The following is a 53,086-nucleotide window of genomic DNA, read 5'->3' as shown; positions in this document are numbered from 1 at the left end:
TTAAGCACGCCGCCAGCGTTCGTCCTGAGCCAGGATCAAACTCTCCGTGAATGTTTACCGGATATCCGGTGCGACACTCGCGTTGAGCGGGACGGTCATGCCGGAATGTGGCCGACCGTCCACAGCGTCCTCGCTGTGTGTGCCACCCCGAGGGGTGGACTTTTTCAAAGGAACCTCGACCATCCGAAGATGGACGGGGTATCAACTAATCTGGCGTTGATTTTTGGCACGCTGTTGAGTTCTCAAGGAACGGACGCTTCCTTTGTACTCACCCTCTCGGGCTTTCCTCCGGGCTTTTCCCTTCGGTCTTGCGTTTCCGACTCTATCAGATCTTTCCGATCCGATTTCCTCGGTGCTTTCCGGTCCCTTTCGCTTTCGCTCCGGGGGCCTTTCGGCGTTTCCGACTTTATCAGAAGTTCTGAGTCGGATTTCCCGCCTCCCGTTCGGCCTTCCGGGCGCACGTCGGCGCCGGGGCTTCCCGTTCTGGCGGAGCCGTAAACGTACTGGAGCGGGGCGCCCCGATGCAAATCGAGGTGCCCCGCTCCACTGCCGTGCTGGTCAGGCTGTCCTGCCGGTCAGACCTCCACGACGACCGGGAGGATCATCGGGCGCCGGCGGTAGGTGTCGGAGACCCACTTGCCGACGGAACGGCGGATGAGCTGCTGGAGCTGGTGGGGCTCGACGACGCCGTCCTGGAACGACTTGTTCAGGGCCTGGTCGATCTTCGGGAGCACCGCGTCGAAGGCGGAGTCTTCGATGCCGGAGCCGCGGGCGTGGACGTGCGGTCCGCCGACGATCTTGCCGGTGGAGGAGTCGACCACCACGAAGACCGAGATGATGCCCTCCTCGCCGAGGATCCGGCGGTCCTTGAGGGAGGTCTCGGTGACGTCGCCGACCGAGAGGCCGTCGACGTACACGTAACCCGCCTGGACCTTGCCGGTGATCCGGGCGCGGCCGTCGACCAGGTCGACGACGACGCCGTCCTCGGCGATGACGATGTGGTCCTTGGGGATGCCCGTCATCGCGCCGAGTTCGGCGTTGGCGCGCAGGTGGCGCCATTCGCCGTGGACCGGCATGAGGTTCTTCGGACGGCAGATGTTGTAGAAGTACAGCAGCTCGCCGGCCGAGGCGTGGCCCGAGACGTGGACCTTGGCGTTGCCCTTGTGGACGACGTTCGCGCCCCAGCGGGTCAGGCCGTTGATCACGCGGTAGACCGCGTTCTCATTGCCCGGGATCAGCGAGGACGCCAGGATCACGGTGTCGCCGGGGACGATCCGGATCTGGTGGTCGCGGTTGGCCATGCGGGACAGGGCAGCCATCGGCTCGCCCTGGGAGCCCGTACAGACGAGCACGACCTCGTCGTCCGGCAGGTCGTCGAGGGTCTTCACGTCCACGACGAGACCGGCCGGGACGCGGAGGTAGCCCAGGTCGCGGGCGATGCCCATGTTGCGGACCATCGAGCGGCCGACGAAGGCGACCCGGCGCCCGTACTCGTGGGCGGCGTCGAGGATCTGCTGGATGCGGTGCACGTGGCTGGCGAAGCTGGCCACGATGATGCGCTTCGGGGCGTTCGCGAAGACGTTGCGCAGGACGTTCGAGATGTCCCGCTCCGGCGGGACGAAGCCCGGGACCTCGGCGTTCGTCGAGTCGGAGAGGAGGAGGTCGATGCCCTCCTCGCTGAGCCGGGCGAACGTGTGCAGGTCGGTGAGGCGGCCGTCCAGCGGGAGCTGGTCCATCTTGAAGTCGCCGGTGGCGACGACCATGCCCGCGGGGGTGCGGACCGCGACCGCGAGCGCGTCCGGGATGGAGTGGTTGACCGCGATGAACTCGCAGTCGAACGCGCCCAGGACCTCCCGGTCGCCCTCCTTCACCTCGAGGGTGTAGGGGCGGATGCGGTGCTCCTGGAGCTTGGCCTCGATCAGGGCGAGGGTCAGCTTGGAGCCGATCAGCGGGATGTCCGGCTTGAGCCGGAGCAGGTAGGGGACGGCACCGATGTGGTCCTCGTGGCCGTGCGTGAGCACGATGCCCTCGATGTCGTCGAGGCGGTCCCGGATGATGGTGAAGTCCGGGAGGATCAGGTCGATGCCGGGCTGCTCCTCTTCCGGGAAGAGGACGCCGCAGTCGACGATGAGCAGGCGGCCGTCGAATTCGAAGACCGTCATGTTGCGGCCGATCTCGCCGAGGCCGCCGAGCGGGATGACGCGCAGGGCGCCCTCGGGCAGCTTCGGCGGGGCGCCGAGTTCGGGATGCGGATGACTCAAAAGACTCTCCTCACCACGCGCGCCACGTACCCCCTGGCACGTGGCGCGCATGACAATCGTGCACTTGCTGTTGTGGGTGTTCAGTTATGGAGACCGTGTTCAGTTGTGAAGTCCGTTGTCAGAGTTCTACCCCGCCGGCGGCCAGATCGACCTTGAGCTGCGCCGTCTCCTGCGGGGAGAGTTCCACGAGCGGCAGCCGGAGCGGGCCGGCGGGGAGGCCCTGGAGGGCGAGGGCGGCCTTGGTGGTCATGACGCCCTGGGTGCGGAACATGCCGGTGTAGACCGGGAGCAGCTTCTGGTGGATCTCGGTCGCCTTCTGCACCTCGCCGCCCAGGTGGGCGTCGAGGAGGGCGCGGAGCTCGGGGGTGACGACGTGGCCCACGACGGAGACGAAGCCGCAGGCGCCCACGGAGAGCAGCGGCAGGTTGAGCATGTCGTCGCCGGAGTACCAGGCGAGGCCGGAGCGGGCGATGGCCCAGCTCGCGCGGCCGAGGTCGCCCTTGGCGTCCTTGTTGGCGACGACGCGCGGGTGCTCGGCGAGGCGGACGATCGTCTCGGTGTCGATCGGGACGCCGCTGCGGCCGGGGATGTCGTAGAGCATCACCGGGAGCTCGGTGGCGTCGGCGATGGCCGAGAAGTGCCGGTACAGGCCCTCCTGCGAGGGCTTGTTGTAGTAGGGCGTCACGGCGAGGAGGCCGTGGGCGCCGTCGCGCTCGGCCGTGCGGGCGAGCTCGACCGAGTGGTGGGTGTCGTTGGTGCCGATGCCGGCGACGACGTGGGCGCGGTCGCCGACCGCCTCCAGGACGGCTCGTACCAGCTCCGATTTCTCCGCGTCGCTGGTGGTGGGGGACTCGCCGGTGGTGCCGTTGATGACGAGGCCGTCGTTGCCCGCGTCCACCAGGTGGGTGGCGAGCCGCTGGGCGCCGTCGAGGTCGAGTGCGCCGTCCGCCGTGAAGGGCGTGACCATGGCGGTGAGGACCCGCCCGAAGGGGGTCTGCGGAGTGGAGATCGGAGCCATGGGTAACACGCTACTCGCTGCTCAGCGCCGGGTGTCCCCCTGGGGGACGGGAGAAGGGGAGCCCGGCGCTGCCTGCTCGGGGGTTCAGACAGCGCCGGGTCCGTTTGATCAGCCTAGATGAACTTCGTGAAACGTCGCAATACGGACACTTCGCGTGACGGGGTCGGACATGTGTGCCCTACGGGGCCACGCGCCCGTTCTTGTTGAAGGCGGCATGGGTCAGCGGCATCAGCCGGGCCCAGTGCTCCTCCATCTTCTCGCCGACCATCTCGATCTCCCGCTGCGGGAAGGACGGGACCGCGGCCAGCTCGTGCTGGGTGCGCAGGCCCAGGAAGTGCATGAGCGAGCGCGCGTTGCAGGTGGCGTACATCGAGGAGAAGAGGCCGACAGGGAGGACCGAACGGGCGACCTCGCGGGCGACGCCGGCGGCCAGCATCTCCTGGTACGTCTCGTACGCCTGCCGGTACGAGTCCTCCATCGTGCGGCTCACCAGGTCGTGCTGCTCCCGGGTGCCCTCGACGAAGACGTACTTGCCGGGGCGGCCCTCCTGGACGAGCTTGCGGGAGGCGTCGGGGACGTAGAAGACCGGCTGGAGCTCCCTGTAGCGGCCCGACTCCTCGTTGTACGACCAGCCCACGCGGTGCCGCATGAACTCGCGGAACACGAAGATCGGGGCGCTGATGAAGAAGGTCATCGAGTTGTGCTCGAACGGGCTGCCGTGGCGGTCCCGCATCAAGAAGTTGATGAGGCCCTTCGAGCGCTCCGGGTCCTTCTGGAGCTCTTCGAGGGACTGTTCGCCCGCCGTGGAGACCCGGGCGGCCCACAGGACGTCGGAGTCGGCCGCCGCGCTCTTGACCAGGTCGACGGTGACGTCGCTCCGGAAGTCGATCTTCACGTTCTCGGTGGGGCTGTCGCTCACCAGCGGTCCTTCCAGTCGGGGTGCAGCCGCCTACTTTAACGAGGGGCCGACGAGGGGTCCTCCACAGGTCGGACCCCCTCCTACTCGAGGACTGCATTCGGCCGGTTTGGTGAAATCCTTGGCGGAAAGGGGCACCGAACGACCGGTTTCGCCGTCTGTACCGGTGAAGCACGACGACACCCGAGGAGAGTGGCCCTGATGTTCCGCCGCCGAGAGCCCGTACCGTTCGCGTTCGTGGCGGAGGCCGAAAGTTTTCGCAGTAACGTCACTCCACCGCCCCGGGAGCGCCTCGGCGCCTCGCAGCTCGTGGGTCGCACCCTGCTCGGGCTGACCGTCGTGGCCGGCCTCGTCGGGTCGCTGGTCCTCGGGATGCCCTCGCTCCAGTCGGGTGACTCGGCCACGCGTCAGCAGCAGTCCGAGGCCTCCGACAACCGCTGAGGTAGCCTCACCGGGCATCGCCCCTTCGAGCGTGCTTGTGAGTGAGGATCTGTCGTGCCCCTGCCCTTTCTGACGGCCGACCGTGCTTTTGACGCGAACGACCAGGTCGCCCTGCCGTTCGACGACCACGACCAGTGGCGTCGTCCGTACCGGCCGGGGTCCTGGCGGGTCGGGGCGGCGGCGCTCTCGCTGCTGCTCGCCTCCTTCGTCCTCCTCGCCGCGGTGATCGTCGCCGCGGCGGGCTCCGTCGGCGGCGCGTCCGTCACCTTCGGCATCGCCGGGCTCGTCATCGTGGCCACCCTGCGGATGCTGCGGATGGGCACCTGGGTGAGCCGGGCCGGTGCGCGGCGCGTGGGCTTCCTCTCGACCGTCACCGTGCCGTGGGCCAAGGTGACGTCCGTACGGACCGTTCAGCAGCCGGTGCGCTGGCTGGGGCTCCCCCGTACCGTCCAGGGCCAGGCCCTAGTGCTCGGCCGGCAGGGTGGTGAGCAGCTGGTGCTGCTCACCGACCACAGCGCCGACTTCCTCTCCCGGGTCGAGGCCTTCGACCGGGCGGCCGACACGGTCGAGGCCTGGAACGCCGAGTACGGCCCGGCCCCCGCCCCCGCCGCCGCTACGCGCTGACCGGACGCCCCTCGTGGAGCGCGATGGCCCGCTGCATCGCCCGGCGGGCCCTGGGGGTGTCGCGGGCGTCGTGGTAGGCGACCGCGAGCCGGAACCAGCAGCGCCAGTCCTCGGGTGAGTCCTCCGTCTCGGCCTTGCGCCGGGCGAAGACCTCGTCGGCCGAGTCCCGGTCGATCCGGCCGCCCGCCGTGCGCGTCAGCTCGTCGACGGGCAGGCCGCCCTCCGCCTCCAGCTCGGCGGCGAGGCGGTTCGCCCGCCGCGCGAAACGGGTGTTCTTCCAGAGGAACCAGCCGCCGACCAGCGGCAGCAGGAACGCCACCGCGCCCATGCCCATGGCGGCCGGTTCGCCCGTGAGGAGCAGCAGGACGCCCTCCATCGCCACCACGCCGAAGACGAGCACGAGCACGGTGGAGAGGAAGACGTACGTGATCTTTCCGCCCATGGCCGTCAGCCCAGGTCCAGGAAGTGCTCCAGGCCGAAGGTGAGGCCGGGGGTGCCGGTCACGCGACGGGCGCCGAGCAGGATGCCCGGCATGAAGCTGGAGTGGTGCAGGGAGTCGTGCCGGACGGTGAGGGTCTCGCCCTCGCCGCCGAGCAGCACCTCCTGGTGGGCGAGGAGCCCGCGCAGGCGCACGGCGTGCACCGGGACGCCGTCGACGTCGGCGCCGCGGGCGCCGTCCAGGGCCGTGGTCGTGGCGTCGGGCTGCGGGGCGCAGCCTGCCTTCGACCGGGCCTCGGCGATGAGCTGGGCGGTGCGGGTGGCGGTGCCCGAGGGGGCGTCCACCTTGTTCGGGTGGTGCAGCTCGACGACCTCGACCGACTCGAAGTACGGGGCCGCGATCTGGGCGAACTTCATGGTGAGGACCGCGCCGATGGAGAAGTTCGGCGCGATGAGGACGCCGGTCCCCGGCGAGGCGTCGAGCAGGGTCCGCAGCCGCGCGAGGCGCTCCTCGGTCCAGCCGGTGGTGCCGACGACCGCGTGGATGCCGCGGCTCAGGCAGAACTCGAGGTTCTCCATCACCGAGTCGGGCGTGGTCAGCTCGACCACGACCCGGGCGTCCGCCTCGACGAGCTGCGACAGCTCGTCGCCGCGGCCGAGGGCCGCGACCAGTTCCATGTCCTCGGCGGCCTCGACGGCCCGGACCGCTTCGGAGCCGATGCGGCCCCGGGCTCCGAGGACCGCCACGCGCAGCTTGCTCATTGCTCTTCCTTAGGGGGACTCGTGGGTCAGGAGACCGCTTGCTGGAGGCGGTCGGCCTGCTTGTCCTTCAGCGGGCCGATCACCGCGAGCGAGGGTCGCTGCTCCAGTACATCGCGGGCGACCTCCCGGACCTCGTCCGGGGTGACGGCCGCGATCCGGGTCAGCATGTCGTCGACCGACATCTGGCTGCCCCAGCACAGCTCGCTCTTGCCGATGCGGTTCATCAGCGCGCCGGTGTCCTCCAGGCCGAGGACGGTCGAGCCGGAGAGCTGGCCGACGGCGCGGCGGATCTCCTCGTCCGTGAGGCCGTCGGAGGCGACCTTGGCGAGCTCGTCCCGGCAGATCCTCAGGACGTCGTGGACCTGACCGGGGCGGCAGCCCGCGTACACCCCGAAGAGGCCGCAGTCGGCGAAGCCCGAGGTGTACGAGTACACGCTGTAGGCCAGGCCGCGCTTCTCGCGGACCTCCTGGAAGAGGCGGGAGGACATGCCGCCGCCGAGGGCGGTGTTCAGTACGCCGAGGGCCCAGCGGCGCTCGTCGGTGCGGGCCAGGCCCGGCATGCCGAGGACCACGTGGGCCTGCTCGGTCCTGCGGTTCAGGAGCTCGACGCGGCCCGCCGCGCGCAGGGTGCGGCGGCCGTCGCGGGGGGCGACGGGGACGGCGTCGGCGTGCCCGAGGGCGCCGGCCTTCTCGAAGGCGCGGCGGACCTGGCGCACCACCGTGGCGTGGTCGACGTTGCCGGCGGCGGCGACGACCAGGTGGGTCGGGTCGTAGTGCTTCTTGTAGAAGCGGGCGATCTGGCTCCGGGTGAGCGCGTTGATGGTGTCGACGGTGCCGAGGACCGGACGGCCCAGCGGGGTGTCGCCGAACATCGTCTGCGCGAACAGCTCGTGCACGACGTCACCGGGGTCGTCCTCGGTCATCGCGATCTCCTCGAGGATGACGCCGCGCTCGGCGTCCACGTCCTCGTCGAGGACGAGCGAGCCGGTGAGCATGTCGCAGACGACGTCGATCGCGAGCGGCAGGTCGGTGTCGAGGACCCGGGCGTAGTAGCAGGTGTACTCCTTCGCCGTGAAGGCGTTCATCTCGCCGCCGACCGCGTCGATCGCGGCGGAGATGTCGAGGGCGGACCGCTTGTGGGTGCCCTTGAAGAGGAGGTGCTCCAGGTAGTGGGTCGCGCCGTTGAGCGTGGGCGTCTCGTCGCGGGACCCGACGTGCGCCCAGATGCCGAAGGTGGCGGAGCGCACGGAGGGGAGGGTCTCGGTGACGATGCGGAGGCCGCCGGGGAGGGTCGTGCGGCGGACCGTGCCGACGCCGTCCTTGCCCGGCAGAAGCGTTTGGGTACGGGCGACGGCCCGCCCCTCCGAAGAGGGGCGGGCCGTCGCGCGGGAACTACGGGACGTCACTTGGCGGCGTCGTCCTTCTCGCCCTCGGCGTCCTCGTCCGCGATCACGGGGACCAGGGAGAGCTTGCCGCGCTGGTCGATCTCGGCGATCTCGACCTGGACCTTGGAGCCGATCGCGAGCACGTCCTCGACGTTCTCCACGCGCTTGCCACCGGCGAGCTTGCGGATCTGCGAGATGTGCAGCAGGCCGTCCTTGCCGGGCATGAGGGAGACGAAGGCACCGAAGGTGGTGGTCTTGACGACCGTACCCAGGTAGCGCTCGCCGACCTCCGGCATGGTCGGGTTGGCGATGCCGTTGATCGTGGCGCGGGCGGCCTCGGCCTGCGAGCCCTGCTGGGCACCGATGTAGATGGTGCCGTCGTCCTCGATCGTGATCTCGGCGCCGGTGTCCTCCTGGATCTGGTTGATCATCTTGCCCTTGGGGCCGATGACCTCGCCGATCTTGTCCACGGGGATCTTGACGGTGATGATGCGCGGCGCGTTCGGGGACATCTCGTCCGGAACGTCGATCGCCTCGTTCATCACGTCGAGGATGTGCAGACGTGCGTCGCGGGCCTGCTTCAGCGCGGCGGCCAGGACCGAGGCGGGGATGCCGTCGAGCTTGGTGTCGAGCTGGAGCGCGGTCACGAACTGCTTGGTGCCGGCGACCTTGAAGTCCATGTCGCCGAAGGCGTCCTCCGCACCGAGGATGTCGGTGAGGGCGACGTAGTGCGTCTGGCCGTCGATCTCCTCGGAGATCAGGCCCATGGCGATGCCGGCGACGGCGGCCTTGAGCGGCACACCGGCGTTCAGCAGCGACATGGTGGAGGCGCAGACCGAGCCCATCGACGTCGAACCGTTGGAGCCGAGGGCCTCGGACACCTGACGGATCGCGTAGGGGAACTCCTCGCGGGTCGGGAGGACCGGCACGATGGCGCGCTCGGCGAGGGCGCCGTGGCCGATCTCGCGGCGCTTGGGCGAGCCCACGCGGCCGGTCTCGCCGACGGAGTACGGCGGGAAGTTGTAGTTGTGCATGTAGCGCTTGCGGGTCACCGGGGAGAGGGTGTCCAGCTGCTGCTCCATGCGGAGCATGTTGAGGGTGGTGACGCCCAGGATCTGGGTCTCGCCACGCTCGAACAGCGCCGAGCCGTGCACGCGCGGGATGGCCTCGACCTCGGCCGCGAGCGTACGGATGTCGGTCAGGCCGCGGCCGTCGATGCGGACCTTGTCCTTGATGACGCGCTCGCGGACCAGCTTCTTGGTCAGCGCGCGGTACGCGCCGCCGATCTCCTTCTCGCGGCCCTCGAAGGCCGGGAGGAGCTTCTCGGCGGCGATCTCCTTGATGCGGTCGAGCTCGGCCTCGCGCTCCTGCTTGCCGGCGATGGTGAGCGCCTTGGCGAGCTCGCCCTTGACGGCGGCGGTGAGCGCCTCCAGGACGTCGTCCTGGTAGTCCAGGAAGACCGGGAACTCGCCGGTGGGCTTGGCGGCCTTGGCGGCGAGGTCCGACTGGGCCCGGCAGAGGACCTTGATGAAGGGCTTCGCGGCCTCGAGACCGGCGGCGACGACCTCCTCGGTCGGCGCCTCGGCGCCGCCCTTGACGAGCTCGATCGTCCGCTCGGTGGCCTCGGCCTCGACCATCATGATCGCGACGTCGCCGTCCTCCAGGACGCGACCGGCGACCACCATGTCGAAGACGGCGTCCTCGAGCTCGGTGTGCGTCGGGAAGGCGACCCACTGGCCCTTGATCAGGGCGACGCGGGTGGCGCCGATGGGGCCGGAGAAGGGCAGGCCCGCCAGGATCGTCGACGCGGAGGCGGCGTTGATCGCGACCACGTCGTACAGGTGGTCGGGGTTGAGCGCCATGATCGTCTCGACGATCTGGATCTCGTTGCGCAGGCCCTTCTTGAAGGAGGGGCGCAGCGGGCGGTCGATCAGGCGGCAGGTGAGGATCGCGTCCTCGGAGGGGCGGCCCTCCCGGCGGAAGAAGGAGCCGGGGATCTTGCCGGCCGCGTACTGCCGCTCCTCGACGTCCACCGTGAGGGGGAAGAAGTCGAGCTGGTCCTTGGGGCGCTTCGAGGCGGTGGTCGCCGAGAGGACCATCGTGTCGTCGTCCAGGTAGGCGACGGCGGAGCCGGCGGCCTGCTTGGCGAGACGGCCGGTCTCGAAGCGGATGGTGCGGGTGCCGAAGGTTCCGTTGTCGATGACGGCCTCGGCGTAGTGGGTCTCGTTCTCCACTATGGGGTTCTCCTACGTGTTCGTCTTTGCGTCCGGGGCCCGTGTGGCCGGGGACGGTGTGCGACGGCGGCGGAGAAGCTCGGAGGGCGGGCCGGTCTTCGATCGAAGCACCCGGGGATTCGGTTCCGGGGGCCACTACCGAGGACCGGCGGCTGGCCGGCGGCTTCTCGCTCGTCGTTATGGGGTTGTGGCTACCAGACTAAATGTCCGTACGCACTTCGCGCACGTACGGCAGCGCTCGCGGCAGCACGTACGGCAAAGGGAGCGGCCCCCTGACAGGGGGAACCGCTCCCTTCACGGCGTCTTACTTGGCGCCGCCGGCCGCACCGCGGCGGATGCCGAGGCGGTCGACCAGCGTACGGAAGCGCTGGATGTCCTTCTTGGCCAGGTACTGCAGCAGGCGGCGGCGCTGGCCGACCAGGATCAGCAGACCACGGCGGGAGTGGTGGTCGTGCTTGTGCTGCTTGAGGTGCTCGGTCAGGTCCGAGATGCGACGGGACAGCATCGCGACCTGGACCTCGGGGGAGCCGGTGTCGCCCTCCTTGGTGCCGAACTCGGCCATGATCTGCTTCTTGACGGCGGCGTCGAGAGCCACGCGGATCTCCTCTTGGTTCGTGCGCCCGCGAGTGCCCCTGGTCCATGTCTCAGGGGAAGCTTCCGTGACTCGACGGGCGAAGGTCCGATGGGCGCAGCTTCCAGAGGCTTCGAGGGCTTCCGGGAGCGCGTACACAAACGGCCGTCACACAGCGTACCAGCTCGCCGGAGCGCGCCCGGGGTCCTTTTCCCGCCCCTCCCCGTCGGGGGGCTACTTGCTGGTGAGGGAGCGGACCGTGGTGAAGACGTCGAGGACGGCGAGGCAGAGCGGGACGAGGGAGAGCAGGACGAAGCCCTCGGCCAGGTCGAGGAGGCGGCCCCAGAAGGGCGAGAGGCCCTTCTTCGGGATGATCAGGCCGATCGCGGTGATCAGCGCGGCCCCGCCGGCGACGGCGGCGGTGAGCCAGATCGTGCGGATGTCGAGGCCGCCGCGGTCCCCGTACATCAGGAGGTCCTTGACCAGGTCGGCCGGCGGGTTCAGGGAGAGGCCGAGGACGAGCAGCGCGATGGCGGCGATGCCGGCGACCAGGACGCAGGCGACCTGGGAGGTGTAGCGGAAGAGGCGGGCGCGCAGCAGCATCGCGAGGCCGGAGGCGAGGGCGAGGAGTTGGCCCCAGACGTTTCCGGCGAAGCCGAGGACGGCGGCGGAGCCGACGACGACGGCCGCGCAGCCGCCGACCAGGCCGAGGAGCATCTCGTGGCCGCGGCGGGCCTGGAGCGCGATGCGCTCGCCGTCGACGGGACGGCCCTCCCCGCCGGGCTGCTGCGGGTCGCCGAGGAACTCGTCGTCGGCGGCGCTGCGCGGGGCGGCGTAGCCGATGGGGAGCCGGGCGAAGCGGGCGGAGAGGCCGGGCAGGAAGGCGACGAGGCCGATGGCGACGGGGGCGCAGACGGCGGCGGTCTCGGTGGCGGTCGACTCGGTGAGGATCGCGACGAAGGTGGCGAGGGTGCCGACGGCGGCGAGGAAGGTGGCGGCGACGAAGGGGGCGTCCCCGCTGGGGGTGAGCGCGACGAGGGCGACGGAGGCGACGAGGACGGTGACGCAGCCGAGCAGGAACTGGAGGCGGCCGGGGCCCTGGCCGGCGTCGGGGCCGACGATGCCGGAGCCGGCTATGAGGAGCAGGGGCAGGGCGCCGAGGCCGAGGGCGACGGCGGTCGGCCGGTCCCGGTAGACGCGGGCGCGGACGCCGGCGAAGGCGGTGAGGAGGAGTCCCGCGGCGCCCGCGACGATCCCGGGGAGGCCGTGCATGTCGTGGCGGACCGGGTCGGCGTACCAGAGGACGAAGCCCATGAGGACGAGGAGCAGCACGCCGCCGAGGAGCCCGGCGCCGCGCAGCAGTTCGTCGCTCCACAGGTGGCGGTCGCGGGTGACGGCGGAGGCGACGGCGTCGGAGACGTCGTCGTAGACGGCCGGCGGCAGGGACTGGGCGAAGGGGCGCAGGGAGAGCACCTCGCCGTCGAGGACCTGCTGGGCGGCCAGGGTGCGGGCGCCGTCCAGGACGGATCCGTCGCGGCGGACCAGGTGGTAGCCGGTGGGGGTGCCCGCGGCCTGGGTCTGGCCGGTGAGCCGCAGGATCTCCGGGTGGACGTCGGCGACGGCGATGTCCTCGGGGAGCGCGACGTCGATGCGGCTGTCCGGCGCCACGACGGTGACGCGGCAGAAACCGGTCGCTGCGGTCGTACTCACGTGTGTGGACCCCCTGATTCGCGGTTGCGCACGATGCGCGCGCCACCCTACCGGGGACCGTCGGCGGGGGCTGCAAGTAGGATCGCCGTCCCATGGGGGAAGTCCGCGCGCCCGGCTGCCGACGGGAGTGCCGGCGCGGATGCTCCCGCCACGAGCCCGCCTCCAACGAGGGATTGATGCGCCGGTGAGCCAGATCGTCGTCAAACGCCCGCCGAGGTCCCTTCCTCCGGAAGTGCCCGGTGAGGAACTGGTCCTGGAGTCTCCGCCGGAACTTCCGCGGGGGCAGCAGGAGTCGGCGCTGATGCAGTTGCTCCCGATGCTCGGCATGGGTTCGTCGGTGGTCTTCTTCTTCATGACGCCGTCTCCGATCATGCGGATCATGGGCGTGCTGATGCTGGCGTCGACGGTCGGCATGGCCATCGCCCAGGTCGTCCGGTTCCGTCGCGGTACGCAGGGGCAAATGGCCGATGTCCGCCGCGACTACCTCAAATACCTCGCGCAGACCCGGCGTACGGTCCGTCGCACGGCGCGCGGGCAGCGGGACGCGCAGCTCTATCTGCACCCCGCCCCCGAGCAGTTGTGGTCGGTGGTGGCCGAGGGCTCGCGGGTGTGGGAGCGGCGGGTCGGCGACCACGACTTCGGGCAGGCCCGGATAGGCCTGGGCGCCCAGCAGCTGGCGACGCCGCTGGTGGCGCCGGAGACCGCGCCGGTGGACGAGCTGGAGCCGCTGTGCGCGGGGGCGATGCAGCAGTTCCTCGCGGTGCACGGCACGCTGGACGGGCTGCCGATGGCGGTCTCGATGCGGGCGTTCTACCACGTGACGGTGTCGGGCGAGCCGGAGTCGGTGCAGGCGGCGGCGCGTTCCCTGGTGGCGCAGCTGGTGACGCTGCACTCCCCCGACGACTTGATGCTGGCCGTGGTGGCGGCGCGGTCGGCGCAGGAGCGCTGGGACTGGACGAAGTGGCTGCCGCACGCGCAGGTGCCGGGGCAGGTCGACGGGGCCGGTACGAGGCGGCTGTTCGGCGACGACCTCGGTGAGCTGGAGCAGTTGGTGCGCTCCCGGCTGGACGGCCGGCCGCGGTTCTCCCGCGAGAACCAGCCGGTGCTGGACCAGCCGCACGTGGTCGTGGTCCTGGACGGCGGCATGGTGCCGCCGGACTCGCTGCTCGCGGCGGCCGAGGGCCTCCAGGGCGTGACGATCGTGGAAGTGGTGTCCGGCGAGCTCGACGAGCCGCGCGGCGGGCTGTCGGTGGTGGTGCGGCCGGGGCGGCTGCGTCTGGAGTCGGGCGGCGGCTTCGCGTACGAGGGGCTGCCGGACGGCATGTCCCTGCCGGCGGCCGAGGCGCTGGCCCGGCAGCTGGCGCCGCTGCGGATGGGCGGCGGGGACGACGACGAGCCGCTGCTCGCCAACCTGGACTTCACGGACCTGCTGAACCTGGGGGACGCGGGCGCGGTGGACGTGGCCAGGACCTGGCGGCCGAGGTCGGTGGCCGAGCGGCTGCGGGTGCCGATCGGCGTCGGCGAGGACGGGCAGCCGGTCATGCTGGACCTGAAGGAGGCCGCGCAGGAGGGCATGGGCCCGCACGGCCTGTGCGTGGGCGCGACGGGTTCCGGCAAGTCGGAGCTGCTGCGGACGCTGGTGCTGGGTCTGGCGGTGACGCACTCCTCGGAGACGCTGAACTTCGTCCTCGCGGACTTCAAGGGCGGCGCGACCTTCGCGGGCATGTCGCAGATGCCGCACGTGGCGGCGGTCATCACCAACCTGGCGGACGACCTGACGCTGGTGGACCGCATGGGCGACGCGATCCGCGGCGAGCTCCAGCGGCGCCAGGAGCTGCTGCGCTCGGCGGGCAACTACGCCAACATCCACGACTACGAGAAGGCGCGGGCGGCGGGCGCGCCGCTCGAACCGCTGGCGTCGCTGGTCCTGGTGATCGACGAGTTCTCCGAACTCCTCACCGCCAAGCCGGACTTCATCGACATGTTCATCCAGATCGGCCGGATCGGCCGTTCGCTGGGCGTGCACCTGCTGCTGGCCTCGCAGCGCCTGGAGGAGGGCAAGCTGCGCGGCCTCGACACGTACCTCTCGTACCGGATCGGTCTGCGGACGTTCTCGGCGGCGGAGTCGCGGACGGCGATCGGCGTGCCGGACGCGTACCACCTGCCGTCGGTGCCCGGTTCGGGCTATCTGAAGTTCGGCACGGACGAGATGACCCGTTTCAAGGCGGCGTACGTCTCGGGGACGTACCGGACGGACGGGCCGCGTCTGGAGGTGGGGCAGCTGCCGGTGGAGCGGCGGCCCGCGCTGTTCACGGCGTCGCCGGTGCCGGTGGTGTACGCGGCGCCGGACCCGGCGTACCTGACGGAGCGGCGCGCGGAGGAGGACGACGCCCTGGCGGACACGGTCCTCGACGTGATCGTGCGGCGTCTGGAGGGGCAGGGGGTGCCGGCGCACCAGGTGTGGCTGCCGCCGCTCGACCGGGCGCCCTCGCTCGACCAACTGCTGCCGGGGCTCGCGCGGACGGCGGAGCGGGGCTTCACGGCGACGGAGTACACGCGTCAGGGCGCGCTCACGGTGCCGCTCGGGCTCATCGACAAGCCGTTCGAGCAGCGGCGCGAGGTGCTGTACCGGGACTTCTCGGGCGCGGCCGGTCACATGATGGTGGTCGGCGGCCCGCAGTCCGGGAAGTCGACGATGCTGCGGACGCTGATCTCGTCGTTCGCGCTCACCCACACCCCGGCCGAGGTGCAGTTCTACTGCCTGGACTTCGGCGGCGGCGGCATGGTGTCGCTGGCCGACCTGCCGCACGTCGGCGGGGTCGCGTCCCGGCTCGACCCGGAGCGGGTGCGGCGGACGGTGGCCGAGGTGATGGGGGTGCTGAACCGGCGGGAGGAGTTCTTCCGCGCGCACTCCATCGACTCGATCGCGACCTACCGGCGCAAGCGGGCGGCGGGCGAGCTGCCGGGCGAGGCGTGGGGCGACGTCTTCTTGGTGGTGGACGGCTGGGGCGGCTTCCGGAACGAGTACGAGGGCCTGGAGGGGACCGTGTCCGACCTGGCCGCGCGCGGCCTCGGCTACGGCATCCACGTGGTGATCACGGCCTCCCGGTACATGGAGGTGCGGGCGGCCCTGAAGGACCAGATGCTGGGCCGGCTCGAACTGCGGCTCGGTGACGTCATGGACTCGGAGTTCGACCGGAAGGTCGCGGCGAACGTGCCGACCGGGGTGCCGGGGCGCGGCCAGGTGCCGGAGAAGCTGCACTTCATGGGGGCGCTGCCGCGGATCGACGGGTCGAGCGCGAGCGACGACCTCGCGGTGGGCACGGCGTCCTTCGTCGAGGCCGTGCGGACCGGCTGGCAGGGTCCGCCGGCGCCGCCGGTGCGGCTGCTTCCGCACAAGCTGTCGGCCGACCGGCTGCCGAAGGGCTTCGAGTTCCCGCAGCACGGCGTCGCGATCGGCATCGACGAGACGCGGCTCGAGCCGGTCTTCGTCAACTTCGAGACGGATCCGTTCTTCCTGATCTTCGGCGAGAGCGAGTCCGGCAAGACGAACCTGCTGCGGCTGATCGTCCAGCAGATCGCCCAGCGGTACTCCCCCGACGAGGCGAAGCTCGTCGTGGGCGACTACCGCCGGGCGCTGCTCGGCAGCCTGCCGGAGGAGCACCTGCTCGAGTACGCGCCGATGGCGAGCTCGATGCAGATGCACATGGAGGCGCTCTCGGGCGTGTTCGCCCGCCGGCAGCCGCCGCAGGACGTGACGCCGCAGCAGCTGCGGGACCGCAGCTGGTGGTCGGGTCCGCAGGTCTTCATCGTCGTCGACGACTACGACCTGGTGGCGACGAGCGCGGGGAACCCGCTGGCGCCGCTCGCGGAGTACCTGCCCTTCGCCCGGGACACGGGCGTGCGGTTCATCATCGCGCGCAACAGCGCGGGCGCCTCCCGCTCGATGTACGAGTCCTTCATGCAGCGCATCAAGGAGCTGGGCGCGCAGGGCGTCGTCCTGTCGGGCGACCCGGCGGAGGGCGACCTGCTCGGCGCGGTCCGGCCCCGTCCGATGCCGCCGGGCCGCGGCTACTTCGTGGGGCGCCGGGGCGGCGCGTCGCTGGTGCAGACGGGTCGGCTGCCGGAGCTGTGACCGGGCGCGCGGCCGGGTGCCGGGCCCGGGGCGGGAGCTTCCGCCCCGGGGCCGCCCGGCGGTCTTCACGTCCGCACAGGCGCCGTTGGACGTGCACACCTCACAACTGAAAACATCGCACCAGACCGGCCGAGGCTCGATCAAGGAGGAAACCGTGTCGTTCGACGACGAGTGGGCCCAGCACAAGAACGTCGCCTTGGAACACCAGTCGTCGAGCACGCGGCTGAACCAGGTGCCCTCCGATCCCGGCGGCGGGGGACAGCCGGACCTGGCGACGTCGCCGGCCAGGAAGAAGGCGGCCGCCGGAACCATCGAGAACCACATCCAGCCCGATGTGAAGGCGGCCGCGGACGCCGGGGACGAGGGCACCAACGGGGCCGTCGCCGAGTTCAAGGGCTGGGAGACGGCGGCCGGGCTGAAGAAGGCCCACGACCACTGGGACGGCCAGGTGAAGCGCCTGATGGCGCGGCTGGACTCGGAGAAGACCGCGCTGCGGGGCGCGTCGACGCTGTTCACCAACAACGACATCACGACGGGGTACAGCTTCACCCCGGTGCAGTCCAAGGTCTCGGGTCTTTAGGGGGAATCGCAGTGCCGACGTACCAGGAGATCATGGAGACCGATCTCGGCAAGCTGAGCACCGCCGCCGACGGCTGGAAGAGCATGGCGGAGAAGTTCAAGAAGGTCGAGGACACGTACGAGAAGGAGGTCCAGAGCGTCGCCACGGGCGGGCCGCTGTGGACCGGCCAGGCTCAGCAGGTCAGCGCGACCAACTTCAACATCACCCGCAAGGAGCTCGACTCGGCGCAGAAGGAGGCGCGCGCCATGGAGTCGCTCCTCCGGGACGCGCACAGTACGTTCACCGAGCTCAAGGGCCGGGTGAAGGCGGCGGTCGACGAGGCCGTGACCGCCGGCATGAAGGTCTCCGAGTACGGGAACGCCAGCTACGACTTCAGCAAGGTCAGCGCCCAGGAGGCCAACGCCATCCGCCACGACCCGGGCCTGCGGGACGTGGAGATGTCGTACACGAGCAAGATCAACGACGCGGTCAAGGCGGTCACGGAGTTCGACGCGGACGTCAAGACCGCCCTGCTCAACGCCTCGGGGGCGGACGGCACCGCCCCCCTGGGCTTCAACGCGAAGCCGGTCGGCGACGTCGAGGCCGTCGAGGCGCTGGCGCTGTCGGAGAAGGTCCGCGAGGGCAAGGCGTCGAAGGAGGAGCTGGAGCACTACCGGGACCTGCTCCAGCAGAATTCCAAGGACACGCACTTCAGCGAGGCCTATCTGGACGGCCTCGGCGCGAAGGACGCCCTGAAGATCGCGGACCGGATGAACCTGGCGTCGAACGAGCGGGGCATCTCGGACGCCGAGAAGAAGCTCTACAACTCGATCAACGCCGGGCTCGCGGACACGATCGCCTCCGGCACGAAGGACCCGAACGGCTATGCGTACCGGCCGTTCGTGGACGGGCTCAAGAAGCTCGGCACGGAGAACCTCGCGAGCAACGTCAGCCCGACCAACGGCTACCAGATGCTCGTCACGCTGATGAAGCAGGGGGACCCCAAGGCGTACGGCAAGGAGTTCCTGAACGAGATCGGCGACGACATGATCCGGGCCGAGAAGGAGAAGCCCAACATCTGGCTGCACTTCTTCGACGGCGAGCGGCCGAACATCGCCCACGACCCGCTGGACGGCCTGCTCGACATCATGAGCAAGGACCCCGGGGACGCGGAGTACTTCCTCGACCCCAAGGCCCCCGGGAACGCGAACGAGCACCTGAAGTTCCTCCTCACGGACCGGAAGTGGCCGGACCCGGTGATGAACACCCTGTACTCGGCGCCCATGGAGATGGACGACCCCTTCAAGGCGACGGGCCTCGGCAACGCGATCCAGGCGGCGGCGACGGGGCACGAGCCGGGTGAGAAGCCGGGGCCGATCGGCGCGCACACCGAGGGCCAGTCCAGGGTCATGCACCACGCGATCCGGTACCTCGACTCCGAGATGAACGGCGACGAGCTCCCCGACGAGCTCAAGAACATCCAGAAGCCCATGGCACACGCCCTCGCCGACTACGTGGCCGACACCCATGTGATCCTGGGCGGCGAGGACGCGAACTACGGCGGCAGCGCCGGCAAGGATGCGATCCACGGCTCCGGGAACGACTCCCACATCGCGGTCGGCCAGGGCAGCCTCGTCCGCGTCATGCGCGGCATCGGCGACGACAGCGAGTCCTTCGCCCTGATGTACGAGTCCGAGCTCGCCTACTCCGCCCAGCAGCTCGCCGACGCCCCCGCGTTCGAGGGTGACGCACAGCACGGGCAGAGCGCCGAATGGGACCACCGGTCGCGCGGCGTCGGCCTGGCGGTGGGCGCCCTCAACGGGATCGGTGCGGACATCTACATCGACAAGGAGGACGACAAGGTCAAGTGGGCCGAGTCGACCGCGGAGTACGCGGGGAACGGCGTCAACAGCGTCGTCGGCGAGATCCCCCTGGCCGGCTCCGCCGCCGGTGCCATCGTCGACACCGCCAAGTTCGAATGGGTCCAGGATGTCACCGACGCGGCGGAGGAGCAGGGCAAGAAGGACTCGAGCGAGAACTACTCCAAGGGCAAGGACGGCTTGAACAGCCTGTACAACGCCTGGCAGACGGAGGAAGGAAACCTCAACAATGCTGCGTACGGTTCGGCGAAGGACACCGCGAACGGCGCCTACGAGGACGGACGCAGTGGCGCGGCGGCGCACCTGGGCAACTGAGCACGCCCGGGCCCTCGCCTGCGTGACCGCGACGGCGCTGGTGGCGCTGACCGCCACCGCCTGCTCCTCCGGGGATTCCGGCTCGCGGGTCGAGGGGCTGTGCGGCCCGGCGGCGGACTCCACCGCGGGGAAGTCCCTGCGCGAGGTCCTCGGGACCGACGACTTCACGGCCGAAGCCCTCACGTCGGACGAGCGTTTCGCCGAGCGGTTCAAGAAGGACCTGGAGGAATGGGGAGGCGGCCCGAACTCGACCTCGCCCTCCTTCCTGTGCAGGTTCGTGCCCGAAGACAGCAAGAACCACGTGCTCCTCGGCTTCGCGTGGTCTCCCGCCGACCAGCCCGACAAGGAGCGCGCGGAGGGCGGCAAGGCCTACGACGTGAGCGGTGCCACGGGGACGGCTCTTCCTCTGGCCGCCGAGCTCTTCACACCGTGCGAGCTGGGGGGCGAGCTGAGCGGGCCGTCACGCAAGGCCGTTCTCCGTGCCGACGCCACCCTCACGGTGGACCGCGGCAGGAACACGGACCGGCAGAGGGAGGCGAGTGAGCTCTCCTTCCTCTACCTCATGACGCGCGAGGCCGCGAAGGTCCTCGGCTGCGAGAACCACCCTCTGGCGGACGACCCCGTCGTCAAGCCCCTGACCGGAAGCACCCCCTGATGATCCACGTGAAGCACACCGCCCGGAGCGCGGCGAGCGCCGTCCTCCTCCTTTTCCTGGCCGGCTGCGGGAGCGGCGGGGAGGAGGCCGGAGGAGACCTGAGCGTGGACCGGGTGGTCGAGGTCGCCGACGAGGCCGGCGAGGGCGGGACCGACACGTGCCCGCTGCCCTACGACGCCGGCGCGGCGGCGAAGGCCGCGAAGCTGGACGGTGACCTGCGGCCGGGAGCGGCCGGTGCCGAGGCGGACGAGCCCGCCGCGACCGCCGAGGGCGGGCGGACGACGGACGCGCAGTCGCCCTGGGCGGGCAAGCCGGGGGCGCTGATCACCTGCTCGTACCACCTCGGCGGGGAGGACCTGAAGGTCCGCACCGGCGCCGTGAGCGAGGGGAACGCCGTGTACCTCCAGGCGCCCGTCATCCAGGCCGCCGGCGGCATGGACCCCTCCACGCTCAGGGCGTACACCGTCAAGGGGGCCGGGGCGAAGGCCGGGGAGGCCGTGCAGAGCGAGGGCGGGAACGTGGTGACGGTCCGGCTCGACTCCGGCGGCAAGGGCGACCTCGCCCTGGTCCTGACCGCCGGGGACGCCGGGAAGACCTCGCTGGAGCGCGGACAGGTCCTCGCACTCGCCCGGGCCTTCGCCTCGCAGGCGAAGTGAATCCCCCGGTTCCGTCTGACAGGGCGTCCGCCCGGCGTCCATGATGGGACCGCTACGCCGTTCCGCCTTTTTCCACCGCACGAAGGAGCAGAGCCAGATGGGCACCCAGCAGGAGAAGGACGAGCTGTACGCGCTCGACATCAGCGGTGTCGAGTGGCAGGGAGCCCCCGGGACCAGCCCCGACGAGGAGCGCGTGGAGATCGCCCACCTGCCGGGCGGCGCCATCGCGATGCGCTCCTCCCTCGACCACGACACCGTGCTGCGCTACACCAAGGCCGAGTGGGACGCCTTCGTCCTGGGTGCCAAGGACGGGGAGTTCGACCTGCGGTAGGCCCCGCCGGAACGCGAAGGGGCCCGCTCCCCCCGAGGGAGCGGGCCCCTTCCGCGTCCCCGGGGGGCCGCGGCGCGGACGCGGGTCAGTACGCCTCGGTGAAGAGGCGGGAGGCCTTGACGTCGGTGGCGCGGTAGCTGTCCTTGCCCTGCTCGACGATCTGGGCGACCTTCTCGAGCCGGTCCTTCATGTCCTCGGCGCGCTTCTTGTACTTGCCCTGGAGGATCTCGTACTCGTGGTGCGCGTCACCGTCCCAGGTGTCGGTGACGACCCTGAGCGCGGTGTCCATCTCCTGGATGTCCTTGATGATGTTCTGCGAGACCGTGCGGATGCGGTTCGCCATCTCCTGGACGGTCTCGTACCGTACCCGGGTGCCGGCGCTGTCGACAGACATTTCGTCCCCTTTTCTTAGAGGTTGTTGAGCGCGGAGCTGTTGGCGGCGGCGAACGCGGCACGGACCTCGTCGTCGTTCGCGTTGCTGAGGTTCTTCGTCTCGCCGACGGCGTTGAGCAGCACGCCCAGCAGACGGCGGATGGTGTCGTGGTCCTCGTTCAGGAGCGTCTGGGCCTGCTTGAAGCCGATGGCGCCGACACCGGTCCAGCCGGCGCTGCACGTCTCCAGGATGTTGGCGAGCTCGCGCGCCTGCTTGGAGACCGCCTCACCGGTCTCCGTGATCTTGTTCTTGGCCTTGACGACCGGGTCGTCTGCGAGTCCGAACCCGCCGGCGGGAGTGCTCATTCGTGCTCCTCGGTTGGTGAAATGACCTTGCTCATGCGTCTGTCGACGCTCTCCTGCGTACTACCACCGTCACGACGGCGCCCAGGACGGCGACGACGGCGACGGCGCTCGCGGCGACGGCCCAGAGCGGAAGGCCGCTCTCCTCGGACCCGGTGGCCGACCCGGTCCTCCCGGGTGTCCCGGGGCCCGTGGTCGGGCTCGTGCCGCTTGCCCCCGTGTTCTCAGGAGAGGGGGAAGTCTGCGATGCGGATGGGGTGGGCGACGCGCTCGCCCGCGCGGCGAGCAGCGGGTTGACGTCCGGGTCGCCCGGGTTCCCCTTGCCCTCCAGGAGCACCTGGGCGGGGCGCACGGAGCCGTAGCCGATGTACTCGCTGGGGACGGGGCCGTTGTGCCCGGCCGTCTCCAGCATGACCCGGAGGACCTGGTTGGCGGTCCAGTCGGGGTGGGCGGACCAGATGAGGGCGGCGGTGCCGGAGGCGATGGCCGTGGCCTGGCTGGTGCCTCGGGTGGCGCAGTATTTGTTCTTGTTCTCGGTACAGCGTCCCGGGATCTCGACGCCGGGGGCGCTGAGGGCCAGGTGCGAACCGTAGTTGGAGAACTTGGCGGTCTTGCCCTTGGTGTCGAGGGCGCCGACGGCGACGACGCCGGGAATCGCCGCCGGGTACTCCCGGTCCTCCGAGCCCTCGTTGCCGGACCCCGCGAAGATCAGGGCGCCCTTCTCACGGGCGTAGTCCACCGCGGCCTGCCACTCGGCGGTCTCCTTCTCGTACGCGGCCCTGCCCATCGAGATATTGAGGACCCGGGCCCCGTTGTCGACCGCGTACCTGATGCCCCGGCTCGCCAGGACGTCCAAGCCCTCGGAGACGAAGTCACCGACCTTGACCGGCAGGATCGTGGCGTCCGGGGCGATTCCCTTGACACCGCCGCCCGTTCCGTTGCCGGCAATGATGAGGGACATGTTGGTGCCGTGGCGCTCCGTGTCCTCGCCGTCCACGCGACCGGGTCCCTCGCCCGCGTCGTAGAAGTTGCGGCCGGGCAGCACCTTCCCCCGCAGCTCCGACACCGTCGAGTCGACTCCGGTGTCGATCACGGCGACCGTGACGCCCTTGCCCGTGGCCACCTTCCACAGCTCGTCAGCCTTCATCGCGTCCAGGTACCACTGGCGCGACCGCATGTCGTCCGCCTGCGCCGCCGGCGCCGCGACGGTCCACGTCGCGACGACGGCGGTCAGGGCGCCGAGCAGACCGGCCGCTCGGCGACGAACGGCCCGGGTGGGGAGGGACATCAGGGAAGGGCTCCTAGTCGATGACGGGCGGGACGATCCGGCGCTGTCCCGAGGTCCACGTCTCCTCGTCCTCGGACAAGTAGTCGGGACGGTTGCGCGCTTCGCGGCGCTCCTCCTCGCCCGGGTTGGTCGAGGCCGGGGGACGGACGAGTCCCGTACCGCCGGGGGTGAAGGCGCGCCCACCCGTGGTGGACGCGGCGGCGGACCCCACGGTTCCGCCCGGCTGGGTCGCCAGTCGGCGGCCCGCCGCGCCGGGCGTGCCGGCGGGGGCGCCGCCGAAGCCTCCGGCACCGGGGCCGTGCATGCCCGCGGCACCACGGCCGAGCTGGGAGCCTGCGCGCTCCTCGCCGATGACCGTGCCCATGGGCATCCGTCCCGCCTGCTGGCCGAGACCGGGGCGGCCCGGGACCTGTCGACCGCCGGTGATGCCCTCGGTCCGGGGGCCGGGGCCCAGCGGACCGGGGCCCGTGAGCCCGGGGACGCGGGCGACGGGGCCGGACGGGCCCGGGGTGGCCGGGCGCGGAAGCGGGTAGCCGCCCTGGGGACCGGTCTGCCGACCGAGGGGCGGAACGACGGGCGGAAGCACGGGACCCGGACCGCTCGTCGTCGGGGGCTGTACGACCGGGGGCTGCGTCGTGGGCCGGGTCGGCGCCTCCGGCGCGACGGTCACCGAGTCGAGGCTGGTGTCCACCGCCCTGTCCGGCGGCGCGACCGGCGGAGTGGGCAGGGTCGGCGTGGTCGGCGGCGTCGTCGGCGTCGGTGTCGTCGGCGGGGACAGCGGCGTGACCCGGTCAGTGCCACCGGTGCCCGGCTCGGCGGATCGCAGGGACGACGAGTGGCCGGCCGGGGCGGAGCCCGTACCCGCGCCCGTGCCCGAGGACGTACCGGAGCCGGCTCCGCCTCCGACCCCGTACTCGTGCTCTCCCTCGCCTCGTCCCACCGACGTGAGCGGCTTGAACTCCGGCTGCCGCTCCGCCCCGATCCGCTCCCGCGTCGCGTCGTAGTACGACGACAGGCGCTGGAGCTGCTGGATCGCCTCCTGGAGCTTCGGGCCCTTCTCGGACTCGATGCGGGCCTTCTCCTTCTCCGGGTCCGCGAAGCACATGCCCGCGGGCTTCGGCACGGCGGCCTTCGCCTCGGTGAGGGCCTGGCCGGCGCGCTTCATCTCCTCGGAGACGACCTTGGTGAAGTCGCCGAGGACCAGCGTCTCGGAGACCATGCCCGCGCCCCACTTGCGGAACGCGTCGCCGCCCTCGCCCTCCCACTCCACACGGCTGATGTAGTGCCGCAGGTCTGAGGCGATGGCGAGGATCTTGGGCACCGCCGCCGCGAGGGCGGTGCCGCTGCTCGACAGCTCCTCGGGCTTGGCCGCCGCGATCATCGCGTACAGGGCGTCCAGGGACTTCCCCTCGAACTCTCCCGACATCGTGTGTTCCTCCCCCGTCAGCTGAATCCGCCGGTGTCGGCGGTCCCCTGCGTCGGTGTGGCCGGCTGCTCGGACTTGGGCGCGCCCCGGCCCTCGGTGCCGTGGTACTTGTTCTGGTCCTTCTCCACGGACTTCTGGATCGCGGCGAAGCGACGCCGCTCCTCTTCGTCCACGCCCGCGTAGCCCTTGTCGGCGATCTGGGCACGGATGCCCATCGCCTCGATCGTCTCCCCGAAGATCTTCGTCAGCTCCTCGAGCCGCGTGCGCACCTTGTCGTACGCCCCGTGCAGCTCGGTCGCGGCGGCGAAGCCCGTGCCGTACGCGTCCGGAGTGATCTTCTGCTCGCCGATCTTCGTGTGCTCGGCGGGCGAGCCCTTCAGCTCGTCGAGCAGTTTCTGCATGCGCGTCTGGAATGTCCGGAGCGTTACCTCTCCGACTTCCAGGTCCTTCTTGCCGTTCCCGTCCGGCCCTGCCACGTCAACTCCCCCGTCCCGCAAGAACAACGGCCACTCTAGCTACTTGGTACGACAGTTCCAACTGCAAAGCCCTGTTCGGAGGACCGTTCATGGGCGTACCCCCTTTCGACGGCGGCTGTCACGGATCACGGTGGCCGTTCCGGCGACCACGGCCACCAGGACGCCTCCGATCCCCAACGCGTAGGTGGCGAGCCGTTCGGAGCGCTCCTGGGGCGTCTCCGACAGCGTCAGGCGGGCCGGCTCGGGGGCCGGCGGCTTGGGCGGGCCGGGGTCGGGCGTGGGCGAGGACGGCGGCGTGCCGGGGAGGTCGGCGAGGGCCCGTACGGGGTCCACCACGCCCCAACCGACGTGGTTGTCGTGCCCGTTGACGGAGCGGACGGCGGTCTGCTCGATGCGGGCGACGATCTGGGCCGGGGTCCACTTCGGGTACTTGGCGCGGAGCAGGGCGGCGACGCCGGCGACGTACGGGGCGGAGAAGCTGGTGCCGTTGTCGACGCACTGGCCGCCGCCGGGGACGGTGGAGACGATGTCGACGCCGGGGGCGGCGACGCCCACGAAGGTCCCGGACTGGGAGAAGGCGGCGCGCTCGTTGTTGCGGTCGGAGGAGGCGACGGCGAGGACGCCGGGGAAGGCGGCCGGGTAGGTGTCCTTGAGGGCGCCGTCCATGCCGTCGTTGCCCGCCGAGGCGACGACGACGACGCCCTTGGATATCGCGTTCGCCACGGACCTGGCCAGCGGCGAGTCCGGGCGGAGGGCCTGGGTGGTGTCCTGCGAGATGTTGATGACGTGGGCGTTCTTCGCGACGGCCCAGTCGACGGCCTGGGCCATCGTGTCGGTCTTGCCGCTGTTCTTCTCGTCGTTCTGCCGGATCGGGATGATCGTCGCCTCGGGGGCGAGCCCGACGAAGCCGGTGCCCTTGCGGGGGCGGGCGGCGATGATGCCGGCGACCTTGGTGCCGTGGCCGACCTCGTCGACGGTGCCGTCCGTCCTGCCGCGCTTCTCGTCGCCGGGGCTCGGGTTCTTCTTGTCGGGCTTGAGGTAGTCCTTGCCCGCCTCGGCGTCGACGGCGGTGCGCAGCTGCGGGTTGACGTCGTCGACCCCGGTGTCGATGACGGCGACCCGGACGCCCTTGCCCTTGGTGTCCTGCCACAGCTCGTCGAGGAGGACCCGCTGGAGCGGCCAGGGGGTGCCCTCGATCTGCTCCTTCATGGGGAAGGTGCACTCGCCGCTGCCGTCGAGGACCGGCGCGTCCCGGCGCGGCGCGGCGGCCGCCGCGGGGGCCGCGAGGAGGAGGACGAGGGTGCCGGCGGTGAGCAGGGCCGCCGTGCGGTGCGTGGTCGTCACCGGTGCCACCCCCTAGGAACCCTGCGGCTGACGCGCGCTGTTGGTGTCCAGGCGCGGGCCCTTCGAGAGGAACTCGGACCACTCCATCGGCACCAGGACCGGGGTGACCTTCTCGTAGCCGAGACGCTTCTGGGCGTCGCTGGGTTCCGGGCGTCCGTCGCTCTGCGGCTGCTCCCCGGCGCCGATCTCGGAGCGGTCGGAGTCGCTGTCGCCGTTGGCCTGGACGGCGTACCGCAGGCCGGTGTCGGTGACGAGGAAGAGGGAGCCGTCGGGCGTCTTCTGCCGGCCCTGGATCTGGGTGTAGAGGAGGCCGGTGCCGGGCGTGACGTACGTGCTGGTGCCCCCGGCGGTGATGTCGGCGGGGTAGGAGCGGCCGGCCCAGGTGGTGAGGGTGGTCCCGCCCTTCTCGTCGACGTGGGTGAGGACGCTGCAGACGGTGTCGCGGGCGCCGGAGCCGGTGGCGGCGTTGACCTGGGTGGACTTCAGCCGGGGCCAGCGCACGCCGTCGTGGAAGGGGGTGGGGTCCGGGTCGACGGAGGAGGCGTCGACGGTGGTCGCCCTGCCGTCCATGTCGAGGACGCCGGTCTCCGGGGAGTTGATGAGGAGCCAGGCGGTGAAGGGGGTGACGGGCTGGACCTTCCCGGCGAGCACGACGTAGTGCTGGGGGCCGGAGCCGGTCTGGGCGAGGAGGACCATGCCGATGCGGTTCTCGGTCCCGGTGAGGGTGTTGCCGGGTATGCCGGCGGAGTCCCCGACGCGTCCGTCGAGGTGCGGGAAGTCGATCTCGTCGCCGGTCTTCAGGGTGGCGAGCCAGTCGTCGGTGACGGGCTGCGGCTCCTTGCCGAGGCCGACGAGCGCGGTGAGCAGTCCGGTGGATTCGGCCCTCACCGGGTACTTGGTGCCGGTGTGGTCGACGAGGAACTGGGCGTTCCCCTTCTGGCCCTTGACGTACAGGACCTGTCCGTCCTTGAGCCGGCCGGCGCCCTCGGTCCGCGCGAGGTCGCGCTCGGCGAAGAGGAAGGTCGCCTTCTGGACCCCGGCGCCCTTGCCGCCGCCGGGCTGCTCGCAGACGGCCCAGCGCTTCGCCCGGCCCGCGTCGTCCGCCGGGGGCAGCCGGTCGGGGGCGTAGGGGATGCCGAGGATCGGGCCGCGCGGCGGCTTGCCCTCGTCGAGCTTCTTGTCCTCGACCTGGATGACCTGGAACTTGTCGGGGTCGAGCAGGAGCCGGGCGGAGGCGAGGTTGAGGACGGGGTGGAGCAGGGTCTTCCGGTCCTTGCCCCTGCCGGTCTCCAGGACGACGTACCGGGTCGTCGACTGCTTGCCGACGATCACGCGGGTGCCGGGGTCGTCCCAGCCCTTGGGGGCGGTGGGCTTGAACATGCCCCAGGCGCCGAATCCGGCGACGACCAACGCGGCGACGATCACCCCGGGGAGGACCGCGCGCAGCGGCTTCGGCGCCCCCTCCTCCGTACCGGAGGGAGAGGGTTGGAGGAATGCCGCCACCGTGCGCTTCTTCGCAAAGGTGTACGCGTTGAGCTCGTCCCGCCGCGATGCCATGAGTCCCCATTCTCGTCAGGCGCGATCTTCTCGCGGGGCGACCGGGGTGATGGCACCCGGGCCCCGGCCGTCGGACCGGCCCCCTACTATGCCTGCTGTCCCGTGGGGTTCGTGGGGCGGGTAGGGTGATCCGGCCGCCAAAGCCCTGGCGGGCCAGGGTCATCGGGACGAATTGAGGGGGATTCTCCATCATGGCTTCCGCGACGCGGAGGCGGCCCGCCGCGGCCTCCGCCTCCGCACCCCCGTCCGCGACCCCGTCCACGGGGTCCGGCTCCTCGGTCTCGCCGAGGCTCCAGGCCCGTCCCGGTCATTTCGGTTCGTTCCGATTGCAACAGCTCGTACTGGTCGAAGTGGCGGCGGCCCTGCTGCTCGTCGCCTGGGTCGTGGAGCCGATGCTGCTCGTCCCGGCGGGCGTGGTGGCCGTCGTGCTCGTCCTGCTGGCCGTGGTGCGCCGGCACCGGCGTTCCCTGCCCGAGTGGCTCGGCACCTTCCTCGCGCTGCGCGCCCGGACGCGCCGGGCCGCGTCGTTCACGGTGCCCGAGGACACCGAGCCGGGGTTCGCGCCGATCGTGGAGTGCGACCCGGCGCTGCGGACCCTCACGTACAGCGACCGCGACCGGCGTCCGGTCGGCATGGTCGGGGACGGCACCTTCCTGACCGCGGTCCTGCGGGTCGAGTCGGAGGGCACGGCGCTGCGGCCGGACCGGGCGGCGCGGCCGCTGCCGGTCGGGATCGTCCGGGACGTGCTGAGCGTGGACGGCATCCGGCTGGAGTCGGCGCAGGTCGTGCAGCACACGCAGCCGGCGCCCGCGCCGCACCTGCCGGCGCAGTCGATGGCGGCGCGCAACTACGGGCCGCTCCAGGCGCAGACGGGTTCGCCCGCGGTGCGGATCACCTGGATCGCGCTCAAGCTCGACCCCGAGCTGTGCCCGGAGGCGGTCGCCGCGCGCGGCGGCGGCATGACGGGCGCGCAGAAGTGCCTGGTGCGCGCGGCGGACCAGCTGGCGAGCCGGCTCGCGGGCGCCGGGTTCCGGGCGGGCGTGCTGACCGAGCAGGAGCTCACCTCGGCGCTCGCCACGTCCAGTTGCGCGAGCCCGATGGCGATCGCGCAGGCGGGCCGGGGCCGGGCGCAGGAGCGCCGGACCCAGGAGACCGCCCGGACCTGGCGGGTGGACGACCGCCGGCACACGACGTACTGGGTGGGGCGCTGGCCCCAGTTGGGCGGCCGGAACGGCGGCGCGGGCGCGTCGATGCCGCAGCTGGTGGCCCTGCTGACCTCGCTGCCCGCGCTCGCGACGACGTTCAGCCTGACGCTGAGCGGCGGGGACCGGCAGGAGGTGACGGTGACCGGGCACGTACGGATCACCGGGCGCAGCGACGAGGAACTGGTGGCCGCGCGGCACGAGCTGGAGCGTGCGGCGCGCGGGGTGAGGACGGGGCTCGTGCGACTGGACCGGGAACAGGTGCCCGGCATCCTGGCGACGCTTCCGCTGGGGGGTGCGCGCTGATGTCCACCGCGACCTCGCCCGGCGTCCCCGGCGCCCCCGGTACGCAGTCGGGTTCGGGCGTTCCCGGCGCGTCCGGTGCCTACGGTGCGCAGCCGGCCTCCGGTACATACGGCGGACGGGCGGCCGCCCCCGCCGCCGCACCCCCGCCCCGGCCCGCCGGACGGGGCGGGCGGCCCCGGTTCGGCTTCGGGCTCGTCGGACCGCGCCGCGACCGGCACTCCGTCTCCGTGGAGCAACTCGACGCGCTGGCCCTCCCGGTGGGTGACGACGGCATGGTGATAGGCGTCGACGCCGAGGGCCGCCCCGCCGTGCTCGGGATCAACCGGCCCGTCCCGTACGACGTCGCCCTCATCGGCGGCCTGTGGACCGCGCAGGTCCTGGCGCTGCGGGCCGCCGCGACGGGCGCCCGGGTGGCGGTCGAGACCGGCCGCGCGCAGGCGTGGACGGCGCTGGCGCAGGCCGCGGGCGGCGGGCAGCCGTGCATCACGCTGCACGACGTGGGCCGGGTGCCGCCGCAGGGCGCGTCGGCGGGCAGTCCGGTGGTCGTGGTGCGCGACTGCGGCATGCGGCCGCCGCGCGGCCGCGTCGTGTCGGCGCCCTGGCAGTCGGTGGTGACGCTGCTCCCCTATCTGAGCCCGGTCGCGCCCCGCCTCCTGGAGAAGTCCTCCCTGGTCGGGGTCCAGCGGGTGTCCCCGGACGAGGCGGTCCAGATCGGCCGCATCATGAACCTGCCGCGCCACGAGTACGAGGCGCTGTCCACGCTCGCGGACGGGGTGACCCTCTGGTGCACCCCGGACGACCGCCAGTTCGTGATGACGCAGGCGACGGACGCCGAGACCGGATTGTTGGGCGGCGCGCGCCGGATGGACTGAGCGGCACGAAGTCGCCCGCGTACGTCCCTTTTTGCAGCGTTTTGAACGGTGGGGGTTCTCACTCTGCGGCGCGGCCGGGTCACTTGGGGGCCGGACCGGGTGCCGGAGACGGGCGGGGAGGGTCCGCCGGGCCTGCCCGCGGGTCGCCCGCGCCGATTAGGCTGGAAGGGCCCCGCCCACGACGGCACAAGGGTGCTCGACCACACCAGGAGGCAAAGTGAACGGCGATCGCGACGAGATCCACGGGGGTTGGAATCCACCCGCCGACGATCAGTCCGACGCGGATCCCGCCGAGATGACGGGTGAGTTCACCATCGACTACACCCCGCCCGCCTGGTACACGCAGAACGCGCCGGGCGGTACGGGGGCGGGCGGCGCCACTCCCCCGCCGCCGAGCGGAGCGCCGCTCCCCGTGCCGGGCCTCCCGGCGGGCAGCGGTTTCGAGCCCCACTGGAGCCCCGCGCCGCCGGTGACGCCGACGCAGCCCGTCGCACCGGCCGCGCCCGTCGCACCGGAGCCCGCGCCGCCGGTCGCGCCCGCCACCCCTCCGAGTGCCCCCGTCACCGCGACCCCCGCCGCGGGAGTGCCGTCGGCGGCGGTGCCGCCGGTGGACGGCCCTGCGGCGGACGGTGCTCCCACCGCCGGGCCGACGGCCCCGCTGCCGGGCGACTCCACGCCGGAGGACCCCACCGCGCCGGGCGGTTCACTGCCCGACGGCTTCACGGCGGGTGCTCCGCTGCCCGACGGCTTCACCGCCGCCGACGCGTCGTCCGGCGCCCCCGTGCCCGGCGACCCCTCGGGTGACGGCTCGCTGCCCGCCGACTCCCCCTTCGACAACGGCGGTGGAGACGTGGAGAGCGGCGCCACCGTGCGCTTCTCTCCCGCCGCGCTCCGGCGCGAGATCGCGGAGCGGACCGCGGAGTCCCCGGCGGCGGGTGCTGCCGAGGGGGCGGACGCTCCCACGGGCCCGGACGCCGGTGCGGCCCCGGTCGAGGACGACCACGCCCCGGCGGGCTCCGACGAGACCTCCTCCGAAGATCCGGAAGAGGTCGAGGGCGCCGAGCCGTCCGTGACGCACTCCACGACGGGCGGCGACGCGCCGGCCAGGACCCCCGACGACACCGCGGCCCCGGAGGACCGGCCCACCGGGGCCGGGGCGCAGGCGACGGAGACGGAGGCCGGGGGCACGACGGCCGCGCCCTCGGACGCCCCCGCCGACGCGCCCCCGGCCGCCGCCGCGCCCCAGGGCTTCGGCCCCGGCGCCGCTCCCGGCCCGTACGACGCCCCCGGCGCCTTCCCCGCCCCCGAGGGCCCCGCCGCTCCCGGCCCCTTCCCGGCCGCCGGGCCGCAGCCCGGGGTCGCGCCCGGACTGCCCCCGCTGCCGCCGTCGTTCCAGCCCGCCGCGCCCGCGCCCGCGCAGCAGTGGCCCGCGCCGCCGGTCGCGGGCGCCCAGCCGGGAGCCCCGGCCGCGCCGCTGCCGCCCACCGCCGCCTGGCCGTCGCCCGAGTCCCCGCCGGCCGCGCCCGGTCCCGTGCCGCCGCAGGCACAGCAGCCGGGCGGGTACGGCTACCCCCAGGCCCCGCAGGTCTCCCAGGCCCCGCAGCCCCCGCATGTACAGCAGCCCCCGGCCCCGCAAGGCGGCGGTTACGGCTTCCCGCACCCCGGGACGCCCCCGCAGCAGGCCGGTTACGGCTACCCGCAGCAGCAGCCCGGCGGTGTGCCGCCGCAGGCACAGCAGCCGGGCGGGTACGGCTTCCCGCACCCCGGCGCCGTACCCCCGCAGGCTCCCCAGCCGCAGCTCCAGCCGCAGCCGCAGTCCCAGCCCCCGGCCCAGCCGCAGCCCCCGCACGACGCGCAGCCGCCCGTCGACCCCCGGACCGGTGCCGCCTGGCCCTCGCCCGTGACGCACGACCAGCGGGAGCGGTCCGTGCCGGGCGCCCCGCTCGGGTACAACGCGGCCGTCGAGCTCTCCTCCGACCGGCTGCTGCGGAACAACAAGCAGAAGCCCAAGTCCAGCCGCACCCCCGGCGCCGCCTCCCGCTTCAAGCTCGGCGGCAAGAAGGAGGAGGCGGAGCGGCAGCGGAAGCTGGACCTGATCCGGACGCCGGTCCTCTCCTGCTACCGGATCGCGGTCATCTCGCTCAAGGGCGGCGTCGGCAAGACCACGACGACCACCGCGCTCGGCGCGACCCTGGCGACCGAGCGGCAGGACAAGATCCTGGCGATCGACGCCAACCCGGACGCCGGCACGCTGGGCCGCCGGGTGCGGCGCGAGACCGGGGCGACCATCCGCGACCTGGTGCAGGCGATCCCGTACCTCAACTCGTACATGGACATCCGCCGGTTCACCTCGCAGGCGCCCTCGGGCCTGGAGATCCTCGCCAACGACGTGGACCCGGCCGTCTCGACGACCTTCAACGACGAGGACTACCGGCGGGCGATCGACGTCCTGGGCAAGCAGTACCCGATCATCCTCACCGACTCGGGCACGGGCCTGCTCTACAGCGCCATGCGCGGGGTGCTCGACCTCGCCGACCAGCTCATCATCATCTCGACGCCCTCCGTGGACGGCGCCTCCAGCGCGTCGACCACCCTGGACTGGCTCTCCGCGCACGGCTACGCGGACCTGGTGCAGCGCTCCCTCACCGTCATCTCCGGCGTCCGCGAGACCGGCAAGATGATCAAGGTCGAGGACATCGTGCAGCACTTCCGGACCCGTTGCCGCGGGGTCGTGGTCGTGCCCTTCGACGAGCACCTCGCGGCCGGTGCCGAGGTCGACCTCGACATGATGCGGCCGAAGACCCGCGAGGCGTACTTCCACCTGTCGGCGCTGGTGGCCGAGGACTTCGTACGGGCGCAGCAGGCGCAGGGCCTGTGGACCGGCGACGGCCAGGGCGCGGCGCCGCCGCACATGGCCCCGCCGATGCCGGGACACCCGTACCCCGGGCAGCAGCAGTACCCCGGACAGCAGCCGGTCCCCGGCCAGTTCGCCCCGCCCCAGCCGATGCCCGGCCGGCCGGGACAGCCGGGACAGCCCGCCCAGCCCGGTCAGCCCGCCCACCCCGGTCAGCCGCTGCCCGGCCAGTTCGCGCCCGGTCACCCCTCCCCCGGTCAGCCGTACGCCCCCCAGGCACCCCAGTCCGGTCAGCCCTACCCGCCGCAGGCGTACCCGGCCCCCGGACAGCAGGGTCAGCCGGGACAGGCCCCCGGCCCGGTGCCCGGCCGGTTCGCCCCGGGACAGCCGATGCCCGCCCAGCCGCTGCCCGGCCAGGCGGCGCCCGGCCACCCGGCGCCCGGTCAGCCGTACGCCCCCCAGGCGCCGCACCCCGGTCAGCCCTATCCGCCGCAGCCCGGTCAGCCGGGCGCTCCCGGCGCTCCCGGCGTGCCCCCGGCCTGGCAGCAGCAGCCGGCCCCGGCCCAGGTTCCGCCGCAGGAGCTTCCCGAGCAGCAGCACGGGCAGCCGCTGCCCCCGCAGGCCGGTCCGCCGGCCCCTCCGCAGGCGCCGCCAGCCCCTCAGCAGTAGGGCGTCACAGGAGTAGACCAATGAGGCCCCGTATCGGTCGTCCGATACGGGGCCTCATGGCGTTCCCGCAGCCCACAAGGGGTTTGAGTCATCGTTGACGACGGCAGACCACCGCTGATACACCTTCGCTTCACTCACCGTCAGCCCAAGATCCACGACAGAAACCCCACGCGAGGTCACGTCCCATGGTCATGGTCACGAAGGCTCCACCCCGCCCCGCCCCCGCCCGCAGACCCCTCCGGCTGCTGCTCGCCGCCGGTGTCGCCGCCACCTCGCTCGTCGTCGTCCCCGGCACCGCGCGGGCGGAGGACGAGAAGCCCGGCGGCACCACCCTCACGGTGGCGGTCTCGCAGAGCATCGACTCGCTGAGCCCGTTCCTCGCCCAGAAGCTCACCTCGACGAGCATCCACCGCCTGGCCTACGAGTACCTGACGAACTACGACCCGAAGGACGCGCGTACGGTCCCGGGCCTGGCGACCGAGTGGAAGCCCTCGCCCGACAAGCTGACGTGGACGTACACGATCCGCGGGGACTCGTTCTGGTCGGACGGGACGCAGGCGACCGCCGAGGACGCGGCCTGGACCTTCACCAAGATGATGACCGACCCGAACGCCGCCACCGCCAACGGCAGCTTCACGGCCAACTTCGAGAAGGTCACCGCCCCCGACCCGCGGACCCTCGTCATCAAGCTGAAGAAGCCCCAGGCGACGATGACCGCGCTCGACGTGCCGATCGTGCCCCAGCACGTCTGGGAGAAGGTCGGCGACTTCTCGAAGTTCAACAACGACCGGCAGTTCCCGATCGTGGGCAACGGGCCCTTCGTCATCACCGACTACAAGGTCGACCAGTACGTCAAGCTCAAGCCGAACAAGAAGTTCTGGCGGGGCGCGCCCAAGTTCGACGAGCTGGTCTTCAAGTACTACAAGGACGGGGACGCCGCCGTCGCCGCCCTCCAGAAGGGCGAGGTGTCCTTCGTGCCGAACCTGACGCCCGCCCAGGCCGACGCGCTGAAGACCCAGAAGAACATCAAGGTCAACGACGCCCCGGGCCGCCGCTTCTACGCCCTCGCCACCAACCCGGGCGCCCGGGCGCGGGACGGGAAGACGTTCGGCAACGGGCACAAGGCGCTGCTCGACCCGGCCGTGCGCAAGGCGCTCTTCCTCGCGGTCGACCGCGCCACCCTCGTCGACAAGGTCTTCCAGGGCCACGCCGTCGAGGGCGAGGGGTACGTCCCGCCCCGCTTCGGCTCGTACTTCTGGAAGCCCGACGGCGGCCAGGAGCGCACGTACGACCCGGAGGAGGCGGCGAAGGTCCTCGACGCCGCCGGGTACCGGAAGAACGGCGAGGGCAGGCGGGTCGGCAAGGACGGGAAGCCGCTGGACTTCCGGATCCTCTGTCACGCCACCGACCCGAACGACAAGGCGGTCGGCAAGTACCTCCAGGAGTGGTGGGGGAAGCTCGGCATCGGCCTGAAGGTCGAGTGTCTGGACAGCGTCTCGGACCCGTGGGTGAAGGGCGACTACGACCTCGCGTTCGACGGCTGGTCGGTCAACCCCGACCCGGACTACGTCCTCTCCATCCACACCTGCGGCGCCCTCCCGGCCACCCCGAAGGACAGCGGGGCCACCGACAACTTCATCTGCGACGAGGAGTTCGACGGGCTCTACGCGCGGCAGGCGGTGGAGTACGACACCGCCAAGCGGGCGGATCTGGTGAAGCGGATGCAGTCCCGCCTGTACGACACGGGGTACATGAACGTCATGGCCTATCCGAACGCCCTGGAGGCGTACCGCACGGATCAGATCGCGTCCATCACGACCATGCCCGAGGCCGCCGGGAACCTGTGGGGCCAGGACGGCTACTGGAGCTGGTGGTCGGCCGTGCCGGCGGCCTCCGCCTCCGGCGGGTCCGAGGGCGGCGGCTCCTCCACCGGGGTGATCGTCGGCATCGGCGCGGCCGTGGTGGTCGTGGTCGGCCTCGGCGTCGTCCTCGGCCTGCGCCGCCGGTCCACCGCCGACGACCGCGAGTAGTCCGTGACGACGACCAGCACCCCCGCCGACGCGGTGCGGGCCGACCAGGCCCGCGCCGCGGACGGCGCGCCCCGCACCGGCGCCTCCTCCGGCTACCTCCGCCACGCGGCGGGGAAGCTGGGCGGCGCGCTCGTCTCGCTCTTCGCCGTGCTCGTCACCAGCTTCTTCCTGTTCCGGATCATCCCCGGCGACCCGGTGAAGGCGATGACCCACGGCGTGCCCACCTCGGCCGAGCAACTGGCCACTTTGAGGCGGCAGTTCGGCCTCGACCTGCCGCTCTGGCAGCAGTTCACCGACTACTGCGCGAAGGCCCTGACGGGCGACCTCGGCACCTCGTTCCAGTTCCGCGCCCCCGTCGGGGAGCTCATCTGGGAGAAGCTGCCGGCGACCCTGCTGCTCACCGGGGTCGCCGTGGTGATCTACTCGGCGCTCGGGCTGTGGCTCGGCACCCGCTCGGCCTGGCGCCACGGCGGCCCCGGGGACCGGCTGAACACCGGGATCGCGCTGACCCTGTGGTCGGTGCCGTCCTTCTGGCTCGGCCTGCTCCTCATCATCGTGTTCTCCGTCGGCGCGGGCCCGGTCCCGGGGCTCTTCCCGACCGGCGGCATGGAGTCGGGCACGGGCGAGACCGGTCTCGCGTACGTCCTGGACGTCGCCCACCACCTGGTCCTGCCGGTGGTGACCCTGGTGGCGGTCGGCTACGCGCAGACGCTGCTCGTGATGCGCTCCTCGCTCCTGGACGAGATGGGCGGCGACTACCTGACGACGGCGCGGGCGAAGGGGCTGCGCGACGACGTCGTGCGCCGCAGGCACGCCGTGCCGAACGCGCTGCTCCCGACCGTGACCATGATCTTCATCAACCTGGGCCACGTGGCGGCGGGTTCGATCCTGGTGGAGACGGTGTTCTCCTGGCCGGGGCTCGGCGGGCTCTTCTACCAGGCGCTCAGCGTGCCCGACCTGCCCCTGGTGCAGGGCCTGTTCGTGGTCTTCGCCGGAGCGATGATCCTGATGAACCTGCTCGCCGACCTGCTCTATCCGCTGCTCGATCCCCGGGTGGGCCGATGACCTCCTCCACGACCTCCGCGACACCCGCGCCGGAACCCGCCCCGGAACCCTTGAAGGAGTCCGCCCCCGAGCCCGCGCGGAAGCCGCCCTCCGCGGCTTCCCTCGCCCGGCAGCGCCGCAAGGCCTCGGCGGTCCGCTTCTGGAGGGAGTACCGCACCCACCGCGCCGGGCTGTACGGCCTCGCCGGGCTCGCCCTGATCGCCCTGCTCGCGCTCGCCGCCCCGCTGCTCGTCGGCGCCGACGTGCAGTCGGTGACCGAGGCGCCGGGCACGGCCCTGGAGTCCCCGAGCGCCGAGTTCCCGCTCGGCACCGACCAGTTCGGGCGCTCGCTGCTCGGGCTGCTGGTCTGGGGGGCGCGGATCTCGCTCCTCGTCGGTCTGCTCGCGGCGGCCCTCTCGGTCGCCATCGGCACCCTGGTGGGGATCGTCGCCGGGCACTACGGCGGCTGGTTCTCGACCGTCGTCATGCGGATCACCGACTGGTTCCTGGTGATGCCGGCCCTCGTCCTGGCGATCGTGCTCGCCACCGTGATGTCCCGCTCGATGTGGACGGTGGTCCTGGCGATCGGGGTGACCTCGTGGCCGACCACCGCCCGCCTGGTGCGGGCGCAGACCATCGCGGTGGAGTCGCGTCCGTACATCGAGCGGGCGACCGCGCTCGGCGGCGGCCACCGGCACGTCATGACCCGGCACGTGCTGCCGAACGTGATGCCGCTGGTCCTCGCGCAGACCACGCTCGGCATCTCGACCGCCATCCTCACCGAGGCCACCCTCGCCTTCCTGGGCCTGGGCGACCCGACGGTGGTCTCCTGGGGCGGAATGCTCCAGGACGCCCGCGAGGCCGGGGCGGTCTCCTCCGGGCACTGGTGGTACCTGGCCCCGCCCGGGATCGCGATCGCGCTGGTCGCGCTCGCGTTCACGCTGTGCGGCCGGGCCGTCGAGTCCGTGCTCAACCCGAAGCTGGGGGTGGGGCGATGAGCCTCCTGGAAGTACGGGACCTCAGGGTGACGTACGGGTCGGGCGCGGCGGCCGTGCCCGCCGTGCGCGGGGTCGACCTGACCCTGGAGGCGGGCACCAAGCTGGGCGTGGCCGGCGAGTCCGGCTGCGGCAAGTCCACGCTCGCGCTCGCACTGCTCCGGCTGCTCCCGGCGTCGGCGCGCCTGGAGGGCGAGGTCCTGCTCGACGGCGAGGACGTCCTCGCGATGTCGTGGGGGCGGCTGCGGGCCGTGCGCTGGGCGGGCGCGTCGATCGTCTTCCAGGGCGCGATGCACTCGCTGAACGCCGTGCACCGGATCGGGGACCAGATCGCGGAGCCGCTGCTCGTGCACGGCCGGGCGACCTCGGCGGCGGCCCGGAAGCGGGTCGGCGAGCTGCTCGAACACGTCGGCCTGCCCGCCGCCCGCGCCGCCGCCTACCCGCACGAGCTGTCCGGCGGGCAGCGGCAGCGCGTGATGATCGCGATGGCGCTCGCCTGCGATCCCCGGCTGATCGTCGCGGACGAGCCGACGACCGCCCTGGACGTGATGATCCAGGCGCAGATCCTGCGCCTGATCGAGGGCCTGGTCGCCGAGCAGTCGATCAGCCTCCTGATGATCAGCCACGACCTGGCGGTCCTCGCCGACACCTGCGACCGGCTCGCCGTGATGTACGCGGGCCGGATCGTCGAGGAGGGACCGGCGCGGGAGGTGTACGAGGCGGCCGCGCACCCCTACGGGCGGGCGCTGTCCTCGGCGTTCCCGCGCATCGGCGACCCCGCGTCCCGGCGGGCGCCGCGCGGCCTGCCGGGCGATCCGCCGGACCCGGCCGCCCTGCCGGACGGCTGCGCCTTCCACCCGCGCTGCCCGGTGGCGCTCGACGTCTGCGGGGACCTGGACCAGGAACTGCGGGAGGCGGGCGCGGGGCGCCGGGCCGCCTGCGTGCACGTGGGGAGCACGTCATGAGCACGGACACCGCCATGCGTACGGGGACGGCGACCGGGTCGCTGCTCTCGGCGCGCGACCTGCGCGTCGTCTTCCCCGGGCGCCGCGGCGCGCCGCCCGCGCGGGCGGTGGACGGGGTGGACCTGGACGTCGGCGCGGGCGAGATCGTGGCCCTCGTCGGGGAGTCGGGCTGCGGCAAGACGACCCTGGCCCGCTCGCTGCTCGGCCTGGTCCGGCCCACGTCGGGCACGGTCTCCTTCGACGGGAAGCCGCTCGCGTACTCCTCCGGGGCCCTCAAGTCCTACCGGAAGCGGGCGCAGTTGGTCCTCCAGGACCCGAGCGGTTCGCTGAACCCCCGGCACACCGTGTACGACGCGGTGGCGGAGGGGCTGCGGATCCACGGGTACGCGGGGGACGAGCGGGCGGCCGTGGCCGAGGCGCTCGCGCGGGCCGGGCTGCGCCCGCCGGAGCGCTTCTTCCTGCGCTATCCGCACGAGCTGTCCGGCGGGCAGCGGCAGCGGGTGGTCATCGCGGGCGCGCTCGTCCTGGAGCCCGAACTGATCGTCGCGGACGAGCCGGTGGCCTCCCTGGACGCGTCCGTACGGGGCGAGATCCTGGCGCTGCTGCTGCGGCTGCGCGACGAACTGGGCCTGTCGGCCCTGGTGGTGACGCACGACCTGGGCCTCGCGTGGAACATCGCGGACCGGGTGGCGGTGATGTACCTGGGCCGGGTCGTGGAGACGGGTCCGGTGGAGTCCGTCCTGACGAACCCCCGGCACCCGTACACGCGGGCGCTGCTCTCGGTCCTCCCGGAGTCCGAGGGGGCGCCGGTGGTGCTGACCGGGGAGCCCCCGGACCCGTCCCGGATCCCCTCCGGCTGCCGCTTCCACGCCCGCTGCCAGGTCCTGGCGTCGGGCGCGGCGGTGGCGGTCGCGGACCGCTGCCGGGGCGAGGACCCGCCGGTCCTGCCCGGCGGCGGGGCGGGCGCGGTGGCCTGCCACTGGGTGGAGCGGGAGGAGCGGAAGGGGGCGGTCTGACCGGACCCGAAGGGTCAGACCTGCTCCGGGTGCTCCCGGTCGTACTCCCCGGTCAGCTCGCGGCAGCGCTTCACGTCGTCCGCCATGGCCCGGAGCAGGTCGTCCAGGGTGTCGAACCGCAGCATCCCGCGCACGTACGCCAGGAAGTCGACGGCCACGTGCAGCCCGTACAGGTCGAGCCCCTCGCGGTCGATCGCGTACGCCTCGACGGTCCGTTCGGTGCCGTCGAACTGGGGGTTCGTGCCGACCGAGATGGCCGCCGGCATCCGCTCGCCGGCGGCCGTCAGCCAGCCCGCGTAGACGCCGTCGGCCGGGATCGCGGTGTGCGGCAGGGTCTCGACGTTGGCGGTCGGGAAGCCGAGTTCGCGACCGCGCTGGGCGCCGCGGACCACGACGCCCTCGACGCGGTGCGGGCGGCCGAGGATCTCGGCGGCCCCGGCCATGTCGCCCTCGGCGACCAGGCGCCGGGTGAGGGTGGAGGAGAAGGGCTCGCCGCCGCCCGCGCTGCCGCTGACGTACAGGTCGACGACCTCGACCTCGTAGTCGTAGGTGGCGCCGAGCTCGGCGAGGAAGGCGACGTTCCCGGCGGCCCGGTGGCCGAAGCGGAAGTTGGGGCCCTCGATGACGGCCCTGGCGTGCAGCTTGTCGACGAGGACCTTGACGATGAAGTCGGCCGGGGAGAGCTGGGAGAACTCGGCGGTGAACGGCAGGACGAGCACCGCGTCCACGCCGAGGCCCGCCATCAGATCGGCGCGCCGGTGGTGCGGGGCGAGCAGCGGCGGGTGGCTGCCGGGCCGCACGACCTCGGAGGGGTGCGGGTCGAAGGTGACCACGACGGAGGGGACGCCGAGCTCGCGGGCGCGCTCGACGGCCCGCCCGACGATGAGCTGGTGCCCGCGGTGCACCCCGTCGTAGGAGCCGATGGTGACGACGCTGCGCCCCCAGTCCTGGGGGATGTCCTCCAAGCCACGCCAGCGCTGCACTGTGACCGCTCCTCGTCCGCCTGTTCGCCGATTACGCAGGTCTAAGACTGCCATGCCCACGCCCGTCGGCACGCATCGGCATGGAAGTGCCGGGGCGGCGCAGCGCGTCGAGGGCCTCGATGCCGAGCAGCGGGGCCCAGTCGCCGGGGGCGGCGACGATCCAGCCGCCGAGGAGGTCGGTGAAGACGGGCCGCTCGTGGACGAGGGCGGCGAGGAGCCGGTCGAGCCGCGCGGCGCCCTCGGGGGTGCGGACGCACAGCAGTCCGGCCCGGTGGGTGAGCTGCCGGGTGCGGGGCTCGCTGCGCCGCTCCGCGTCCTCGGCGGCGGCGGTCACGAGGGCCTCCGGGACGGAGAGCTCCCCGGGGTCGGCCCGGTGCCGCTCGTGTTCCAGGAGTACGTCGAGCAGTTCGGCCCGCAGGTGGCGGGAGGCGCCGGTGCCGGGGGCGGCGAGCACGGGGGCGAGGGCGCGGCGGAGTGCCACGGGCCCGCTCCGGATCAGGCCGGTGACCAGGGGGAACAGTACGGCCCTCGCCTCGGGTCCGGCTTCGAGGCGCCGGTCCGTGAAGGCGGCCACGTGCGGGGCGCTGCCGGGGTGGAGGAGGGCCTGGTCGCGGACGAGGACGGCGGCGCGGCGGGCGAGGGCGGGCGTGTCGATCCCGGCGAGGGCCCCCAGGACGGCGGCCGGGTCCTCGCCGGTGGCGTCGAGCCGGAACCGGAGGGCGTCGAGGACCTCCCCGGGGTGGGTGGCGAGGGCGTCGACGAGGGCGTCGAGGGGGACGCCGGGCTCGGTGGCGGCGCGGGGCAGGTGGCGGGCGCGGGTCTCGGGGTCGCGGATCAGGAGGCCGAGGGCGGCGCCGTGCAGGTCCCGGTCGGCGGGGCGGGCGAGGAGGGCGAGGGCGGCGTAGCGCAGGAGTTCGCGGTCGGCGGGGAGGGTGGCGCGGTCGGCGGCCGGGCGTCCGTACGCGGCGGCCGCGGCGCGCCGCTCCGGGCGCCCGTCGTCGTGGGCCCAGCGGTCGACGGCCCGGCAGAGGGCGGAGGTCTCGTCCCGGGCGAGGGTGGCGAGGAGGTCTTCGGCGAGGGGGTGGGCGGTGGCGACGAGCGCCTCGCACAGGTCGTCGACGGCGAGGTGCCGGTGGGCGTGCAGGAGGGCCCGGGCGGCGGTGGCGACGGTGGCGTGCGGGGCGGCGGGCAGGGGCCGCGCGTCGCCGAACCAGCGGCACAGGAGCGGCTGGACGCCCCGGGGGTCGGCGGCGAGCAGCTCCGCGACCGTACGGGACCAGCGGTCCTCGCCCGGCGGGTCGGCGGTGACGAGCCGCCGCAGCAGGTCCATGCGCTCGTCCTCGCCGACCGCGAGGCCCCGCCAGAACTCCGGCCCGAAGGCGGCGAAGGCGGGGGGCCGCCCCGGGCGGGCGCCGATCCGGTCGGCGAGCAGCCGCAGGACGGGCAGGTGGGCGCGGGGGTCCGGCGCCCGCCGCAGGCCCTCTCCGAGCAGCCGCGCGGCCCACCAGGCCCCGTCCCCGTCGTCCTCCCCGGCGTCCGCGAACCGCCCGAGCGCCTCCACGAGCCCGCCGAGCCGCTGCCCGAGCCCGCCCGCCCCGCGCTCCCGGCCCGCGAGCAGCAGGGCCTGGAGCACGGGCCCGATCCGGTGCCGGGGCACGGGCGGCGGCCCGTCGGGCGCCTGCGGGCCACCGGCGGCCCGGGGCCGGGGCACGGCGGACCCGGGGCGGGCCGCTCGGGCGGGGGACGGGGCGTTCGGGCCCGTACGGCCGGGGGCGTCCGGCCCCGCCGAAGGCCCCGGGGCGTCCGGTCCCCCGGGGCGCGGGACACCCGCGCCCTCGCGGCCGGGGGCGGCCGGGCCGGTCCCTCGGCCGGAGGTCTCCGGAGTCTTCGGCGCCGGGTCCCCGTCGGAGGCGTGGTGGGCGAGATGGGCGTGGACCAGGGCGTGCAGGGCCGTGTCCAGGTCGAGGTGGGCGGCCTGGAGCCAGTCGGCGAACTCCTCGTGGGCGAAGCGGTAGCCGGAGCCCGCCGGGACGAGGAGGCCCTCGGTGAGGACGGCCGGGGCCCAGCCCTCCCGCCAGGGGAACAGCTCCTCGAAGGAGGCCCGGTCGAGGACGCCGTGGCCGGGGCCGAGGCACCGGCGGGCCGCCTCGTGGACCCGGCCGGTCACGCGCGCGGCGAGCCGGCGGACGGCGGTCCCCCGGACCGGGGGGAGGGTCCCGGCGGCGATCCGGACGGCGGTCCGCAGGCACACCAGGTCGAGGTGGGCGGTGAAGACCTCCTCGCGGCAGGGCCGCCCCGGCACTTCTCCGGGCAGCGCGGCCCGGACCTCGGCGAGCAGCCGCAGGGCGAGCGGGTGCCGGGCGTCCGCCTCGGCGAGGTCCGTCTCGCGGAGCCCGTACCCCTCGCGCACGGCCCGGGCCTCCGCCTCGGTGTACGGGCCGAGGGCGACGGCCGGGGGGAGCCCGGCCCCGCCGTCCCCGGCCCCACCGCCCCCGCTTCCGTCGTCCCCGCTTCCGTCGCCCCCGCTTCCGTCGTCCCCGGTCGCGGGGCGGTGCAGGGCGTCCGGGCCGTAGAGGGCGCCCGCCCGCTCCCAGTGCTCGGGGCGGCAGGCGGTGGCGAGCCGGACCCCGTGGGCGCGGAGCCACCGTTCGGTGGCCGCGGTCCAGGCGGGGAGCCGGTGGGCGAGGAGCGGAGGCATCTCCTCGGGGCCGTCGAGGACGACGAGGAGCGGCCGGCCGGCCTCGCGGGCGAGGGCGGCGGCCCGCTCGGGGGTGGCGGTGCTGGTGTCGCCGAGGGCGCCGGAGGCGGCGACGATGCGGCCGGCCCGGTCCAGGGCGCGGCCGACGGCGTCGGCGAGGGAGCGGTCCTCGGCGTGCAGGTCGGCGCCGCGCAGCCGGACGGTGGGGGCCGGGGCCTCGCCCCGGGCGCGGCGGGCGCAGAGCGCGGCGAGGGCGGTGGTGCGGCCGGTGCCGGGGGCGCCGACCAGGGCGAGGACGGGGGCGTCCCCGGCGGTGAAGCGGTCGAGTTCGCGGGCGCGGTCGGCGCGCTCGACGGGCTCGGGCCAGGGCCCGGGGTCCCGTGCGGGGCCGGTGGAGGTGGCGGTGAGTTCGAGGATCCCGGCGAGGTTGAGGTCGGGGCCGTAGGCGGGGACGGTGGCGGCGTTGCGCCGCAGCAGGGCGGTGAGCGGGCCGTCGGGCCGGAGCGGGACGGCGTATCCGGCGGCCCGGCGGCCGCCGTGGAGGGCGGTGCCGAGGACGGCGAGGACGGCGCCGGTGGCGGTGTCGAGGACGGGGCTCCCCGCGGCCCGGCCGTCGCGGCGGAGCGCCTCGGCGCCCTCGGTGCCGATGGCGAGTGCGAGGGCCTCGTCGAGGTCGTGGAAGCGGTCGGCGGCGGTGTACGTGACGGCGGCGGGGCCGAGGACGCGCGCCTCGCGCCAGCCGTGGGCCTCGATCCGGACGTAGGTGCCGGGCTCGATCTCGGGGCGGGTGGCGAGCGGCAGGGGGCGGACGCCGAGCCCTTCGCTGCGGACGAGGGCGAGCCCGCTCTCGGGCAGGGGGGTGACGGCCCCGGCCTCGGCGAGCCAGCTCCGGTCGCCGGGGGCGCGCAGCAGGACGCGGCTGAGCCCGTCGACGGCCTCGTGGCTGGTGACGACCGTCCCGTGGTGGTCGGCGAGGAAGCCGGTGCCGCGCGTCCGGCCCGCCGGATCGCAGATCCGCACCAGCGTCGCCAGGTCCCCGCGTCCCATGGTGACGACGGTAGGCGGCCCGTGATCACACGACGGCGCGCGCGGGGGAACGCGCCCCCTCTCACTCCCCCGTTCACTCCGAGCGCCTCCCCGGTGGAGTGAATTTCCGTGACTTCCGCGGACAAGGGTCCCGTGGGGGAACGAGAGTGGGGCGGGTACGCGCGCGCGTACCCGCCCCACTCATGAGCCCGAGGTCCGTCAGCTCATCAGCTCATCGGCTCGTCAGCCGAAGACGGCGAGGCTCTTCGCCTTGCCCCGCTGGTCCTCGACCAGGGCGAGCAGCTTCCCCTCCGGTCCGAAGACCGCGACGGGGCCCTTCGGGTAATCCGGCATCTCCAGGCGGACGCCGTTGAGCAGCAGCCGGGCCCGCTTCTCGTCGACGTCCCAGCGCGGGAACGCCGCCGCGGCCGCGTCCGCGACCGGCATGACCGTCAGCTCCTCCTGGAGCTGCTCCAGGGTCCTGGCCGAGTCCAGCTTGTACGGGCCGACGCGGGTGCGGCGCAGCGCGGTCAGATGGCCGCCCACGCCGAGCCCGGCGCCGAGGTCCCGGGCGAGCGCCCGGATGTACGTGCCGGAGGAGCAGACCACCGAGACGACCAGGTCGACCACGGGGGTGCCGTCCTCGGCGACGGCCTCGCGGACGTCGTACACCCGGAAGGAGGAGACGGTGACCGGGCGGGCCGGGATCTCGAACTCCTCGCCGCCGCGCACGCGCGCGTACGACCGCTTGCCGTCGATCTTGATCGCGGAGACCTTCGACGGCACCTGCATGATGGCGCCGGTCAGCTCCGCCACACCGGCGTCGATCTGCTCGCGGGTGACCTCCGACGTGTCGACCGACGCCGTGATCTCGCCCTCGGCGTCGTCCGTGACCGTGCTCTGGCCCAGGCGGATGGTGCCCAGGTACTCCTTCTCGGTCAGCGCGAGGTGACCGAGGAGCTTGGTCGCCCGCTCCACGCCGAGGACGAGGACGCCCGTGGCCATGGGGTCGAGCGTTCCGGCGTGGCCGACGCGGCGGGTCTTCGCGATCCCGCGCATCTTGGCCACGACGTCGTGCGAAGTGAAGCCCGACGGCTTGTCGACGATGACGAGGCCGTCGGGCGTGGGGGTCGTGTCGCTCATTCGGCGGTGTCGTCCTCGCCCGGCTTCTTGTAGGGATCGGCGTCGCCCGCGAAGCCGGCGCCCGAGGACGCCTCCCGCACCTGGGCGTCGGAGGCCCGCGCCTTGTCGAGGAGGTCCTCGATGGTGCGGGCGTTCTCCGGGAGGGCGTCGGCCACGAAGGCCAGCGTCGGGGTGAACTTGGTCCCCGCCGCCCGGCCCACGGCCGAACGGAGGACGCCCTTGGCGCTCTCCAGACCGGCCGCGGCGCTCGCGCGCTCCTCGTCGTCGCCGTAGACCGTGTAGAAGACCGTGGCCTCCCGCAGGTCACCGGTGACGCGGGTGTCCGTGATGGTCACGTGCGTACCCAGGCGGGGGTCCTTGATGCCGCGCTGCAGCTTCTCGGCGACCACCTCCCGGATGAGGTCCGCCAGCTTCTTCGCCCGCGCGTTGTCGGCCACTGGTCCTTCTCCTTCTTCGCCTTGCTCAATCAGTCTTCATCAGTGTGGAGCCTGCGGCGCACCGACAGCAGCTCCACCTCCGGCCGGGCGGCGACGAGCCGCTCGCACCGGTCCAGCACGTCGCTGAGGTGTCCCGGGTCCCCCGTCACCATCGCGACGCCGATCTCGGCCCGCCGGTGGAGGTCCTGGCCGCCGACCTCCGCCACGCTCACCGCGAACTTGCGCTGGAGCTCGGCGACGATCGGCCTGACGACGGAGCGCTTCTCCTTCAGCGACCGTACGTCGCCCAGGAGCAGATCGAAGGACAGTGTCCCCACGTACATGTGCGTCCGGATGTCCCGCCGGTTCGGGGTCAGTGGCCCCGCCCACCACAGGGCGGGTACACCAGGAACCGTACACGCAACGGCCGGGGCCGATCGACGGAATAAGTTCCGCCGACCGGCCCCTGCTCACTGCTGCGATCGGACGCGATCAGGCGCGCGGCTTCTCGCGCATCTCGTACGTCGCGATGACGTCGTCGATCTTGATGTCGTTGAAGTTTCCGAGGTTGATACCACCCTCGAAGCCTTCGCGGATCTCGGTGACGTCGTCCTTGAAGCGGCGCAGACCGTGGATCGTGAGGTCCTCGGCGATGACCTTGCCGTCGCGGACGAGGCGCGCCTTGGTGTTGCGCTTGACCTCGCCCGAGCGGATGAGGACACCGGCGATGTTGCCCAGCTTGGACGAGCGGAAGACCTCGCGGATCTCCGCCGTGCCGAGCTCGACCTCTTCGTACTCCGGCTTGAGGAGGCCCTTGAGCGCCGCCTCGATCTCCTCGATCGCCTGGTAGATGACCGAGTAGTACCGGACGTCGACGCCCTCGCGCTCCGCCATCTGCGCGGCACGGCCGGCCGCACGGACGTTGTAGCCGATGACGATGGCGTCGGAGCCCATGGCCAGGTCGATGTCCGACTCCGTGACCGCACCCACACCGCGGTGCAGGACGCGGATGTCGACCTCTTCGCCGACGTCGAGCTGGAGCAGCGAGGCTTCGAGGGCCTCGACCGCACCGGACGCGTCGCCCTTGATGATGAGGTTGAGTTCCTGGACCAGACCGGCCTTGAGCACCTTGTCGAGGTCCTCCAGGGACACCCGGCGGACGCGCTTGGCGAAGGCGGCGTTGCGCTCACGCGCAGCGCGCTTCTCGGCGATCTGACGCGCCGTACGGTCCTCGTCGACCACCAGGAGGTTGTCGCCGGCACCCGGCACGTTGGTGAGACCGAGCACCAGGACGGGAGTCGACGGGGTCGCCTCCTCGACGTTGTTGCCCTTGTCGTCGAGCATCGCCCGGACGCGGCCGTACGCGTCGCCGACCACCACGGTGTCGCCGATGCGCAGCGTTCCGCGCTGGACCAGGACGGTCGAGACGGCGCCGCGACCGCGGTCGAGGTGGGACTCGATCGCGATGCCCTGCGCGTCCTGGTTCGGGTTGGCCCGCAGGTCGAGCGAGGCGTCGGCGGTGAGGACCACGGCCTCGAGCAGGGAGTCGATGTGCAGACCCTGCTTGGCGGAGATGTCGACGAACATCGTGTCGCCGCCGTACTCCTCGGCCACCAGACCGAACTCGGTGAGCTGACCGCGCACCTTGGTCGGGTCCGCGCCCTCGACGTCGATCTTGTTGACCGCGACGACGATCGGGACGCCGGCGGCCTTGGCGTGGTTGAGCGCCTCGATCGTCTGCGGCATGACGCCGTCGTTGGCCGCGACCACGAGGATCGCGATGTCGGTCGACTTCGCACCACGGGCACGCATGGCGGTGAACGCCTCGTGACCCGGGGTGTCGATGAAGGTGATGCGACGCTCTTCGCCGTTGACCTCGGTGCCCACCTGGTAGGCACCGATGTGCTGGGTGATGCCACCGGCCTCGCCCGCGACGACGTTCGTCTTGCGGATCGCGTCGAGCAGTCGGGTCTTTCCGTGGTCGACGTGACCCATGACGGTGACGACCGGCGGACGGGAGACCAGGGCCTCTTCGCCGCCCTCGTCCTCGCCGAACTCGATGTCGAAGGACTCGAGGAGCTCGCGGTCCTCCTCCTCGGGGCTGACGATCTGAACGGTGTAGTTCATCTCGTCACCGAGCATCTGCAGCGTGTCGTCGGAGACCGACTGCGTGGCCGTGACCATCTCGCCGAGGTTCATCATCACCGCGACGAGCGACGCCGGGTTGGCGCCGATCTTCTCGGCGAAGTCGGTGAGGGACGCACCGCGCGACAGGCGAATGACCTCGCCGCCACCGCGGGGAAGCATCACGCCGCCCACGGACGGGGCCTGCATGGCCTCGTACTCCTGGCGCCTCTGACGCTTCGACTTGCGACCGCGACGCGCGGGACCGCCGGGACGGCCGAAGGCGCCCTGCGTGCCACCACGGCCACCGGGACCACCGGGACGACCGCCGAAGCCGCCGGGACGACCGCCGAAGCCGCCGCCACCGCCGGGACCACCCGGACGACCGCCGCCGCCACCGGGACCACCGGGACGGCCGGCGAAGCCGCCGCCGCCACCGCCGGGACCGGCCGGACGACCGGCGAAGCCGGGACGACCGCCGCCGCCACCGCCGGGACCGCCCGGACGGCCGCCGGGGCCACCGGGACCACGGCCGCCGGGGCCGGGACGCGGGCCGGCAGCGGGACGCTGCGGCATCATGCCCGGGTTCGGACGGTTGCCGCCGGGCGCGCCGCCCGGACGGGGAGCCTGCGGACGGGGCATGCCGCCCGGAGTGGGACGGGCACCGCCCTGACCCTGCGGGCGCGGGGCGCCGCCGGGGCCGCCCTGCGGACGCGGGGCGCCCGGAACGGCACCGGGGCCGCCGGGACGCGGGGCACCGCCACCGGGACGGGGCGCCTGCGGGCGCGCCATGCCGGTGGAGCCGCCCGAGGTGAACGGGTTGTTGCCCGGACGGGGACCGGCCGGACGGGCACCGCCCGGACGGGGGGCCTGCTGGCCGCCGGGGCGCGGCGCGCCCTGGCCCTGCGGGCGGGACGCCTGCTGGCCCGGACGGGCGGCCGGGCGGGGGCCCGGGGTCGCGCCGGCGGGACGCTGCTGACCGGCGGCGGGGGCCGCCGGAGGCGCGGTGAACTCCGGGGTGGTCGGAGCCGGGGAGGCCGGCGCCGGCTTCGGCGCGGCCGCGGGCTTCGGACCCGGGGTCGGACGCGGGCCGGGGGCGGCCGGCGTCGAGGGCTTCTCCGCGGCCGCGGGCTTGGGCGCCGGGGTGGGCGCGCCAGGCTTCGGGGCAGCCGGACGGTCCCCCACTGCCTTGACGGCGTGGGAGGTGCCCCCGGCCTGCGCCGGGGACGGCGCGGGGGATGCCTGCGCCGGCTTCGGCGCGGCGGGGGTGGGCGTCGCCTTGCGGGGCGCGCCGGGCTTGGCAGCGGTCTTGCCGGCGTTGCCGCCGGGACCCTGCAAAGCGTCAGTCAACTTGCGCACGACCGGCGCCTCGATCGTCGAGGACGCCGAACGGACGAATTCACCGAGTTCTTGGAGCTTGGCCATGACGACCTTGCTCTCCACACCGAACTCCTTGGCGAGTTCGTATACCCGGACCTTAGCCACTTCGCTCCTTTGAGGTCCGGATTACCGCCGGACCGTCGCTACTTCATGGGCGTACTCATCGCGTACTCATCGAGTGCTCATCGCAATCTCGACCTACTTCCAACTCGCGAGGTACCTGACCGCACGGTGTTCCGTGCCGTACTTCTTCACTGCTGTGCCGATCGCTCGACGTGGTGGCGGAGCGCCGCGGTGTCGAGCGGGCCCTGGACCCTGAAGGCCCTGGGGAACGCTCGGCGGCGGACCGCCAGGTCGAGACAGACCACGGCGGGGTGCAGGTACGCACCCCGACCGGGCAGCGTACCGCGATGATCCGGGACGCACTCGTCCTCGGTCACCACGATCCGCAGCAGATCGCTCTTGGCCGCTCGCTCCCGGCATCCCACGCAGGTTCGCTCAGGGCACACGCGGGCGTGCGTCCGGCCAGACACGATTAAGTCTACCTCCCCGTACCGACCCCGCCCGTTCGGGGCAAGAATCGAACAGTCGTTGGCCAAAAACGGTCTCAGGCCTGCTCGGCCTGCTCCGTGTCCGGACGGATGTCGATGCGCCAGCCGGTGAGGCGGGCGGCGAGGCGGGCGTTCTGCCCCTCCTTGCCGATCGCCAGGGAGAGCTGGTAGTCCGGCACCGTCACCCGGGCCGAACGGGCGGCCAGGTCGACGATCTCGACCTTGGAGACCCGGGCCGGGGAGAGCGCGTTCGCCACCATCTCGGCCGGGTCGTCCGACCAGTCGACGATGTCGATCTTCTCGCCGAGCAGCTCCGCCATCACGTTGCGGACGCGGCTGCCCATCGGGCCGATGCAGGCGCCCTTGGGGTTCAGGCCCGAACGGGTGGCGCGGACGGCGATCTTGGTGCGGTGGCCGGCCTCGCGGGCGATGGCCGAGATCTCGACCGAACCGTCCGCGATCTCCGGCACCTCCAGGGCGAAGAGCTTCTTCACCAGGTTGGGGTGGGTGCGCGAAAGGGTGACGGAGGGACCGCGGACGCCCTTGGCGACCCGGACGACGTACGTCCGCAGGCGCAGGCCGTGGGTGTACTCCTCGCCCGGCACCTGCTCCTGGACCGGGAGGATGGCCTCCAGCTTGTCGTCCAGCCTGACCAGGACGTTCTTCGGGTCCTTGCCCTGCTGGACCACACCGGCGACGACATCGCCCTCGCGGCGCGCGTACTCGCCGAAGGTCACGTCGTTCTCGGCGTCCCGCAGCCGCTGCTGGATGACCTGGCGGGCGGTGCTCGCCGCGATCCGGCCGAAGTCCGAGGGGGTGTCGTCGAAGTCCTTGGGCTCCTGGCCCTCCTCCAGGTCGGAGGGGTCCTCCTTGGCCCACACGGTCACGTGGCCGGTCTGCCGGTCCAGCTCCACGCGCGCGTGACGGCGGGCGTCGGGGGTGCGGTGGTACGCGATGAGGAGGGCCGACTCGATCGCCTCGACCAGCAGGTCGAAGGAGATCTCCTTCTCATGCGCCAAGCCCTTGAGAAGCTTCACGTCGATGTCCACGGCTACGCCTCCTCTTCCTTCTTGTCCTTGCGGTTGAACTCGATCTCGACACGCGCCTTGGAGATGTCGGCGAACCCGATCCTGCGGGCGGTGGGCTTACGCCCCTTCACGCCCGGCACTTCGAGGTCGAGGCCGTCCTCGTCCACGGCGAGGATCCGGGCGACCAGCTCTCCCGCGTCGGCCAGCTGGAGCCGGACGAGCCGGCCGGTGGCGCGCACGTAGTGGCGGTGCTCGGTGAGGGGGCGGTCGGCGCCGGGGGAGCTGACTTCGAGGACGTACTCGCCCTCGCCCATCGCGTCGGTCTCGTCCAGCTTCTCGGAGATCGCGCGGCTCAGCTCGGCGCAGGCGTCCAGCTCCACGCCCTCGTCCGAGTCGACGACGATCCGCAGCAGTCCGCGGCGGCCCGCCCGGGACACCTCGATCTCTTCCAGATCCAGGTCCTTCGCGCGGACGAGCGGCTCGACGAGTCCGCGCAGCCTGTCGCTCTGGGTGGTGCTCATCCGGGTGACTCCTCGGCCGCGTGTGCTGTTGTGTGTCGTCGCGTGTCAGACCAAAGGGTATCCGGTCCGGGAGGGTGTTGCCGTCCACCGCCCCGGGCCCCGCGGGTACGCTCGCCTGCGGTGATCCGAACGATCTTCCGGTGCGGACGGATCTTCGACTGCGGACGACGGCCGAGGGAGATGGCGTGACGACGACGGGCAGACGCGCGCTCCTCGCGGCGGGGGCTGCCGCGGGGGCGACGGCCCTGGTGGGCTGCACCTCCTCCGCCGGGGACGGCCCCCGGCGGCCGGGCGCCGCCGAGCGGGAGGCCGAACGGGCGGCGCGCGCCGAGGCGGCGCTGCGGGCACGCTCGGTGACGGCCGCGCGCGGACTCCTCGAACGCTACGACGCGGTGCTCGCCGCGCACCCCGCCCTGGCGCCCCGGCTGACCCCGCTGCGGCGCTCCGTGGCGGCGCACGCGCGGGCCCTCGGTGAGGGCGGCACGGGCACGCCGAAGCCCGCCGCGGCCTCCCCGACGCCCTCCGCCTCCGCGCGCCCCACGACGGCCTCCCCCGCGCCCGTACCGGTCGCGACCGACCCCGGGACGGCCCTCCGGGAGCTGGCGGCGGCCGAGCGGACCGCCTCCGACGGACACGCGGACGCGCTGCTCGCCGCCCCGCCCGAGTACGCCCGGCTGCTCGCCTCGGTGGCGGCCTCGGGGGCCGTCCACGCCTATCTGCTGACCGAAGGAGCCCGGGCATGAGCGCCCTCGACGCCACCCAGGCCGCGCTGGCCGCCGAGCACGCGGCCGTGTACGGGTACGGGGTCGTCGGCGGCCGGATCGGTGCGGAGCGCCGGGCGGAGGCCACGGCCGCGTACGAGGCCCACCGGGCCCGCCGGGAGGTGCTGCGCCGGGCGGTGCGGGACCTCGGCGGAGCGCCGGTGGTGGCGGCGGCCGCGTACGAGCTGCCGTTCCGGGTGGCGGATCCGGCGGGCGCGGTGCGGCTCGCCGCCGTCCTGGAGGACCGGGTGGCGGGCGTCTACTCCGATCTGGTCCGGGCCACCGGGGGCCCGGCCCGGCGGGAGGCGGCCGCCGCGCTCAGGGAGGCGGCGGTACGCGCCGTGCGCTGGCGCGGCGGGGACGTAACCTTTCCTGGGCTCGCCGAGCGGGCCTGAGCCCCGCCCCGACCGAAGGAACAACGTACGCATGGCTTTCGAACCGCCGCAGCGACTCGTCCGGGTGCTCGGCGAGACGTACGGGGAGACCGTCGCGGCCGAGTGGCTCGGGGAGCTGCCGGAGCGGACGCGGACCGCGCTCGACCGGGGCTCCCTGGACGCCGAGCGGGTGATGGCCCCCGGCGGGCGGAGCAGCCTGGTGGTGCTCGTCCGGCGGTCCGACGGCTCCCCCGCCGCGCTCAAGGTGGCGCCGCCGTTCGCCCGGCCGGACCGGGAGCGGGAGGCGCTCGCCCACTGGAACGGCTGGGGCGCGGTGCGGCTGCTCGAAGGGGCGGACGAAGGGGGGATCCTGCTCGAACGGCTCCACCCCGAGGTGTCCCTGCGTTCCCT

General features: G+C 72.8%; 44 protein-coding genes (1 of these 44 running past the window's edge). 19 read left to right on the top strand and 25 right to left on the bottom strand.

The window, feature by feature from the left end:
• Positions 1-575: 575 nt before the first annotated feature.
• From ACIP5O_RS08640 to thyX, 3 genes are all read right to left on the bottom strand, one after another.
• Positions 576-2,261 carry a ribonuclease J gene (locus ACIP5O_RS08640; RefSeq protein WP_125661888.1) on the bottom strand — a complete coding sequence of 562 codons (1,686 nt, stop codon included), beginning with the start codon at positions 2,259-2,261 and terminating at the stop codon, positions 576-578.
• A 118-nt stretch (positions 2,262-2,379) separates the two neighbouring features.
• Entirely contained in the window at positions 2,380-3,279 is a 900-nt protein-coding gene (dapA, locus tag ACIP5O_RS08635) for a 4-hydroxy-tetrahydrodipicolinate synthase (RefSeq protein ID WP_401290154.1), read from the bottom strand.
• A 178-nt stretch (positions 3,280-3,457) separates the two neighbouring features.
• Positions 3,458-4,198, bottom strand: coding sequence for an FAD-dependent thymidylate synthase (thyX, locus tag ACIP5O_RS08630; RefSeq protein WP_125661882.1), 741 nt, complete (start codon positions 4,196-4,198; stop codon positions 3,458-3,460).
• 198 nt (positions 4,199-4,396) lie between these two features.
• Between thyX and ACIP5O_RS08625 the strand changes: the two genes are divergently transcribed.
• A complete protein-coding gene (locus ACIP5O_RS08625; protein WP_356547069.1) occupies positions 4,397-4,636 on the top strand; it encodes a hypothetical protein in 240 nt (79 codons plus the stop codon).
• Between the two features lie 54 nt (positions 4,637-4,690).
• Complete coding sequence (locus tag ACIP5O_RS08620) at positions 4,691-5,260, top strand: hypothetical protein (protein WP_401290151.1); 570 nt, start codon at positions 4,691-4,693, stop codon at positions 5,258-5,260.
• Here ACIP5O_RS08620 and ACIP5O_RS08615 read toward each other — a convergent pair.
• The 6 genes from ACIP5O_RS08615 to eccD form a co-directional block, all read right to left on the bottom strand.
• Positions 5,250-5,702, bottom strand: coding sequence for a hypothetical protein (locus ACIP5O_RS08615; RefSeq protein ID WP_356547066.1), 453 nt, complete (start codon positions 5,700-5,702; stop codon positions 5,250-5,252). The genes ACIP5O_RS08620 and ACIP5O_RS08615 overlap by 11 nt on opposite strands.
• 5 nt (positions 5,703-5,707) lie before the next feature.
• Positions 5,708-6,460, bottom strand: a complete 753-nt coding sequence (gene dapB / locus ACIP5O_RS08610; RefSeq protein WP_401290148.1) for a 4-hydroxy-tetrahydrodipicolinate reductase — start codon at positions 6,458-6,460, stop codon at positions 5,708-5,710.
• Between the two features lie 26 nt (positions 6,461-6,486).
• Positions 6,487-7,866: a M16 family metallopeptidase gene (locus ACIP5O_RS08605; protein ID WP_401290145.1), complete on the bottom strand. Its 1,380-nt coding sequence runs from the start codon at positions 7,864-7,866 to the stop codon at positions 6,487-6,489.
• A complete protein-coding gene (locus tag ACIP5O_RS08600) occupies positions 7,863-10,079 on the bottom strand; it encodes a polyribonucleotide nucleotidyltransferase (RefSeq protein ID WP_356547062.1) in 2,217 nt (738 codons plus the stop codon). Before ACIP5O_RS08600 ends, ACIP5O_RS08605 begins: the two co-directional genes overlap by 4 nt.
• A 304-nt stretch (positions 10,080-10,383) precedes the next feature.
• A complete protein-coding gene (gene rpsO / locus ACIP5O_RS08595) occupies positions 10,384-10,674 on the bottom strand; it encodes a 30S ribosomal protein S15 (RefSeq protein ID WP_015036567.1) in 291 nt (96 codons plus the stop codon).
• A 210-nt stretch (positions 10,675-10,884) separates the two neighbouring features.
• Positions 10,885-12,360: a type VII secretion integral membrane protein EccD gene (eccD, locus tag ACIP5O_RS08590; protein WP_401290142.1), complete on the bottom strand. Its 1,476-nt coding sequence runs from the start codon at positions 12,358-12,360 to the stop codon at positions 10,885-10,887.
• Positions 12,361-12,544: 184 nt separating this feature from the next.
• On the opposite strand from eccD, the gene eccCa reads away from it, so the two are divergent.
• From eccCa to ACIP5O_RS08560, 6 genes are all read left to right on the top strand, one after another.
• A complete protein-coding gene (gene eccCa / locus ACIP5O_RS08585) occupies positions 12,545-16,495 on the top strand; it encodes a type VII secretion protein EccCa (RefSeq protein WP_401290139.1) in 3,951 nt (1,316 codons plus the stop codon).
• A gap of 154 nt (positions 16,496-16,649) precedes the next feature.
• A complete protein-coding gene (locus ACIP5O_RS08580; protein ID WP_401290136.1) occupies positions 16,650-17,075 on the top strand; it encodes a hypothetical protein in 426 nt (141 codons plus the stop codon).
• 11 nt (positions 17,076-17,086) lie between these two features.
• Positions 17,087-19,249, top strand: a complete 2,163-nt coding sequence (locus tag ACIP5O_RS08575; protein ID WP_401290134.1) for a hypothetical protein — start codon at positions 17,087-17,089, stop codon at positions 19,247-19,249.
• A 22-nt stretch (positions 19,250-19,271) separates the two neighbouring features.
• Positions 19,272-19,904: a hypothetical protein gene (locus tag ACIP5O_RS08570; protein ID WP_401290131.1), complete on the top strand. Its 633-nt coding sequence runs from the start codon at positions 19,272-19,274 to the stop codon at positions 19,902-19,904.
• Positions 19,904-20,560, top strand: coding sequence for a hypothetical protein (locus ACIP5O_RS08565; RefSeq protein WP_401290128.1), 657 nt, complete (start codon positions 19,904-19,906; stop codon positions 20,558-20,560). Before ACIP5O_RS08570 ends, ACIP5O_RS08565 begins: the two co-directional genes overlap by 1 nt.
• A gap of 97 nt (positions 20,561-20,657) precedes the next feature.
• Entirely contained in the window at positions 20,658-20,891 is a 234-nt protein-coding gene (locus tag ACIP5O_RS08560) for a DUF397 domain-containing protein (protein WP_125661844.1), read from the top strand.
• Positions 20,892-20,976: 85 nt separating this feature from the next.
• Here ACIP5O_RS08560 and ACIP5O_RS08555 read toward each other — a convergent pair whose 3' ends face one another.
• The 7 genes from ACIP5O_RS08555 to eccB form a co-directional block, all read right to left on the bottom strand.
• A complete protein-coding gene (locus ACIP5O_RS08555) occupies positions 20,977-21,285 on the bottom strand; it encodes a WXG100 family type VII secretion target (RefSeq protein WP_401290124.1) in 309 nt (102 codons plus the stop codon).
• A gap of 14 nt (positions 21,286-21,299) precedes the next feature.
• On the bottom strand, positions 21,300-21,629 hold the full coding sequence (locus tag ACIP5O_RS08550; protein WP_125661838.1) for a hypothetical protein: 330 nt from the start codon (positions 21,627-21,629) through the stop codon (positions 21,300-21,302).
• Positions 21,630-21,660: 31 nt separating this feature from the next.
• Positions 21,661-22,914 carry a S8 family peptidase gene (locus ACIP5O_RS08545; protein WP_401290121.1) on the bottom strand — a complete coding sequence of 418 codons (1,254 nt, stop codon included), beginning with the start codon at positions 22,912-22,914 and terminating at the stop codon, positions 21,661-21,663.
• Positions 22,915-22,927: 13 nt separating this feature from the next.
• Positions 22,928-24,340, bottom strand: coding sequence for a hypothetical protein (locus tag ACIP5O_RS08540; RefSeq protein WP_401290118.1), 1,413 nt, complete (start codon positions 24,338-24,340; stop codon positions 22,928-22,930).
• Positions 24,341-24,357: 17 nt separating this feature from the next.
• On the bottom strand, positions 24,358-24,741 hold the full coding sequence (locus ACIP5O_RS08535; protein WP_401290115.1) for a hypothetical protein: 384 nt from the start codon (positions 24,739-24,741) through the stop codon (positions 24,358-24,360).
• Between the two features lie 162 nt (positions 24,742-24,903).
• Positions 24,904-26,160 (bottom strand): type VII secretion-associated serine protease mycosin, encoded by a 1,257-nt coding sequence (mycP, locus tag ACIP5O_RS08530; RefSeq protein ID WP_401290112.1) that lies wholly within the window; start codon positions 26,158-26,160, stop codon positions 24,904-24,906.
• Between the two features lie 12 nt (positions 26,161-26,172).
• Positions 26,173-27,717, bottom strand: coding sequence for a type VII secretion protein EccB (gene eccB / locus ACIP5O_RS08525; protein ID WP_401290109.1), 1,545 nt, complete (start codon positions 27,715-27,717; stop codon positions 26,173-26,175).
• Between the two features lie 191 nt (positions 27,718-27,908).
• Here eccB and eccE point away from each other — a divergent pair, with 191 nt between their 5' ends.
• The 8 genes from eccE to ACIP5O_RS08485 all read left to right on the top strand — a co-directional run bounded on the left by eccE (position 27,909) and on the right by ACIP5O_RS08485 (position 39,670).
• Positions 27,909-29,225 carry a type VII secretion protein EccE gene (gene eccE / locus ACIP5O_RS08520; protein WP_401290106.1) on the top strand — a complete coding sequence of 439 codons (1,317 nt, stop codon included), beginning with the start codon at positions 27,909-27,911 and terminating at the stop codon, positions 29,223-29,225.
• Positions 29,225-30,097: a hypothetical protein gene (locus ACIP5O_RS08515; protein WP_401290103.1), complete on the top strand. Its 873-nt coding sequence runs from the start codon at positions 29,225-29,227 to the stop codon at positions 30,095-30,097. The genes eccE and ACIP5O_RS08515 overlap by 1 nt, the downstream gene beginning before the upstream one ends.
• Positions 30,098-30,314: 217 nt before the next feature.
• Entirely contained in the window at positions 30,315-33,620 is a 3,306-nt protein-coding gene (locus ACIP5O_RS08510) for an SCO5717 family growth-regulating ATPase (RefSeq protein WP_401290100.1), read from the top strand.
• Positions 33,621-33,811: 191 nt separating this feature from the next.
• Positions 33,812-35,650 (top strand): ABC transporter substrate-binding protein, encoded by a 1,839-nt coding sequence (locus ACIP5O_RS08505; RefSeq protein ID WP_401290201.1) that lies wholly within the window; start codon positions 33,812-33,814, stop codon positions 35,648-35,650.
• A gap of 3 nt (positions 35,651-35,653) precedes the next feature.
• A complete protein-coding gene (locus tag ACIP5O_RS08500) occupies positions 35,654-36,715 on the top strand; it encodes an ABC transporter permease (protein WP_401290097.1) in 1,062 nt (353 codons plus the stop codon).
• A complete protein-coding gene (locus tag ACIP5O_RS08495) occupies positions 36,712-37,692 on the top strand; it encodes an ABC transporter permease (protein WP_401290094.1) in 981 nt (326 codons plus the stop codon). Before ACIP5O_RS08500 ends, ACIP5O_RS08495 begins: the two co-directional genes overlap by 4 nt.
• The gene (locus tag ACIP5O_RS08490; protein WP_401290091.1) at positions 37,689-38,654 is read left to right on the top strand and encodes an ABC transporter ATP-binding protein; all 966 of its coding nucleotides are present in this window, start codon (positions 37,689-37,691) and stop codon (positions 38,652-38,654) included. The genes ACIP5O_RS08495 and ACIP5O_RS08490 overlap by 4 nt, the downstream gene beginning before the upstream one ends.
• The gene (locus tag ACIP5O_RS08485; protein WP_401290088.1) at positions 38,651-39,670 is read left to right on the top strand and encodes an ABC transporter ATP-binding protein; all 1,020 of its coding nucleotides are present in this window, start codon (positions 38,651-38,653) and stop codon (positions 39,668-39,670) included. The genes ACIP5O_RS08490 and ACIP5O_RS08485 overlap by 4 nt, the downstream gene beginning before the upstream one ends.
• A gap of 14 nt (positions 39,671-39,684) precedes the next feature.
• Here ACIP5O_RS08485 and ACIP5O_RS08480 read toward each other — a convergent pair whose 3' ends face one another.
• The 9 genes from ACIP5O_RS08480 to rimP all read right to left on the bottom strand — a co-directional run bounded on the left by ACIP5O_RS08480 (position 39,685) and on the right by rimP (position 51,540).
• Positions 39,685-40,653: a bifunctional riboflavin kinase/FAD synthetase gene (locus tag ACIP5O_RS08480; protein WP_401290087.1), complete on the bottom strand. Its 969-nt coding sequence runs from the start codon at positions 40,651-40,653 to the stop codon at positions 39,685-39,687.
• 31 nt (positions 40,654-40,684) lie between these two features.
• Entirely contained in the window at positions 40,685-44,398 is a 3,714-nt protein-coding gene (locus ACIP5O_RS08475; RefSeq protein WP_401290084.1) for a trypsin-like peptidase domain-containing protein, read from the bottom strand.
• Positions 44,399-44,620: 222 nt separating this feature from the next.
• Positions 44,621-45,520: a tRNA pseudouridine(55) synthase TruB gene (gene truB, locus ACIP5O_RS08470; protein ID WP_401290082.1), complete on the bottom strand. Its 900-nt coding sequence runs from the start codon at positions 45,518-45,520 to the stop codon at positions 44,621-44,623.
• Positions 45,517-45,957, bottom strand: coding sequence for a 30S ribosome-binding factor RbfA (rbfA, locus tag ACIP5O_RS08465; RefSeq protein ID WP_401290079.1), 441 nt, complete (start codon positions 45,955-45,957; stop codon positions 45,517-45,519). The genes truB and rbfA overlap by 4 nt, the downstream gene beginning before the upstream one ends.
• A gap of 29 nt (positions 45,958-45,986) precedes the next feature.
• Positions 45,987-46,280: a DUF503 domain-containing protein gene (locus ACIP5O_RS08460; RefSeq protein ID WP_356547017.1), complete on the bottom strand. Its 294-nt coding sequence runs from the start codon at positions 46,278-46,280 to the stop codon at positions 45,987-45,989.
• A gap of 148 nt (positions 46,281-46,428) precedes the next feature.
• Positions 46,429-49,545 carry a translation initiation factor IF-2 gene (gene infB / locus ACIP5O_RS08455; protein ID WP_401290076.1) on the bottom strand — a complete coding sequence of 1,039 codons (3,117 nt, stop codon included), beginning with the start codon at positions 49,543-49,545 and terminating at the stop codon, positions 46,429-46,431.
• A gap of 146 nt (positions 49,546-49,691) precedes the next feature.
• Positions 49,692-49,973 carry a YlxR family protein gene (locus ACIP5O_RS08450; RefSeq protein WP_401290074.1) on the bottom strand — a complete coding sequence of 94 codons (282 nt, stop codon included), beginning with the start codon at positions 49,971-49,973 and terminating at the stop codon, positions 49,692-49,694.
• Positions 49,974-50,047: 74 nt separating this feature from the next.
• Positions 50,048-51,040, bottom strand: a complete 993-nt coding sequence (gene nusA / locus ACIP5O_RS08445) for a transcription termination factor NusA (protein WP_401290071.1) — start codon at positions 51,038-51,040, stop codon at positions 50,048-50,050.
• A 2-nt stretch (positions 51,041-51,042) separates the two neighbouring features.
• Entirely contained in the window at positions 51,043-51,540 is a 498-nt protein-coding gene (rimP, locus tag ACIP5O_RS08440) for a ribosome maturation factor RimP (protein WP_356547009.1), read from the bottom strand.
• Positions 51,541-51,725: 185 nt separating this feature from the next.
• Here rimP and ACIP5O_RS08435 point away from each other — a divergent pair, with 185 nt between their 5' ends.
• The 3 genes in view from ACIP5O_RS08435 to ACIP5O_RS08425 are tightly spaced (at most 31 nt apart) and all read left to right on the top strand, a layout consistent with a single transcriptional unit that may run on beyond the window.
• Positions 51,726-52,283 carry a hypothetical protein gene (locus ACIP5O_RS08435; protein ID WP_401290068.1) on the top strand — a complete coding sequence of 186 codons (558 nt, stop codon included), beginning with the start codon at positions 51,726-51,728 and terminating at the stop codon, positions 52,281-52,283.
• Positions 52,280-52,696: a DUF4439 domain-containing protein gene (locus tag ACIP5O_RS08430; protein ID WP_401290065.1), complete on the top strand. Its 417-nt coding sequence runs from the start codon at positions 52,280-52,282 to the stop codon at positions 52,694-52,696. Before ACIP5O_RS08435 ends, ACIP5O_RS08430 begins: the two co-directional genes overlap by 4 nt.
• 31 nt (positions 52,697-52,727) lie before the next feature.
• Positions 52,728-53,086 carry the 5' portion of an aminoglycoside phosphotransferase family protein gene (locus tag ACIP5O_RS08425; protein WP_401290063.1) on the top strand. The gene runs 541 nt beyond the window's last position, so the window shows 359 of its 900 coding nt (coding positions 1-359); it begins with the start codon at positions 52,728-52,730; its stop codon lies off the right edge, out of view.

The sequence above is a fragment of the Streptomyces sp. NPDC088915 genome (genome assembly GCF_044749825.1).
Lineage (GTDB): Bacteria > Actinomycetota > Actinomycetes > Streptomycetales > Streptomycetaceae > Streptomyces.
This window is presented reverse-complemented; position numbering and strand designations above follow the sequence as displayed.

Excerpts from the sequence above, each read along its gene's own strand:
- dapA (WP_401290154.1), bottom strand. The coding sequence starts at position 3,279 with ATGGCTCCGATCTCCACTCCGCAGACCCCCTTCGGGCGGGTCCTCACC.
- ACIP5O_RS08625 (WP_356547069.1), top strand. The coding sequence starts at position 4,397 with ATGTTCCGCCGCCGAGAGCCCGTACCGTTCGCGTTCGTGGCGGAGGCC.
- ACIP5O_RS08615 (WP_356547066.1), bottom strand. The coding sequence starts at position 5,702 with ATGGGCGGAAAGATCACGTACGTCTTCCTCTCCACCGTGCTCGTGCTC.
- dapB (WP_401290148.1), bottom strand. The coding sequence starts at position 6,460 with ATGAGCAAGCTGCGCGTGGCGGTCCTCGGAGCCCGGGGCCGCATCGGC.
- ACIP5O_RS08565 (WP_401290128.1), top strand. The coding sequence starts at position 19,904 with ATGATCCACGTGAAGCACACCGCCCGGAGCGCGGCGAGCGCCGTCCTC.
- ACIP5O_RS08560 (WP_125661844.1), top strand. The coding sequence starts at position 20,658 with ATGGGCACCCAGCAGGAGAAGGACGAGCTGTACGCGCTCGACATCAGC.
- ACIP5O_RS08555 (WP_401290124.1), bottom strand. The coding sequence starts at position 21,285 with ATGTCTGTCGACAGCGCCGGCACCCGGGTACGGTACGAGACCGTCCAG.
- ACIP5O_RS08550 (WP_125661838.1), bottom strand. The coding sequence starts at position 21,629 with ATGAGCACTCCCGCCGGCGGGTTCGGACTCGCAGACGACCCGGTCGTC.
- ACIP5O_RS08545 (WP_401290121.1), bottom strand. The coding sequence starts at position 22,914 with ATGTCCCTCCCCACCCGGGCCGTTCGTCGCCGAGCGGCCGGTCTGCTC.
- ACIP5O_RS08540 (WP_401290118.1), bottom strand. The coding sequence starts at position 24,340 with ATGTCGGGAGAGTTCGAGGGGAAGTCCCTGGACGCCCTGTACGCGATG.
- ACIP5O_RS08535 (WP_401290115.1), bottom strand. The coding sequence starts at position 24,741 with ATGCAGAAACTGCTCGACGAGCTGAAGGGCTCGCCCGCCGAGCACACG.
- eccB (WP_401290109.1), bottom strand. The coding sequence starts at position 27,717 with ATGGCATCGCGGCGGGACGAGCTCAACGCGTACACCTTTGCGAAGAAG.
- eccE (WP_401290106.1), top strand. The coding sequence starts at position 27,909 with ATGGCTTCCGCGACGCGGAGGCGGCCCGCCGCGGCCTCCGCCTCCGCA.
- ACIP5O_RS08515 (WP_401290103.1), top strand. The coding sequence starts at position 29,225 with ATGTCCACCGCGACCTCGCCCGGCGTCCCCGGCGCCCCCGGTACGCAG.
- ACIP5O_RS08505 (WP_401290201.1), top strand. The coding sequence starts at position 33,812 with ATGGTCACGAAGGCTCCACCCCGCCCCGCCCCCGCCCGCAGACCCCTC.
- ACIP5O_RS08495 (WP_401290094.1), top strand. The coding sequence starts at position 36,712 with ATGACCTCCTCCACGACCTCCGCGACACCCGCGCCGGAACCCGCCCCG.
- ACIP5O_RS08490 (WP_401290091.1), top strand. The coding sequence starts at position 37,689 with ATGAGCCTCCTGGAAGTACGGGACCTCAGGGTGACGTACGGGTCGGGC.
- ACIP5O_RS08485 (WP_401290088.1), top strand. The coding sequence starts at position 38,651 with ATGAGCACGGACACCGCCATGCGTACGGGGACGGCGACCGGGTCGCTG.
- ACIP5O_RS08475 (WP_401290084.1), bottom strand. The coding sequence starts at position 44,398 with ATGGGACGCGGGGACCTGGCGACGCTGGTGCGGATCTGCGATCCGGCG.
- truB (WP_401290082.1), bottom strand. The coding sequence starts at position 45,520 with ATGAGCGACACGACCCCCACGCCCGACGGCCTCGTCATCGTCGACAAG.
- ACIP5O_RS08460 (WP_356547017.1), bottom strand. The coding sequence starts at position 46,280 with ATGTACGTGGGGACACTGTCCTTCGATCTGCTCCTGGGCGACGTACGG.
- rimP (WP_356547009.1), bottom strand. The coding sequence starts at position 51,540 with ATGAGCACCACCCAGAGCGACAGGCTGCGCGGACTCGTCGAGCCGCTC.
- ACIP5O_RS08430 (WP_401290065.1), top strand. The coding sequence starts at position 52,280 with ATGAGCGCCCTCGACGCCACCCAGGCCGCGCTGGCCGCCGAGCACGCG.